The 53,736-nt window shown below is 72.6% G+C and carries 59 protein-coding genes (2 of these 59 only partly in view); 31 read left to right on the top strand and 28 right to left on the bottom strand.

Going from position 1 to position 53,736, the window contains the following annotated elements:
* From feoB to ubiT, 6 genes are all read right to left on the bottom strand, one after another.
* Nucleotides 1–1,669: the 5' portion of a Fe(2+) transporter permease subunit FeoB gene (gene feoB, locus ACSBPG_RS06510; protein ID WP_435536318.1), read on the bottom strand. It extends 653 nt beyond the left edge of the window; only the first 1,669 of its 2,322 coding nucleotides appear in the window; the start codon lies at nucleotides 1,667–1,669; its stop codon lies beyond the left edge, outside the window.
* The gene (locus ACSBPG_RS06505; RefSeq protein ID WP_435536317.1) at nucleotides 1,669–1,896 is read right to left on the bottom strand and encodes a FeoA family protein; all 228 of its coding nucleotides are present in this window, start codon (nucleotides 1,894–1,896) and stop codon (nucleotides 1,669–1,671) included. The genes feoB and ACSBPG_RS06505 overlap by 1 nt, the downstream gene beginning before the upstream one ends.
* Complete coding sequence (locus ACSBPG_RS06500; RefSeq protein WP_435536316.1) at nucleotides 1,893–2,135, bottom strand: FeoA family protein; 243 nt, start codon at nucleotides 2,133–2,135, stop codon at nucleotides 1,893–1,895. The genes ACSBPG_RS06505 and ACSBPG_RS06500 overlap by 4 nt, the downstream gene beginning before the upstream one ends.
* Nucleotides 2,136–2,380: 245 nt before the next feature.
* Nucleotides 2,381–3,298 carry a ubiquinone anaerobic biosynthesis protein UbiV gene (gene ubiV / locus ACSBPG_RS06495; protein ID WP_435536315.1) on the bottom strand — a complete coding sequence of 306 codons (918 nt, stop codon included), beginning with the start codon at nucleotides 3,296–3,298 and terminating at the stop codon, nucleotides 2,381–2,383.
* Between the two features lie 14 nt (nucleotides 3,299–3,312).
* Nucleotides 3,313–4,299 carry a ubiquinone anaerobic biosynthesis protein UbiU gene (gene ubiU, locus ACSBPG_RS06490; protein WP_435536314.1) on the bottom strand — a complete coding sequence of 329 codons (987 nt, stop codon included), beginning with the start codon at nucleotides 4,297–4,299 and terminating at the stop codon, nucleotides 3,313–3,315.
* A 2-nt stretch (nucleotides 4,300–4,301) separates the two neighbouring features.
* Nucleotides 4,302–4,931 (bottom strand): ubiquinone anaerobic biosynthesis accessory factor UbiT, encoded by a 630-nt coding sequence (gene ubiT, locus ACSBPG_RS06485; protein WP_435536313.1) that lies wholly within the window; start codon nucleotides 4,929–4,931, stop codon nucleotides 4,302–4,304.
* Nucleotides 4,932–5,213: 282 nt separating this feature from the next.
* On the opposite strand from ubiT, the gene ACSBPG_RS06480 reads away from it, so the two are divergent.
* Both ACSBPG_RS06480 and ACSBPG_RS06475 read left to right on the top strand, forming a co-directional pair.
* Nucleotides 5,214–5,423 carry a heavy-metal-associated domain-containing protein gene (locus ACSBPG_RS06480; RefSeq protein ID WP_435536312.1) on the top strand — a complete coding sequence of 70 codons (210 nt, stop codon included), beginning with the start codon at nucleotides 5,214–5,216 and terminating at the stop codon, nucleotides 5,421–5,423.
* Nucleotides 5,424–5,489: 66 nt separating this feature from the next.
* A complete protein-coding gene (locus ACSBPG_RS06475; protein ID WP_435536311.1) occupies nucleotides 5,490–6,674 on the top strand; it encodes a four-carbon acid sugar kinase family protein in 1,185 nt (394 codons plus the stop codon).
* Nucleotides 6,675–6,693: 19 nt separating this feature from the next.
* On the opposite strand, the gene ACSBPG_RS06470 is transcribed toward ACSBPG_RS06475, so the two are convergent.
* Nucleotides 6,694–7,398, bottom strand: coding sequence for a Crp/Fnr family transcriptional regulator (locus tag ACSBPG_RS06470; protein ID WP_435536310.1), 705 nt, complete (start codon nucleotides 7,396–7,398; stop codon nucleotides 6,694–6,696).
* Nucleotides 7,399–7,745: 347 nt separating this feature from the next.
* Here ACSBPG_RS06470 and ACSBPG_RS06465 point away from each other — a divergent pair, with 347 nt between their 5' ends.
* The 4 genes from ACSBPG_RS06465 (at nucleotide 7,746) to ACSBPG_RS06450 (ending at nucleotide 13,423) form a co-directional block, all read left to right on the top strand.
* The gene (locus tag ACSBPG_RS06465) at nucleotides 7,746–10,760 is read left to right on the top strand and encodes a hypothetical protein (protein WP_435536309.1); all 3,015 of its coding nucleotides are present in this window, start codon (nucleotides 7,746–7,748) and stop codon (nucleotides 10,758–10,760) included.
* A gap of 93 nt (nucleotides 10,761–10,853) precedes the next feature.
* Nucleotides 10,854–11,105 carry a hypothetical protein gene (locus tag ACSBPG_RS06460; protein ID WP_435536308.1) on the top strand — a complete coding sequence of 84 codons (252 nt, stop codon included), beginning with the start codon at nucleotides 10,854–10,856 and terminating at the stop codon, nucleotides 11,103–11,105.
* Nucleotides 11,106–11,139: 34 nt separating this feature from the next.
* A complete protein-coding gene (locus ACSBPG_RS06455; RefSeq protein WP_435536307.1) occupies nucleotides 11,140–11,604 on the top strand; it encodes a hypothetical protein in 465 nt (154 codons plus the stop codon).
* A gap of 91 nt (nucleotides 11,605–11,695) precedes the next feature.
* Nucleotides 11,696–13,423 (top strand): tetratricopeptide repeat protein, encoded by a 1,728-nt coding sequence (locus ACSBPG_RS06450; protein ID WP_435536306.1) that lies wholly within the window; start codon nucleotides 11,696–11,698, stop codon nucleotides 13,421–13,423.
* On the opposite strand, the gene ACSBPG_RS06445 is transcribed toward ACSBPG_RS06450, so the two are convergent.
* The 4 genes from ACSBPG_RS06445 to ACSBPG_RS06430 form a co-directional block, all read right to left on the bottom strand.
* Entirely contained in the window at nucleotides 13,410–14,033 is a 624-nt protein-coding gene (locus ACSBPG_RS06445; RefSeq protein ID WP_435536305.1) for a DNA-3-methyladenine glycosylase family protein, read from the bottom strand. The two genes, ACSBPG_RS06450 and ACSBPG_RS06445, sit on opposite strands and share 14 nt — an antisense overlap.
* A 19-nt stretch (nucleotides 14,034–14,052) precedes the next feature.
* Nucleotides 14,053–14,295: a phosphoribosylformylglycinamidine synthase subunit PurS gene (gene purS, locus ACSBPG_RS06440; protein ID WP_435536304.1), complete on the bottom strand. Its 243-nt coding sequence runs from the start codon at nucleotides 14,293–14,295 to the stop codon at nucleotides 14,053–14,055.
* A 23-nt stretch (nucleotides 14,296–14,318) separates the two neighbouring features.
* Nucleotides 14,319–15,083 carry a phosphoribosylaminoimidazolesuccinocarboxamide synthase gene (purC, locus tag ACSBPG_RS06435; RefSeq protein WP_435536303.1) on the bottom strand — a complete coding sequence of 255 codons (765 nt, stop codon included), beginning with the start codon at nucleotides 15,081–15,083 and terminating at the stop codon, nucleotides 14,319–14,321.
* Between the two features lie 225 nt (nucleotides 15,084–15,308).
* On the bottom strand, nucleotides 15,309–16,067 hold the full coding sequence (locus tag ACSBPG_RS06430; RefSeq protein ID WP_435536302.1) for an NRDE family protein: 759 nt from the start codon (nucleotides 16,065–16,067) through the stop codon (nucleotides 15,309–15,311).
* A gap of 151 nt (nucleotides 16,068–16,218) precedes the next feature.
* Here ACSBPG_RS06430 and ACSBPG_RS06425 point away from each other — a divergent pair, with 151 nt between their 5' ends.
* Nucleotides 16,219–16,539, top strand: coding sequence for a DUF1476 domain-containing protein (locus tag ACSBPG_RS06425; protein WP_435536301.1), 321 nt, complete (start codon nucleotides 16,219–16,221; stop codon nucleotides 16,537–16,539).
* Between the two features lie 69 nt (nucleotides 16,540–16,608).
* Here ACSBPG_RS06425 and ACSBPG_RS06420 read toward each other — a convergent pair whose 3' ends face one another.
* Nucleotides 16,609–17,559 carry a heparin lyase I family protein gene (locus ACSBPG_RS06420; RefSeq protein ID WP_435536300.1) on the bottom strand — a complete coding sequence of 317 codons (951 nt, stop codon included), beginning with the start codon at nucleotides 17,557–17,559 and terminating at the stop codon, nucleotides 16,609–16,611.
* A 115-nt stretch (nucleotides 17,560–17,674) separates the two neighbouring features.
* A complete protein-coding gene (purB, locus tag ACSBPG_RS06415) occupies nucleotides 17,675–18,970 on the bottom strand; it encodes an adenylosuccinate lyase (RefSeq protein WP_435536299.1) in 1,296 nt (431 codons plus the stop codon).
* 192 nt (nucleotides 18,971–19,162) lie between these two features.
* Here purB and ACSBPG_RS06410 point away from each other — a divergent pair, with 192 nt between their 5' ends.
* Both ACSBPG_RS06410 and ACSBPG_RS06405 read left to right on the top strand, forming a co-directional pair.
* Nucleotides 19,163–20,194 (top strand): anti-sigma factor antagonist, encoded by a 1,032-nt coding sequence (locus tag ACSBPG_RS06410; protein WP_435536298.1) that lies wholly within the window; start codon nucleotides 19,163–19,165, stop codon nucleotides 20,192–20,194.
* A 235-nt stretch (nucleotides 20,195–20,429) separates the two neighbouring features.
* A complete protein-coding gene (locus ACSBPG_RS06405) occupies nucleotides 20,430–22,739 on the top strand; it encodes an NADP-dependent malic enzyme (protein WP_435536297.1) in 2,310 nt (769 codons plus the stop codon).
* A 67-nt stretch (nucleotides 22,740–22,806) separates the two neighbouring features.
* Here the strand turns inward: ACSBPG_RS06405 and ACSBPG_RS06400 are convergent, their stop codons facing one another.
* From ACSBPG_RS06400 to ACSBPG_RS06385, 4 genes are all read right to left on the bottom strand, one after another.
* Complete coding sequence (locus ACSBPG_RS06400) at nucleotides 22,807–23,589, bottom strand: sterol desaturase family protein (RefSeq protein WP_435536296.1); 783 nt, start codon at nucleotides 23,587–23,589, stop codon at nucleotides 22,807–22,809.
* A gap of 1 nt (nucleotide 23,590) precedes the next feature.
* Nucleotides 23,591–23,860 (bottom strand): hypothetical protein, encoded by a 270-nt coding sequence (locus tag ACSBPG_RS06395; protein WP_435536295.1) that lies wholly within the window; start codon nucleotides 23,858–23,860, stop codon nucleotides 23,591–23,593.
* Nucleotides 23,861–23,878: 18 nt separating this feature from the next.
* On the bottom strand, nucleotides 23,879–24,631 hold the full coding sequence (locus ACSBPG_RS06390) for a hypothetical protein (protein ID WP_435536294.1): 753 nt from the start codon (nucleotides 24,629–24,631) through the stop codon (nucleotides 23,879–23,881).
* A 255-nt stretch (nucleotides 24,632–24,886) separates the two neighbouring features.
* On the bottom strand, nucleotides 24,887–25,231 hold the full coding sequence (locus ACSBPG_RS06385) for a hypothetical protein (protein ID WP_435536293.1): 345 nt from the start codon (nucleotides 25,229–25,231) through the stop codon (nucleotides 24,887–24,889).
* A 124-nt stretch (nucleotides 25,232–25,355) separates the two neighbouring features.
* Between ACSBPG_RS06385 and ACSBPG_RS06380 the strand changes: the two genes are divergently transcribed.
* The 6 genes from ACSBPG_RS06380 (at nucleotide 25,356) to ACSBPG_RS06355 (ending at nucleotide 29,201) form a co-directional block, all read left to right on the top strand.
* Complete coding sequence (locus ACSBPG_RS06380) at nucleotides 25,356–25,685, top strand: hypothetical protein (RefSeq protein WP_435536292.1); 330 nt, start codon at nucleotides 25,356–25,358, stop codon at nucleotides 25,683–25,685.
* A 41-nt stretch (nucleotides 25,686–25,726) separates the two neighbouring features.
* Complete coding sequence (locus ACSBPG_RS06375) at nucleotides 25,727–26,146, top strand: hypothetical protein (protein ID WP_435536291.1); 420 nt, start codon at nucleotides 25,727–25,729, stop codon at nucleotides 26,144–26,146.
* Between the two features lie 120 nt (nucleotides 26,147–26,266).
* Nucleotides 26,267–26,947 (top strand): ATP phosphoribosyltransferase, encoded by a 681-nt coding sequence (gene hisG / locus ACSBPG_RS06370; protein ID WP_435536290.1) that lies wholly within the window; start codon nucleotides 26,267–26,269, stop codon nucleotides 26,945–26,947.
* Nucleotides 26,931–28,241, top strand: coding sequence for a histidinol dehydrogenase (gene hisD / locus ACSBPG_RS06365; protein WP_435536289.1), 1,311 nt, complete (start codon nucleotides 26,931–26,933; stop codon nucleotides 28,239–28,241). Before hisG ends, hisD begins: the two co-directional genes overlap by 17 nt.
* Nucleotides 28,238–28,720, top strand: coding sequence for a UPF0262 family protein (locus tag ACSBPG_RS06360; RefSeq protein ID WP_435536288.1), 483 nt, complete (start codon nucleotides 28,238–28,240; stop codon nucleotides 28,718–28,720). Before hisD ends, ACSBPG_RS06360 begins: the two co-directional genes overlap by 4 nt.
* Before the next feature lie 22 nt (nucleotides 28,721–28,742).
* Nucleotides 28,743–29,201 carry a low molecular weight phosphatase family protein gene (locus tag ACSBPG_RS06355; RefSeq protein ID WP_435536287.1) on the top strand — a complete coding sequence of 153 codons (459 nt, stop codon included), beginning with the start codon at nucleotides 28,743–28,745 and terminating at the stop codon, nucleotides 29,199–29,201.
* A gap of 25 nt (nucleotides 29,202–29,226) precedes the next feature.
* Here ACSBPG_RS06355 and ACSBPG_RS06350 read toward each other — a convergent pair whose 3' ends face one another.
* The 8 genes from ACSBPG_RS06350 to ACSBPG_RS06315 form a co-directional block, all read right to left on the bottom strand.
* Entirely contained in the window at nucleotides 29,227–30,012 is a 786-nt protein-coding gene (locus ACSBPG_RS06350; protein ID WP_435536286.1) for a DODA-type extradiol aromatic ring-opening family dioxygenase, read from the bottom strand.
* Nucleotides 30,013–30,116: 104 nt separating this feature from the next.
* A complete protein-coding gene (locus ACSBPG_RS06345) occupies nucleotides 30,117–30,599 on the bottom strand; it encodes a F0F1 ATP synthase subunit B family protein (RefSeq protein ID WP_435536285.1) in 483 nt (160 codons plus the stop codon).
* Complete coding sequence (locus ACSBPG_RS06340; RefSeq protein WP_435536284.1) at nucleotides 30,599–31,243, bottom strand: F0F1 ATP synthase subunit B family protein; 645 nt, start codon at nucleotides 31,241–31,243, stop codon at nucleotides 30,599–30,601. The genes ACSBPG_RS06345 and ACSBPG_RS06340 overlap by 1 nt, the downstream gene beginning before the upstream one ends.
* A 92-nt stretch (nucleotides 31,244–31,335) precedes the next feature.
* Complete coding sequence (locus tag ACSBPG_RS06335; protein WP_029006950.1) at nucleotides 31,336–31,560, bottom strand: ATP synthase subunit C family protein; 225 nt, start codon at nucleotides 31,558–31,560, stop codon at nucleotides 31,336–31,338.
* A gap of 72 nt (nucleotides 31,561–31,632) precedes the next feature.
* Complete coding sequence (locus ACSBPG_RS06330) at nucleotides 31,633–32,376, bottom strand: F0F1 ATP synthase subunit A (protein ID WP_435536283.1); 744 nt, start codon at nucleotides 32,374–32,376, stop codon at nucleotides 31,633–31,635.
* A 12-nt stretch (nucleotides 32,377–32,388) separates the two neighbouring features.
* Nucleotides 32,389–32,754 carry an AtpZ/AtpI family protein gene (locus ACSBPG_RS06325; RefSeq protein ID WP_435536282.1) on the bottom strand — a complete coding sequence of 122 codons (366 nt, stop codon included), beginning with the start codon at nucleotides 32,752–32,754 and terminating at the stop codon, nucleotides 32,389–32,391.
* Nucleotides 32,755–32,890: 136 nt separating this feature from the next.
* Nucleotides 32,891–33,496 (bottom strand): SCO family protein, encoded by a 606-nt coding sequence (locus tag ACSBPG_RS06320; RefSeq protein ID WP_435536281.1) that lies wholly within the window; start codon nucleotides 33,494–33,496, stop codon nucleotides 32,891–32,893.
* A 135-nt stretch (nucleotides 33,497–33,631) separates the two neighbouring features.
* On the bottom strand, nucleotides 33,632–34,372 hold the full coding sequence (locus ACSBPG_RS06315) for a PhoH family protein (RefSeq protein ID WP_435536280.1): 741 nt from the start codon (nucleotides 34,370–34,372) through the stop codon (nucleotides 33,632–33,634).
* A gap of 744 nt (nucleotides 34,373–35,116) precedes the next feature.
* Between ACSBPG_RS06315 and minC the strand changes: the two genes are divergently transcribed.
* The 3 genes from minC to minE are packed head-to-tail and all read left to right on the top strand — an operon-like array spanning nucleotide 35,117 to nucleotide 37,146.
* Complete coding sequence (minC, locus tag ACSBPG_RS06310) at nucleotides 35,117–35,857, top strand: septum site-determining protein MinC (RefSeq protein ID WP_435536279.1); 741 nt, start codon at nucleotides 35,117–35,119, stop codon at nucleotides 35,855–35,857.
* 60 nt (nucleotides 35,858–35,917) lie between these two features.
* Nucleotides 35,918–36,733: a septum site-determining protein MinD gene (gene minD, locus ACSBPG_RS06305; protein ID WP_435536278.1), complete on the top strand. Its 816-nt coding sequence runs from the start codon at nucleotides 35,918–35,920 to the stop codon at nucleotides 36,731–36,733.
* The gene (gene minE, locus ACSBPG_RS06300) at nucleotides 36,730–37,146 is read left to right on the top strand and encodes a cell division topological specificity factor MinE (RefSeq protein WP_435536277.1); all 417 of its coding nucleotides are present in this window, start codon (nucleotides 36,730–36,732) and stop codon (nucleotides 37,144–37,146) included. Before minD ends, minE begins: the two co-directional genes overlap by 4 nt.
* A gap of 29 nt (nucleotides 37,147–37,175) precedes the next feature.
* On the opposite strand, the gene ACSBPG_RS06295 is transcribed toward minE, so the two are convergent.
* Nucleotides 37,176–38,816 carry a sensor histidine kinase gene (locus tag ACSBPG_RS06295; protein WP_435536276.1) on the bottom strand — a complete coding sequence of 547 codons (1,641 nt, stop codon included), beginning with the start codon at nucleotides 38,814–38,816 and terminating at the stop codon, nucleotides 37,176–37,178.
* 377 nt (nucleotides 38,817–39,193) lie between these two features.
* Here ACSBPG_RS06295 and ACSBPG_RS06290 point away from each other — a divergent pair, with 377 nt between their 5' ends.
* Both ACSBPG_RS06290 and ACSBPG_RS06285 read left to right on the top strand, forming a co-directional pair.
* Entirely contained in the window at nucleotides 39,194–40,351 is a 1,158-nt protein-coding gene (locus ACSBPG_RS06290; RefSeq protein ID WP_435536275.1) for an exo-alpha-sialidase, read from the top strand.
* Nucleotides 40,352–40,429: 78 nt separating this feature from the next.
* Nucleotides 40,430–41,455 (top strand): radical SAM/SPASM domain-containing protein, encoded by a 1,026-nt coding sequence (locus ACSBPG_RS06285; protein WP_435536274.1) that lies wholly within the window; start codon nucleotides 40,430–40,432, stop codon nucleotides 41,453–41,455.
* Here the strand turns inward: ACSBPG_RS06285 and ACSBPG_RS06280 are convergent.
* Nucleotides 41,439–41,756, bottom strand: coding sequence for a c-type cytochrome (locus ACSBPG_RS06280; protein ID WP_435536273.1), 318 nt, complete (start codon nucleotides 41,754–41,756; stop codon nucleotides 41,439–41,441). The two genes, ACSBPG_RS06285 and ACSBPG_RS06280, sit on opposite strands and share 17 nt — an antisense overlap.
* 219 nt (nucleotides 41,757–41,975) lie before the next feature.
* Here ACSBPG_RS06280 and ACSBPG_RS06275 point away from each other — a divergent pair, with 219 nt between their 5' ends.
* From ACSBPG_RS06275 to ACSBPG_RS06230, 10 genes are all read left to right on the top strand, one after another.
* The gene (locus tag ACSBPG_RS06275; protein WP_435536272.1) at nucleotides 41,976–42,347 is read left to right on the top strand and encodes a response regulator transcription factor; all 372 of its coding nucleotides are present in this window, start codon (nucleotides 41,976–41,978) and stop codon (nucleotides 42,345–42,347) included.
* Nucleotides 42,348–42,357: 10 nt separating this feature from the next.
* Nucleotides 42,358–43,005, top strand: coding sequence for a chemotaxis protein CheX (locus tag ACSBPG_RS06270; RefSeq protein ID WP_435536271.1), 648 nt, complete (start codon nucleotides 42,358–42,360; stop codon nucleotides 43,003–43,005).
* A gap of 101 nt (nucleotides 43,006–43,106) precedes the next feature.
* Nucleotides 43,107–45,047 (top strand): methyl-accepting chemotaxis protein, encoded by a 1,941-nt coding sequence (locus ACSBPG_RS06265; protein ID WP_435536270.1) that lies wholly within the window; start codon nucleotides 43,107–43,109, stop codon nucleotides 45,045–45,047.
* Complete coding sequence (locus ACSBPG_RS06260) at nucleotides 45,044–46,597, top strand: chemotaxis protein CheW (RefSeq protein ID WP_435536269.1); 1,554 nt, start codon at nucleotides 45,044–45,046, stop codon at nucleotides 46,595–46,597. Before ACSBPG_RS06265 ends, ACSBPG_RS06260 begins: the two co-directional genes overlap by 4 nt.
* A gap of 28 nt (nucleotides 46,598–46,625) precedes the next feature.
* Entirely contained in the window at nucleotides 46,626–47,726 is a 1,101-nt protein-coding gene (gene cheB / locus ACSBPG_RS06255; RefSeq protein ID WP_435536268.1) for a chemotaxis-specific protein-glutamate methyltransferase CheB, read from the top strand.
* Nucleotides 47,727–47,736: 10 nt separating this feature from the next.
* Complete coding sequence (locus tag ACSBPG_RS06250) at nucleotides 47,737–48,345, top strand: HEAT repeat domain-containing protein (protein WP_435536267.1); 609 nt, start codon at nucleotides 47,737–47,739, stop codon at nucleotides 48,343–48,345.
* A 55-nt stretch (nucleotides 48,346–48,400) separates the two neighbouring features.
* Complete coding sequence (locus ACSBPG_RS06245) at nucleotides 48,401–49,282, top strand: CheR family methyltransferase (protein WP_435536266.1); 882 nt, start codon at nucleotides 48,401–48,403, stop codon at nucleotides 49,280–49,282.
* On the top strand, nucleotides 49,279–49,707 hold the full coding sequence (locus ACSBPG_RS06240; RefSeq protein ID WP_435536265.1) for a response regulator: 429 nt from the start codon (nucleotides 49,279–49,281) through the stop codon (nucleotides 49,705–49,707). Before ACSBPG_RS06245 ends, ACSBPG_RS06240 begins: the two co-directional genes overlap by 4 nt.
* Nucleotides 49,704–51,920 (top strand): chemotaxis protein CheA, encoded by a 2,217-nt coding sequence (locus ACSBPG_RS06235; RefSeq protein ID WP_435536264.1) that lies wholly within the window; start codon nucleotides 49,704–49,706, stop codon nucleotides 51,918–51,920. Before ACSBPG_RS06240 ends, ACSBPG_RS06235 begins: the two co-directional genes overlap by 4 nt.
* The gene (locus ACSBPG_RS06230; RefSeq protein WP_435536263.1) at nucleotides 51,920–52,156 is read left to right on the top strand and encodes a hypothetical protein; all 237 of its coding nucleotides are present in this window, start codon (nucleotides 51,920–51,922) and stop codon (nucleotides 52,154–52,156) included. The genes ACSBPG_RS06235 and ACSBPG_RS06230 overlap by 1 nt, the downstream gene beginning before the upstream one ends.
* 40 nt (nucleotides 52,157–52,196) lie before the next feature.
* On the opposite strand, the gene ACSBPG_RS06225 is transcribed toward ACSBPG_RS06230, so the two are convergent.
* A complete protein-coding gene (locus ACSBPG_RS06225) occupies nucleotides 52,197–52,742 on the bottom strand; it encodes an N-acetyltransferase family protein (RefSeq protein ID WP_435536262.1) in 546 nt (181 codons plus the stop codon).
* 168 nt (nucleotides 52,743–52,910) lie between these two features.
* On the opposite strand from ACSBPG_RS06225, the gene ACSBPG_RS06220 reads away from it, so the two are divergent.
* Nucleotides 52,911–53,736, top strand: partial view of a hypothetical protein gene (locus ACSBPG_RS06220; protein WP_435536261.1) — the 5' portion only. It continues 278 nt past the right edge of the window; only the first 826 of its 1,104 coding nucleotides appear in the window; it begins with the start codon at nucleotides 52,911–52,913; its stop codon lies beyond the right edge, outside the window.

Raw genomic sequence — 53,736 nt, 5'->3', positions numbered from 1 at the left:
CCGTCGCCAGCACGGAGTTGCGGCTGTCCTGGTTACCGAAGCTGCCGTCGGGGCCGAGGGCGTTGAGGAAGCTCAGCACCATCACCATGGGCACGATGACGCGGCCGGCGCGCAGGACGAAGGCGCGCAGGCGGCTCCAGGCGCGCCGCACCACCGTGCCGACGGTCGGCATGTGGTAGGGCGGCAGCTCCATCACGAAGGGCGACGCCTCGCCCTTGAGCAGGGAGTTCTTGAGGAGGAAGCCGGTCGCCACGGCGAAGGCGAGGCCGACGAGGTAGAGGGCGAAGACGACGTTCTGCCCGCCCACCGGGAAGAAGGCGGCGGCGAACAGGGCGTAGACCGGCAGGCGGGCACCGCACGACATGAAGGGGGCCATCATCACCGCCAGCACGCGGTCGCGCCGGTGCTCGAGCGTGCGGGTGGCCATGATCGCCGGGACGTTGCAGCCGAAGCCGACGATCAGCGGCACGAAGGCCTTGCCGGGCAGGCCGATGGCCCGCATGGCGCGGTCCATCACGAAGGCGGCGCGCGCCATGTAGCCGGAATCCTCCAGGAACGAGAGGAACAGGAACAGGGCGCCGATGACGGGAACGAAGGTGGCGACGGTCTGGATGCCGCCGCCGATGCCGTCGCCCACCAGCACGACCAGCCATTCCGGCAGGCCGGCGCCGGCCAGCGCGCCGCCCAGCCCGTCCACCAGCAGGGCGCCGAACGCCTGGTCGAAGAAGTCGATGAAGGCGCCGCCGATGTTGATGGTGAAGAGGAACATCAGATACATGACGGCGAGGAACACCGGGATGCCCAGCACCCGGTTGAGGACGAGGTGGTCGATCCGGTCCGACAGGGTGCGCGAGGCGACGCGGGGGCGGCGCACGCAGGCCGCCACCAGATCGGTGATGAAGCCGAACCGCGCGTCGGCGACGACGATGTCCGCCTCGTCGCCGCACGCCTCCTCGACGGCGGCGATCCCGGCCGCGACGAGGTCGTCGAGGCCGCCGCCGCGGATCTGCGCCCGGGCGCCGAGGTCGCCTTCCAGCAGCTTGGTGGCGATCCACCGGGGATCGCCGGCCGCCGGCGGCAGGCGGTCCGCCACGGCGGCGGCGAGCCCGGCGAGATGGGGCTCCATCGCCTCGGGCACGGGGACGGCGGCGGAGGGAGCGCACGGCGCCGCGGCCATCGCGGCGACGGCTGCCTTGAGATCGTCGAGGCCGCGGCGGCGGGTGGCCACCAGCGGCACCACCGGGCAGCCCAGCCGCTCCGCCAGCGCCGCGGTGTCGATGACGATGCCGCGGTCCTTGGCAATGTCCATCATGTTGATGGCGACGATCATCGGCACCCGCATCTCGAGGAGCTGGGTGGTGAGGTAGAGGTTGCGCTCCAGGTTCGAGGCGTCGACGATGTTGACGACCACGTCCGCCTCGCCCGACAGCGCGTACTCCCGCGCGATGCGCTCGTCCTCGGAGGTGTGGGAGGTGAGGCCCAGCGAATAGACGCCGGGCAGGTCGACCACCGTGCAGACCGTCCCGCCGATCCGCAGGGTGCCGGTCTTCTTCTCGACGGTGACGCCCGGCCAGTTGCCGACGTGCTGGGTGGAGCCGGTGAGCGCGTTGAAGAGGGTGGTCTTGCCGCAGTTCGGGTTGCCGACCACCCCGACGACGATGGCCTTCATCACAGCACCTCGACCTTCAGCGCGTCGGCCTCCGCGCGGCGCAGGCTCATGGCGAAGCCGCGGACCCTGATCTCGACGGGATCGCCCAAAGGCGCCACGCGGGTGACGGAGAACTCGGTCCCGGGCACCATGCCCATGGCCAGCAGCTTCTGCCGGTAGTCGCGCCGGCCCTTCTCGAAGCCGGTGACCCGGCCGCGGTCGCCCGGTTGCATGGTGCCGATGCTCATGGTCCTTCTCCTTCGATCGAGACCACCCGGACCCGGGCTGCGGTGTCGCCGTCCAGCGCCAGGCGGGTGTCGCCGCAGGCGACCACCGCCCCGCCGTCGCCCCGGCTCTGCACCACGCTGACGACGGCGCCGGGCCGCAGGCCGAGATCGGTCAGGCGGGCGATCTGATGCGACGGCAGGAGCAGACCGGCGACGCGGAAGGCGCCGGGGCCGGCCTTGCTGACAGGAATGGACCGCATGGATTCCCCCTCGCTCCGGGGCGCGACGATCCGGTCCGCGCCCCGGCCGGGCGGCCGGTGCCGCGGGGCGGCGTCGGGTGCGTCAAGGTGTGTCGGAAACTCTGGACGGGCCGCCAGGGGGCGGTCTGCAAATGAAACTCACACCCAATCGCGCTGCGGCGCAATGCGACGAATGGACCCAGCGGCGACGGTCACAGCCGCCGCCAGCCGGGCCCGCCGGCCTCCTGCCGAGGTGGGGCCGGCGGTCACGCCGGCACGCCGGCCAGCCGTTCGGCCCCCGGGCGGTCGTGGAAGAAGCCGTTGGACAGGGGCGCCGGGGCGACCAGGGCGGCGATCTCCTCGGCCACCGCGGCGCCGGATCGACGGCCGTCGAGCAGGTCCCGGAACGCCTCGGCCACCCGCACCATGTCGGTGGCGTGGGGCGACAGGCGCAGGCGCCCGACGCCGGCCGCCAGCAGCGCCGGCACCTCCTCGGCCAGGCCGAGATAGGCGTGCGACAGGGTCTGGGTGCCGTTGACGGCGAGGAAGGGCTGGCCGTCCAGGGTCTCCACCGCCAGGCCGTCGGCGTCCTGGCCGCACACGAACTGGCAGCCGTCCTTGTGCAGGCGGTGGGCGCGGGCGTGGTAGCAGCGCGCCGAGATGGCGAGCGGCGCCCGCCCGAACACCTGCACCTCGACGGCGACGCCGAGGCGGCCGGCCTCCGCCGCCAGGGCCGCCACCGAACCCCGGGGCAGCTCCGCCGACAGGGAGACGGCGGTGGCGCCGCGCCCGGCCAGCCAGCGCAGCGTCGCCTCGTTGTAGACGTTGACGAAGGGGCCGACGGCATGCGGCCGGCCGGCGAGCTGGGCGACGGCGCCGAGGTCGTTGGCCTCGATCTCCAGGCCGTCGCTCTCCACCAGGGCGCGCACGGCGGCGCGCTCGCGCTCGGTGGTGACGAGGATGGGGGTGGAGAAGACCACGCGCTTGCCGGCGGCGGCCAGCCGCTCGGCCGCCTCGGGCAGCACCTCGTCGAGGAAGGGGGCGCGCTTGGAGCAGACGATCTCGCCGAGATGGACGAGGTCGACCGGCGCCTCGTCGGCGATGCGGGCGTAGAAGTCGCGCACCGTGGCGGCGGGCCAGTTGAACAGCACCGGTCCGAGCGTCAGCAGGGGGCGGGGGGACATGGGCAGAATTCCTCTCACCGCCAGGACCGCTGGTAGGCGCCGGCGGTGTCGCGGGCTCCCTCGATCATCGCGTCGAGGTCGAGATCCGGCACGCGGCCGTCGCGGGCGAAGGCGTCGATGGCCTGGCGGTAGGCCGACACCACGGCGGCGATGTAGGCCTTGCCGCGCTGCCGTCCCTCGATCTTCAGGGCGCTCACCCCGGCCGCCTTCAGATCCGGCAGGAGGTGGAGCGCGTTGAGGCTGGTCGGCTCCTCGAACAGGTAGGAGGCCCGGCCATGGGCGGCGAAGCGGCCCTTGCACAGGGTGGGGTAGCCGGCCGGCTCGTCGGCGGCGAAGACGTTCACGGTGAAGCCGCCGAGGCGCGAGACCAGCGCGTCGCCGCGCGGCTCGTAGCGCACGTGGCTGGCGGGCGAGCACACACCCTGCTTGTTGGGCGACAGGCCGGTGGCGTAGGAGGACAGCGAACAGCGCCCTTCCGCCATCGGGCACAGGCCGCCGAAGACGAAGACCTCCACCTCCACGCCGGTCGCGGCGGTCAGGCCACGGATGTCGGCGACCGTGAGGACGCGCGGCAGCACGACCCGCTGCACCCCGAACTCCTCGACGAACAGGCGCACCGATTCCGGGTTGGCCGCCGAGGCCTGCACCGAGAGGTGCAGGCGCAGCGCCGGATGGGTGGCGGCGGCGTAGTGCAGCAGGCCGAGGTCGGCGAGGATCGCCGCGTCGGCGCCCAGGCGCGCGGCGTCGTCGACGGCGCGGTGCCAGGGGCCGGGGTTGCCGGCGGCGGGGTAGGTGTTGATGGCGACGAACACCCGGCAGCCGCGGCCGTGGGCGTAGGCGATGCCGGCCGCCAGCTCGTCGCGCGAGAAGTTGAGGCCGGGGAAGTTGCGGGCGTTTGTGTCGTCGCGGAAGCCGCAGTAGACGGCGTCGGCGCCGGCATCGACGGCCGCGCGCAGGGCGGCGGGCGTGCCGGCCGGGCAGATCAGCTCGAATCCGCTCACCGTCACGCCTCCCGTCCCGGACGCGTGTTGACGCGGCGCTCCAGCGCGTCGAGGCGGGCCAGCACGGGGGCCAGCAGCAGGCCGCGCGCGCCGTCGAGGGCGCCGAGCAGCCGCGCCGCCTCGCGGCGCAGCCGCGGCACGGCGTGGCGCAGCGGCCCGGCGGCGGCGGCGACGTCGCCCACCAGGTCGATCTCCTCGCCGTCCAGGGCGTTGCGCAGGGCCACCACCAGGGCGGTGTCGCCTTCGATGCGCAACGTGCGGCGGAAGAACAGGGCGTCGCCGTCGATCCGCCCTTCCAGCAGGTCGAGCAGCGCCGGCAGGGGCCCGCGGATCGCCGCCTCGGCCTGCGTCTCGCGCCTCGCCAGCCGCAGGCGCGGCCGGGGCCCGACGGTGAGGAGCACGGCGACCGGCTGGTCGACCGGGTCGATCAGCACGCCGCCGGCCGGCAGCTCCCGCAGCGCCGCCACGGCGCGCGGGTGGGTGCGGGCCAGCGCGTCGAGCACATGGTCCAGCACCGGAGCGGTGCACGCCGTGCCGAGGCGGCCGGCGGCACGCAGCGCCAGCCCGGCGAGGTGCGTTTCGAGACGGCGGACGCGGTCGTCCGCGGCGGGACTGCGGTGGCCTTCGGGCATGCTCGGCGTGGTCCTCCAGCTAGAGCAAGAGCGCTTTTGGCAGATCCGGCCAAAAGCGTGAATCTTGCTCTAAACATTTCAATTTAGAGCGGTGCGGCGGCTTCGGCCGGCCGGCGCGCGGCGGCGAGCATGCTCCCAGCGGCGGCCACGGTCGAGCCTTGACGGCGGTCAAGAGACGATCTGTCGCGCCCCCGCCGCCGGCCCGCCGGGACCGTCGCCGTGGACCTCCGGGGCGCGCGGGCTGTTGCTCCCGGAGCGAACCGTCACGGAAAGGGTGAGACCATGCTGCGATTCAGGGTGTCCGGGATGACGTGCGGCGACTGCGCGCACCGCGTCAGCCGGGCGGTGGAGGAACTGCCGGCGGTGGAGCGCACGCTGGTCGACGTCGGCCGCGGCGAGGTGCTGGTCGAGGGCCATGCCGACGAGGCGGCGGTGCGCGACGCCATCGTCCATGCCGGCTACCGCGTCGAGGAGCGCCTGCCGCCGGTGTGACGGCGCGACGAACGCCGCCGACCGGTGTTGGAGAGTTGCTGTCCGAGACGCGCGCAAAGGGGGGAGATGGCGCAGATCCTTGTCCTGACGGACACCCTCGCCGGTGCGGTCGATGCCGCGCTGGCGTTCACCGGGACCGGCGTGCCGACCGGTCTGCTGCTCTCTCCCCGGGCCGACCGGCCGGAGACTTCCGCGGTGGTGGTCGACCTCGACACCGGCCGGCTGGCGCCGGCGGCGGCCGGTCTCCTCGCGTCCGAGGCGGTGCAGCGCCTGCGTAGCACCGGCACCACCCTGGTCCGCTTCGTCGGCCCGGAGCCGGGCGCCGCGACGGCCGCCGAAGCGGCGGCGATCCGCGACACCGCCGCGCGCAACGGTGCCGGCCGCCCGCTGCTCCTGGCGGCGCCGGCCTGGCCGGAACGCGGCACGCCGGTGCCGACGGCGGTCTGGCGGCGGGCGCTGCAGGAGGCGGGGCTGCGCGTCGCGACGCTCGAGGCGGAGACCGCCGGAGCGGGGGCCGACGCGGTGCGCCGGCGGCTGGCCGTCGCCGCGGCGGACGCCGACGCGGTGGTGTGCGGGGCGGCCGATGACGCGGCGCTGGCCACGCTGGCGCACGGCGCCGCGCTGTGCGGCGCCTCCGCGGTGTGGCTGGGCGGGACGGGGCTGGTCCGCCACCTTCCCGCCGCGCTGGGGCTGGCCGTTCCGGGCGCCGTGTTGCCCGCTCTGCCGACGCCGGCCGACCCGGTTCTCGCCGTGATGGGGGTCGCCGCCGGGGCCGCGCCGGGGCATCGCCTGGAGGTGCCCGGACCGGTGCTGCGCCTCGGCCCCGGCAGCGCCGAGTGGGGTCACGCCGAGCAGGCATTGCGCGAGGCGCTGAGCGGTGGCGTCGACGTGGTCCTCGCCGCCGCGCCTCGCGGCGCCGGCGAGGAAGCGGGCGACGAGCACGCTCGCGCGGTGGCGCTCGGCCGATTCGTCCGCGACCAGCTGCCGCGGGCCGGGGCGCTGGTGCTGAGCGGCGGCGACACGGCGCGGGCGGTCCTCCTCGCCGGCGCCATGGGCAGCTTGCGCGTGCTCGGCGCGGCGCCGCCGGGCGGTTTGGTGTGCCTGACCGAGGGGCGTCGGGTCCTGCCGGTGGTGCTGGTCCCGGGCGCCGCCGCCGGGCCGGACGCGCTGGCGCGCTGGCGCGTCCGCCTGCGCACCGCCGCCGCGCCGCCCGTCGCCGAGGCGGGGCGCGGCTTGGCGGACGCGGGATAGGCGGACGCGGCGTAGGCGGTCACCCCTCGTCGGCGATGTCGCGCAGGGCGTCGAGGTCGCAGCGGAAGCGGTTGGGGCGGAGCTCGGTCACCAAGCCCTGGCGCTTCAGCTCCGCCACCATGCGGCTGGCCGTCTCGGTGGTGATGCCCAGCATGGCGCCGACGTCCTCGCGGCCGAACAGGTCGCACTCGTCGTCCCCTTCCGCCACCAGGGTGAGGAACAGGCGGGCCACGCGGGCCCGCGCCGTGCCGGTCCCCAGCTCCACCAGGAAGGCGTCGGCCCGCTCCACCGCCTTCTGCCAGCGGTTCATGAGCTGCCGGTGCAGGCGGGGCGTCTCGTCGGACAGGCGCTGGATGACGGCGCGCGGAATCCGGCAGGTCAGCACGGGGCGCACGGCGATGGCGCTGTGCTGGTAGGGCTGGCCCAGCACCGCCTCGAGGCCGGCGGTGTCGCCGCGCCGCAGCAGACGGACGATGCGCTGGCCGCCGCTCGGCAGGTACTGGACGAGCTTGACCAGGCCGGAGCGCACGGTGAACACGGCGGTCGGCTCGTCGCCGATGTGATAGAGGGCGCTGCCGCTCGCCACCATCAGCTCGTCGATGGGCAGATGGATCAGGCCGAAGTCGGTTTCGGTCAGATCGGCGAACAGCGCCAGGTCGCGCACGCCGCAGCCCTTGCAGTTGGCCAGTCCCTGCCACGCCGCCGCGATGTCGGTCTTCTTCAAGTCTGAGGTCCGGTCCATGAATCGCGCTGCCGTTTCGGAAGCGGCCTCCTGCGGCACGTTATCGCACAGCACGCTCTTCGCACCAGGTATGGTGGAGGGCGGCTGACGGAATTCAATGCACCGGGCTGGCGATGCCCCGCCGCCAGGTACCTCGGAAGGGGCGCCGGCAGGGCCGGTGCTCCCCGTTTTGGCGCCGCAGATCGATGATGCTGCAGCGCGGGAGGTGCAAAGGGGCCAACGCGCGCGCGGAACGGGAGGGTCATGGCGCTTACTTCGCTTGCCGGAATGTACGGGGGCCCGTGACCGGTATTGTTTTGCATAAATTCACGGCAGCGGGAACGAGCGCCATGGCGACCTTATCGGGCACGTCCGGAAACGACCTCCTGTCCGGGACCAGCGGCAACGATTCCTTCGAGGGCGGGGCGGGCGACGACACCATGATCGGCGGTGGCGGTGCCGACCGCTTCGTCGCCGGCGAGGGCAACGACAGCATCGACGGCGGCGACTATATCGACCGGGTGATCTTCGCCGACCGGCGGTCGGCCTACGACATCACGGTCGACGGCGACCGCATCGTCGTCGAGGACCTGCTCAGTTGGTCCAGCGTCGAGGGCGCGGACACCCTGGTCGGCGTCGAACGCCTCGTCTTCAGCGATCACGCCTTCCTGATCGTCTCCGGCAGCGATGAGGACGACGCGCTTGCCGGGACCGCGGACGCCGATTTCCTGATGGCGGGCGGCGGCAGCGATTCGATCGACGCCGGGGCCGGCAGCGACATCGTGGCCGGCGGCGACGGCGTCGACCGCTTCGTCGCCGGCGCGGGCAGCGACCTCTTCTTCGGCGGCGAGGGCGTCGACCGAGTGGTGTTCGCCGGAGCGCGCGACGGGTACGAAATCTCCTTCGAGGACGGACGGACCGTCGTCCGGGACGTCGATTTCAACGGCACCGACGACGACGGCCAGGACACGCTGGTGGGGGTCGAGAGGCTGGTCTTCGCCGACGTCGGCTTTCTCGTCTTCGCCGGTGGGGACGCCGCCGACGCCCTCGGCGGGAGCGAAGCCGGCGACCTCCTGTACGGCGACGGCGGCGACGACACCATCTCGAGCGGCGACGGCGACGACACCTTGTGGGGCGCCCTGGGGGACGACAGCCTGGCCGGCGGGGAGGGAACCGACGAGGCGGTGTTCGACTACCGCTCCAGTCTGTACCAGTTCGACGTCGAGGACGGTCGGGTCGTCGTGCGCTGCGTCAATCCGGACCGCCCGGGCTGGGCCGGCTCGGGCGAGGACACGCTGGTCGGCTTCGAGCGCTTCGTCTTCACGGATCGGAGCTTCGAGGTCGCCCTTGGCGGCGCGGGGGACGACGGTGTCGACGGGACCGCGGCCGCGGACTACCTGCACGGCGGTGACGGGCGCGACTCGCTCGACGGCGGCGCCGGCGACGATCTGATGGACGGCGGCACCGGCCACGACCGCTTCGTCGCCGGCGCCGGCGACGACACCATCGACGGCGGGGACGGCACCGACCGGGTGGTGTTCGCCGGCGATCGGACCGGCTACGACATCCGGTCGAACCCGGACGGCGGCGTCACCGTCCGCGACATCGACCCCGGCAGCGACGGCGACGACGGCACCGACGTGGTGCGGAACATGGAACGGCTGGTGTTCACGGACGGCGGCCTTCTCGTCGGGCAGGCGCCGCCGGCTCCGCCGGTCGTCGAGCAGGTCAGCGAAGTCGGGCCGTACCTCGCCGACATCGCGCTGTCGCACGACGCGCGCTACGTCGCCTACATGACCGACGCCTACGGCGACTGCCGCGTCTTCTGGAAGGACCGCGACACCGGCGAGCACGTGCGGATCGACGTGCCCGTGGGTGGCGGCGACACCGAGGGGTTCGGGGGCGGCGTGGCGATCTCCGCCGACGGCCGGCACGTCGTGTTCGACAGCACGGCGCCGGGCCTGGTCGCCGGCGACGACGACGATGTGCGCAACCTGTTCCACAAGGACATGCAGACCGGCGACCTCGTGCGCCTCGACACGGCGCCCGACGGCACCCCGGCGGACGGCAACGCCGCCATGCCCTTCCTGTCGGCCGACGGCCACACCCTCGCGTTCGCAAGCGTGGCAAGCAATCTCGTCGGCGGTGACACCAACGGCGTGTCCGACATCTTCGTCAAGGACATGGACACCGGTGCCACCACCCGGGTCAGCACGACCGCCGACGGAGGCGAGGCCGACGGCAGCAGCGGCACGCCCCTGCTCTCGGCGGACGGGCGTTTCGTGGTCTTCGCCAGCTCGGCGACCAACCTGGTGGCGGACGACACCAACGGGCAGACCGATGCCTTCATCAAGGACCTGCAGACCGGCGAGGTGCGGCGCGTCAGCACGGCGGCCGACGGCTCGGAAGGGGACGGGCAGAGCTACGCCACCGACATCTCGGCCGACGGCCGCTACGTCCTGCTGACCAGCCACGCCACCAACCTGGTGGCCGGCGACACCAACGGCTGGCGCGACGTGTTCGTCAAGGACCTGGAGACCGGTGCGGTGACCCGGGTCTCCACCCGGGAGGACGGCAGCGAGGTGGCGGGCGGCGAGGACGGCGTGTTCTCCCCCGACGGCCGGTCGGTCGCCTTCGCGTCGACCGCCGACGACCTGGTGCCGAGCGACGCCAGCGGCTTCACGGACGTGTTCCTCAAGGACCTCGACTCCGGCGCCGTGACACGGCTGAGCGTCGGGCCCGACGGCGGGCCCTGGTACGGCCCGGCCGGCACGCCCGTCTTCTCCGGCGACGGCGGGCACGTCGCGTTCTTCGCCGGCCCGAACTTGTTCATCGACGGCGAGGAGACGCAATATTATCTGCGCGACCTCGACCCGCCGCCCGGCACGGCGCTCGCCGGAACGGCGGAGGGCGACGCCCTGTTCGGCGACGTGGCCGCGGACACGCTGTCCGGCGGCGGCGGCGACGACCACCTCGACGGGGCCGGCGGCAACGACCTGCTCGACGGCGGGGCGGGCAGCGACGCGCTGGCCGGCGGCTTCGGCGACGACACGCTGATCGGCGGCGCCGGGGCGGACCGCTTCGTCATCGCCTTCCACGGCGGACACGACCGGCTGCACCTCGTGAGCGGCGAGGACGTCATCGACCTGCGCGCCTTCGCGACCGACTTCCCGACCATCCAGGGCACCCTCTCGGCGGTCGACGCCGATGGCGACGGGGCGGCCGACGACTGCCGCATCGACCTCGACGTCTTCGACGAAACATCCCAGGACCGTGTGTACGGCCCCTACAGCGAAGGCGGCCTGATCGACCTGATCGACGTCCAGCCCGCGTCGCTGAGCGCGAACGACTTCCTGTTCGCCTGATCCGCTCCGGCGGCGCCGCCCTGCGCCGCCGGAACCGCTTCCACACGCCTCCTGTTGAACCCGGATCAACCGGACGGACAGGAGCGTGCCACCATGGCCGACAGCCACCGCGCGGGCGGGGCGCCCGGAAACGTGCGCGACGCCACCTTGAAGGATCACGGGCAGCCGCATCCCTACGGCGTCTACCAGCGAGCCGGCGGGCCGGACGACGGCCGCTCCGCCGAGGACACCACGCCGGTGCTGGCCCCGACCATTCCGCCGAAGGGGTGGGGGTTCAGCGGCGGCAGCGTCGCGGCTCTGCTCATCGTGGCGCTGCTGATCGCGCTGGCCGCCTGGGCGCTCTGACGTGGTCCGTCCACAAAAGGGGAGTTCGTGTCGGATGGCGAGCATCATCGTTGCACTCTTCGACTGCCCGGACGAGGCGAACCGGGTGGCTGACGGCTTGGCGGGCGCCGGAGTCCCGCGCGACGACCTCTACTTCGCCGGCGGCGAGCCGGCGCCGTCCCCGTCTGAGCTCGACGAACTCGCCGACACCCTGGCCAAGCTGGGCGTCGCCGAGGCCGACGCGCGCAACTACCGCGACGGCGTCGCCGGCGGCGGCGCCCTGCTGCTGGTGCGCGCCGACGAGGCGGCGGCCCCCAGGATCCGGATGCTGATCGACCGCACCGCCCATGGCGGGACGGCCCCGCCGCCCGGCGCGGCACCGGCGGACGCACCGGAATGCGACAGCATCCACATGGGCCAGGCGGCCGGCGGCTACGGAACGCGCGGCGCGGCGACCGCCTTCGGCGGGATCGAGCGCGTGCAGCCCCGGACGAGGGTGCCGGCCGCCGCCAAGCGCTGAGCCGGCGCGGCGGGCCCGCACCGGGTCTGGCCGCCGGCCGTCGTCCGTGCTAGGTCGGTGCGAGCGGCGGGATCGACGGGGGCGGGCCACCATGGCGACGGTGGAGGAGGCGTTGGCGCTGGCGGTGGGCCATCACGCGTCCGGCCGCCTGGAGGAAGCCGAGATCCTGTACGGCCGCATACTCGACGCCGTGCCCGGCCAGCCCCATGCCCTGCATTACCTCGGCGTGCTGAACGCGCAGCGTGGCCGGACCGGGCGCGCCATCGCCCTGATCGCCCGCGCCATCGCCGTGGACGGCGCGGTCGCCGACGCGCACGCCAACCTCGCCAACGCCCTGCGGGCCGCCGGCCGTCCGCTCGAGGCGGCGGCGGCGCTGCGCCGGGCGGCCCGGCTGGCGGCCGTCGACGCCGGGCGCTGGGGCGAACTGGGGCTGGCTCTGCGGGCGGTCGGCGACGTCGCCGGCGCCCGCGCCGCGCTGGAGACCGCCTGCCGCCTCGACCCGGCGGATGCCAGGACGTGGCACGCCCTCGGCCTGACCGCCGCGGCGCCGGGCGACCGGCCGGCGGCGCTGGCCGCCCACGCCCGGGCGGCGGCGCTGCAGCCGGGGCTGCTCTCCTCGCGTCTCGCCGCGGCCGCCCTGTGGGGCGAGCTCGGGCATCCCGATGCGGCGGAGCGGGCCTACGCCGCCCTCATCGCCGACGCTCCGGACTGCGCCGCCGCCCACTACAACCGCGCCGCCCTGTTCCAGGAGCGCGGACTGGCCGCGCCGGCGACGGCGGGCTACCGCACCGCCCTGGCGCTGGAGCCGGGCGACGCCGAGGCGTGGTACGCGCTGGCGACCCTCGACAAGGAGGCGGAGCGGGTGGGCCGCGCCGTCGTCGGCTGCCGCCGGGCCCTCGTCCTGCGGCCGGACTTCGAGGCGGCCCGCCTCGACCTGCGCCTGCTGGCGAGCCAGCAGGTCCCGGCCTGGCACTTCACCATGCTGGCCGATGGCGCCCGCAACGAGGCCTACCGGCGGGCCATCGAGAAGGCGGTGACACCGGGGTGCCGCGTGCTGGAGATCGGCACCGGCGCCGGCCTGCTGGCGCTGATCGCGGCGCGCGCCGGCGCCGGCGAGGTGCACACCTGCGAGCTGTCCGGCGTGCTGGCGGCGGTGGCGCGCGGCGTCGTCGCCGACAACGGCTATGCCGACCGCGTCACCGTCCACCACAAGCGGTCCAGCGAACTGCGCCTCGGCGTCGACCTGCCCGGGCGCGCCGACGTGCTGGTGTCGGAAATCCTCGACGCCGGGCTGCTGGGGGAGGGGCACGCGCCGAGCGTCCGCCACGCCATGGCCGAGCTGGTGAAGCCCGGCGCCCGGGTCATCCCGGCGGCCGCCACCATCCGCGCCGTGCCCATCGAGGCGGCGGCCCTGGCGGCGACCCATCCGATCCGCGAGGTCTGCGGCTTCGACCTGTCGCGCCTGGAGGAGCACCGCAACCTCGCCTACAGCGCGCTGTCCCTGAACGACCTGCCGCATCGCCGTCTCGCCGAGCCGGTGGCGGCGGCGCGCCTCGACCTCGCCGACCCGCCGCGCCCGGGGCCGGTGGCGCGCTTCGCCTTCGCCGCGACGGCGACGGGCACCGTCCACGCCGTCGCCTTCTGGTACGACCTGCACGTGGACGAGGAGATCACGGTGTCGACCGGGCCGGAGGGGGAGTGCCGGCACTGGCTGCAGGCGGTGCAGTTCCTGGAGCGGCCCGTCGCGGCGGCGGCGGGGCAGGTGCTGCCGGCGGAGCTGCGCTACGTCGCCGGCCGGCTGGCGGTCAGCCTCGGCTGACGGCGTCGGTGCGGCGTCGGTCCTGCAGGGCGACGTAGTGGTGCCAGACCAGGCGGGCGGCGAGGCTGCGGTGGGGGCGCCAGGGTTCCGCCACGGCGACCAGCGCCGCCCGGCTCGGGCGTTCCGCCCAGCCCTTCAGGCGCTGCACGCCGAGCGCGATGGCGAGATCGTCCACCGGCCAGACGTCGGGCCGGTCGAGCGCCGTCATCAGGTAGATCTCGGCGCTCCAGCGGCCGATCCCCTTGAGGCGCGAGAGGGCGGCGATCGCCGCCTCGTCGTCCAGGGCGTGCACGGCGTCGACGTCGAGCGCGCCGGAGACCACCGCCGCGGCGATGCCGCGGGCGTAGCCGGTCTTCTGGCGGGAGAAGCCGCAGGAGCGCAGGGTGTCGTCGTCGAGCGCCAGGAACGCCTCGGGCGTCACCGGGTCGAGGCGGGCCAGCAGCTTGTCCCACAGGGCGAGCGCCACCCGGGTGGAGAGCTGCTGCTCCATGACGATGCGCAGCAGGCCGGGGAAGCCGGCCGGCCGCGTGAAGTCGCGCAGGATCGGCCCGCCGACGCGCAGGCACTCGGCGAAGATCGGGTCGAGGGCGGCGAGGCGGTCGACCGACACGCGGGGCGGCGCCGGTTCCTCAGGCCACCAGTTCGATGGCGTAGTCCTCGATCACCGTGTTGGCCAGCAGCTTGTTGCACATGGCCTCCACCTCGGTGCGGGCGGAGTCGGTGTCGGTCGCCTCGAGGTCGAGCTCGATGACCTTGCCGGCGCGGACGTTGTCGACGCCGGTGAAGCCCAGCGTGTGCAGGGCGTGCTCGATGGCCTTGCCCTGGGGATCGAGGACGCCGCGCTTCAGGGTGACGTGGACCTTGGCCTTCATGGATCGCGTTCTTTCTTCGGAAATCACTGGATGGTCTTGGGGCCCTTGGCGTCGACGGGGCCGCCCTCGGGCAGGATGCCGAGGCGGCGGGCGACCTCCTGGTAGGCCTCCTCCACCTTGCCGAGATCCTCGCGGAAGCGGTCCTTGTCCAGCTTCTCGTTGGTCTTGATGTCCCACAGACGGCAATTGTCGGGGCTGATCTCGTCGGCCAGGACGATGCGCATCTCGTCGTTCTCCCACAGCCGGCCGAACTCCAGCTTGAAGTCGACGAGCCGCAGGCCGATGCCGAGGAACAGGCCCGAGAGGTAGTCGTTCACCCGCAGGCTGAGCGCCACCATGTCGTCGAGGTCCTGGGGGGCGGCCCAGCCGAAGGCGGTGATGTGCTCCTCCGACACCATCGGGTTGCCGAGCTCCTCGGACTTGTAGTGGTACTCGATGATGGAGCGGGGCAGGGGGGTGCCTTCGGCGATGCCGAAGCGCTTCGACAGCGAGCCGGCGGCGACGTTGCGCACCACCACCTCGATGGGAATGATCTCGACCTCGCGGATCAGCTGCTCACGCATGTTCAGACGGCGCATGAAGTGGGTCGGCACGCCGATCTCGCCCAGCCGGGTCATCAGGTACTCGGAGATGCGGTTGTTCAGCACCCCTTTGCCGGTGATGACGCCCTTCTTCTGGTTGTTGAACGCGGTGGCATCGTCCTTGAAGTACTGCACCAACGTGCCGGGCTCCGGTCCCTCGAAAAGGACCTTGGCTTTGCCTTCATAGATGCGCCGGCGTCTGCTCATGTGTGGTCGTCCGAAACTACAGCGGACCGGCCAGGGCGGGCCGGTCCGGTCAATGTGCGGAAGAGTGATATAGCAAGCCGTACCGGCGAACACAATGCGGGTGGGCGCGGCGGGGGGTGATCGCGCCCGGTCGCTTTCGCCCCGTCCGATCCGGGAGCGGGGAACGCCGGTGCCGGCCGTGGACCGTCCGGACGGGACGGCCGCGGGCGCGGGCGGCGGCGATCCTCACGCCGGGAGGACGGGGCGCCAGGGTGTCTCGTGCGGCCGGCCGGGGGCGAAGTGCCAGACCGCGTCGAGGTCGGGCCGGTTCGCCGAGGGCAGCGCGACGAGCGCGCTGGACGATGTGCCGAAGCCGGTGGGCAGGCGGAAGTCCATGGCGCCGCGCGGGCTGTCCCCTTCCCAGATGCGGCTGCCCAGCAGCTCCGGCCAGCCGCCCCAGTGCGGCTCCGCGGGGTCCGGCGGCGGCGCGCTCCGGAACAGCGGCAGGTACAGGTGCACCCGCGGGTCGGCCGTGTCGTCGGGATCGAAGGCGGTCAGCATGTGCAGGCCGGTCCCCAGGGTGGCGACCTCGGGCCGGTGGCGGGGGGTGTCGCCGCGGTGGATCACCACGAAGGCGTCCCGGTTGTCGGCCACCAGCAGGTTGAAGGGCCGGTAGGCGCGGGTGTCGAGCTGGGCCAGCGCCAGGGCCGCCTCCCCGGCGTCGGCGTGGTCCAGGGCCTCCAGCACGAGCTCCCCGCGCGAGCGCTTGCCGGCCTCGGGGCCGAGCGTCCCGGGGCGGTTCAGCACGGCCGCCGCCACCCCCTCGTCGTTGAGCCCCAGCCAGGAGCCGCCGGCCGTCTCGTCGAGGCCGGCCACCACGTTGGGCCGGTCGGGCCAGTGGCGGCCCGGCGGCCGCCAGGGGCGGTCGGCCATCTCGTCCCGGTTCGCCCCGAGGATCAGGGGATAGGCCGCGTCCGGACGGCGGAGAATGATGACGCTGCACATGAATTCTTGCCTTTCCGCTCCTCTCCCGGTATTCCGCCGCTCGCCGGCTTCGCCATACGGGGCGGGACGGCTGGGCGGTGACGTCGCTCGACGTTCCGGCTATATAAGCTGTATCTGGGAGCGCAAACCAAGCCAAGGAGTCCGGTCCGCCATGACGACCTTCGACGAGCGCGAGAAGGCCTTCGAGAACAAGTACCAGCACGACCAGGAGCTGTTGTTCCGGATCAGGGCCCGTCGCGACAAGCTGGCCGGGTTGTGGGCGGCGAGTCTCCTCGGCCTGAGCGGCGCCGACGCCGATGCTTACGCGCGGCAGATCGTCGAGGCCGATTTCGGCACCGCCGGTCCGCACGACATCCGCGACCGCCTGCTCGACGACCTGCGGACGCGCGGCGTCGACATTTCCGAGCACCGCGTGGAGAAGGAGATGGACGCCCTGCTCGCCACCGCCCGCCAGCAGGTGCAGACCGAGTAGGGCGGCCGTTGCCGGGCGCCCCGCGCCCGGCCCCGCGCCGGCGGTGCGGCGCAGGGCGGAGCGTTCCGCTCACTTCGAACTGCCGATGATGACGCGCCGGTCGCCGCCGCCCATCGCCACGGTCCGGTAGTCGCCGCCGCGGGCGAAGGCGTCGAGATAGGTGGTGGTCGAAAAGGATTCCTGATCGCGGTAGGGGCCGAACTTGAAGTACTGGGTCGTCGGCTCGGTCCGGTAGCCGATGCGGCCCGTGGCCCGTCCGTACAGCTTGCCGCCGGCCCACACCTCGACGACGCCGTTGCCCTCCGGCGAGGCCTTGATGCGGTAGACCATGTCGGTCCACGTCCCGAACGGATTCGGCAGATGGCCGAACCGTTCGATCGAGATGTCCTGCATGCAGGGCTGGCCGGTGGCGCTGTTGACGCTTTCCGCCTGGGGCGGCGGCTCGTTCTGGTAGACCAGCAGGATGCGGCACTCGTTGCCGTCGGCGGCGTCCTGCTGGAGGGTCACCGAGAAGTTCCGGTCGGTGAAGCGCTGGGCCACGAAGGGGCTCTTGCCGCCGCCCTGCTTCCACTGGCCGATGACGAGCCGGCCGCTGTTCTCCGCCGGCACCGTCTCGCCGACGAACATGCTGAAGCCGTACCACACCTCGGTCCCGAAGGGCAGGCGCACCTCCTTGCGCTCCCACAGTTCGGCGCGCTCGGTGCCGTCGTCCTCGAAGGGCGCGCTGGGGTCGGCGGGATCGATGCAGGTGTCGGACGGCCGCGCCGCCTCGGGACCGGTCAGCGGCGGCGGGAAGACCGTCATCTCCGCCGCCCACCGGCCGAGCCGGACGACCGACTGCTGGTCCACCTCGACGTTCTCCGGGCGGTAGCAGGGCTGCAGCGGCCCCTTGTCCAACGTGCCGCTCTCGAATCCGTCGCGCAGGTCGAGCGGCGGCAGGCCCTCGGCCCGTGCCGCGGCGGCCATGCCGATCAGCGCCAGCCCGCCCGCCAGCGCACACAAATGACGTGCGTTTCCCATGCCCCTTCCCCCCGACGCGTTTGCCTGCTGCGAGTGTTATGCACCCTGGTGCATTCGTGCAAGAACTGCGCGCCGGAGGCGGTGGGGCGGCGGCCGATTCAGGGCGGAGTGCGAATCACGCCCCGAAGACGCGCCGGAAGACCGTGTCGACGTGCTTGGTGTGGTAGGCCAGGTTGAACATCGGCGCGAGATCGTCGCGGGAGATGTGCCGGGTGACCTCGTCGTCGGCGCCGAGGTGGTCGAGCAGGTTGCCCCCTTCGGCCCACACCTTCATGGCGTTGCGCTGCACCGCGAGGTAGGCGTCCTCGCGGCTCATGCCCGCCTGCGTCAGGGCGAGCAGGACGCGCTGGGAGAAGACGAGGCCGCCGAGATCCTCCAGGTTCCGCTTCATGCGCTCGGGATAGACCACCAGCTTGTCCATCATGCCGGTCAGGCGCACCAGCGCGAAGTCCAGGGTCACCGTGGCGTCCGGCCCGATGCCGCGCTCCACCGAGGAGTGGGAGATGTCGCGCTCGTGCCAGAGCGCCACGTTCTCCAGGGCGGGAACGACGGCGGCGCGCACCAGCCGGGCCAGTCCGGTCAGGTTCTCCGACAGGACCGGGTTGCGCTTGTGTGGCATCGCCGAGGAGCCCTTCTGGCCGGGATGGAAGTACTCCTCGGCCTCGCGCACCTCGGTGCGCTGGAGATGGCGGACCTCGACGGCAAGGTTCTCGATGGACGAGGCGATGACGCCCAGCACCGAGAAGTAGAAGGCGTGGCGGTCGCGCGGGATGACCTGGGTGGAGACCGGCTCCGGCGTCAGGCCGAGCTTCTCCGCGACGTGGACCTCGACGCGGGGATCGATGTTGGCGAAGGTGCCGACCGCGCCGGAGATGGCGCAGGTGGCGATCTCCTCGCGCGCCTGGACGAGGCGGGCGCGGGCGCGGGCGAAGGCGGCGTAGTGGCCGGCGAGCTTCAGGCCGAAGGTGGTCGGCTCGGCGTGGATGCCGTGGCTGCGGCCGATGGTGACGGTGTCCTTGTGCTCGCGGGCGCGCCGCTCGAGCACCGCGAGCAGGGCGTCGAGATCGTCGAGCAGCAGGTCGGCGGCCTGCTTCAGCTGCACCGCCAGGCAGGTGTCGAGCACGTCCGACGAGGTCATGCCCTGGTGGACGAAGCGTGCCTCCGGGCCCACGTGCTCGGCCAGGTTGGTGAGGAAGGCGATGACGTCGTGGCGGGTCTCCCGTTCGATGGCGTCGATCCGCTCGATCTCCCACTTGCCGCGCTTCCACACCGCCGCGGCGGCCTCCTTCGGGATGATGCCGAGGTCGGCCTGGGCGTCGCAGGCGTGCGCCTCGATCTCGAACCAGATGCGGAACTTGTTCTCCGGTTCCCAGATGCGGGCCATTTCGGGGCGGGTGTAACGGGGGATCATCCTGGCTCTCTCCGACACGGGGGGCAGCGGTCACGCGCGCGCGGACCTTAGCGGCGCGCCTGCGCGCTGGCTAGACCCTTGGCGCGGGCCCGTCGGAGGACGCGGTACACCCTTCGATTGACGCCGGCCGGTGATCGTGACCAGTCTGGCGGCGGGCGGGCACGGCCCGGCGCCCGGCGACGGAGGAGAGACATGGAGATCACCCAGAGAACGCAAGCGGGGGTCGCCATCATGGCGGTCGCCGGACGGATCGACGGCCTCACCGGGCCCGAGCTGGAGGCGAAGCTGAGCGCGGCGATGCCGAGCGGCGGGGCGATGGTGCTGGACCTGTCCGGCTGCGCCTACATCAGCAGCGCCGGCCTGCGCGTGGTGCTGAAGGCCGGGCGCCAGGCCAAGCAGTCGGCGACCGCCTTCGCGCTGTGCGGTCTGCAACCGCAGGTCCGCGAAGTCTTCGACGTCAGCGGCTTCGCTTCCCTGTTCCCGCTCCACCCCGACGCCGACGCCGCGGTCGCCGCCCTGGCGTCCGCCGGACCGGCCGCCAAGCCGGCCGCCGCGGTGGCGGCGACCGGGCCGATCGGCCTGCAGCCGACCCTCATCGAGGAGATCCTGCTGCTGTGCATCGACGACGCCGGGGTGCTGCGGCCGATGGCGCGCAGCGTCTACGACCAGATCGCCGCCGGCGCCGTGCTGATGGAGCTGGCGCTGGCCGGCCGGATCGACTGCGACCTGGAACGCATGTCCGTGGTCGACCCGCGGCCGACCGGCGAGCCGCTGCTCGACGGCGTGCTGGCCCGGCTGGCGGGGCAGGGCGCCCATGCCCCGGCGGACTGGATCAACGACGTGGCCGAGCAGGGCAACGCGCTGCGCGCCGCCGCGCTCGCCCGCCTCGTCGAGCGCGGCATCGTCAAGAAGCAGGAAGGCCGCTTCCTCTGGATCTTCCGCGACCGCCGCTATCCCGTGGTCGACGGGCGCGAGCAGCGCGAGGTGCGCGCGCGCCTGCGCGCGCTGCTGCTGGGGGACGACATCCCCGACCCGCGCGATGTCGTGCTGGTGGGGCTGGTCGACCTCAGCGGCCTGTTCGCCACCGTGCTCGACGCGCAGGAGCAGCGCCAGGCCCAGCCGCGCATCGCCCAGCTGAAGAAGATGGACCTGATCGGGCAGCAGGTCGATCGTGCCGTCGCCAGCATCGAGATGGCGATCAGCAGCGTCATGGGGCCGATGTGAGCTCTCTCCTCCCCCGGGCCCGGCCCCGGGGGAGGGTGCCCGAGCTTTCCCTTCCACGCGGCCGTGCCGCCCAGGTATTGTGTCGACCACACGGCCGAACGCCGCGGCGGCCGCATCGGACGTGCCATGCAAGGGGGCGGTTTGCCGCACCAGCGCCTTTGCTGTATAAGCCGACCGTCAGTTCACGCTCGTTCGGAAAATAACCGGAATCGAGTTAATCAAGGGGAGAACGTCCATGTCCGGGGATCTCGACACGCTCGCGCTGGAGTACCATCGGCGCCCGAAGGCGGGGAAGCTCGCCATCGTCGCGACCAAGCCGATGGCCAACCAGCGCGACCTGGCGCTGGCCTATTCGCCGGGCGTGGCGGCGGCCTGCATGGCGATCCACGGCGATCCCTCCCAGGCGGCGGAGCTGACGACCCGGTCCAACCTGGTGGCGGTGGTGACCAACGGCACGGCGGTGCTGGGGCTCGGCAACATCGGGCCGCTGGCGGCCAAGCCGGTGATGGAGGGCAAGGCGGTCCTCTTCAAGAAGTTCGCCGGCATCGACGTGTTCGACCTCGAGCTCAACGAGACGGACGTGGACGCGCTGGTCGACACCATCGCCCGGCTGGAGCCGACGTTCGGCGCCATCAACCTGGAGGACATCGCCGCGCCGGCCTGCTTCGAGGTGGAGCGGCGCCTGCGCGACCGCATGAAGATCCCGGTCTTCCACGACGACCAGCACGGCACCGCCATCGTCGTCGGCGCCGCCATGCTCAACGGGCTGAAGCTGGTGGGCAAGGAGGCGGGCGACGTCAAGGTGGTGTCCACCGGCGGCGGTGCCGCCGGCATCGCCTGTCTCGACCTGATGGTGGCGCTGGGCGTGAAGCGGGAGAACGTCTGGCTCGTCGACAAGTTCGGCCTGGTCTACCGCGGCCGGACCGAGGACATGAACCCCTACAAGGACGCCTACGCCAAGGACACGGACGCGCGGACCCTGGGCGACGTGATCGGCGACGCCGACCTCTTCCTCGGCCTGTCCGGGCCGAAGGTGCTGACGCCCGACATGGTCAAGCGGATGGCGCCGCGGCCGATCATCATGGCGTTGGCAAACCCCGAGCCGGAGATCATGCCCGACCTCGCCCGCGAGGTCCGTCCCGACGCCATCATCGCCACCGGCCGGTCCGACTTCGCCAACCAGGTCAACAACGTCCTGGTCTTCCCCTTCATCTTCCGTGGCGCCCTGGACGTCGGCGCCACCACCGTGAACGAGGAGATGAAGGTCGCCGCCACCCACGCCGTCGCCAACCTCGCGCGCGCCGAGCCGTCCGACGTGGTGGCCGCCGCCTACCGCGGCGAGGAGCTGCGCTTCGGCCCCGACTACATCCTGCCCAAGCCCTTCGACCCGCGCCTGATCATCGAGGTGCCGTCGGCGGTCGCCCGCGCCGCCATGGACAGCGGCGTGGCGATGCGGCCGATCCACGACTTCCGCGCCTACCGCGACGAGCTCGGCCTCTACGTCTTCCGCTCCGGCCTCGTCATGAAGCCGGTGATGCAGGCCGCCATGAAGGACCCCAAGCGGGTGGTCTACGCCGAGGGCGAGGACGAGCGCGTGCTGCGCGCCGCCCAGCTCGCCATCGACGACGGCATCGCCCAACCCATCCTGCTGGGGCGGCGCGACATCATCGAGCGCAAGGTGGTGGAACTGGGGCTGCGCCTCAAGCACGGCGTCAACGTGGAGATGATCGAGATCATCCGCGACCCGCGCTACCACAACTACACCGAGATCTATCGCACGCTGATGGGCCGGCGCGGCGTGTCGCCGACCCACGCGGCCAACGTGGTGCGCACCCAGCCCACGGTGTTCGGCGCCCTGATGGTGCGGCGCGGCGAGGCCGACGCCCTGATCTGCGGCACCTCGGGCCGCTACGGCGAGTACTACACCCACGTCATGGACGTGATCGGCAAGCGCAAGGGCGTCAACACCGCCGCCGCCATGAACCTGCTGATCCTGCAGACCGGCACCTACTTCATCTGCGACACCTACGTGAACCCCGAGCCGACCGCGGGCCAGGTGGCGGAGATCGCGCGGCTGGCGGCGGAGGAGGTGCGGCGCTTCGGCATCGAGCCGAAGGTGGCGCTGCTCTCGCACTCCAACTTCGGCAGCGCCGACACGCCGTCGGCGCGCAAGATGCGCCAGGCCTACCAGCTCATCTCCGCCGAGATGAACGACCTGGAGGTGGACGGCGAGATGCACGCCGACGCCGCCCTGTCGGAGGCGATCCGCGGCCGGGTGCTGCCGGACTCGCGCCTGAAGGGCGCCGCCAACCTGCTGGTGATGCCGACGCTGGACGCCGCCAACATCGCCTTCAACATGCTGAAGGTGCTGGGCGAGGCGCAGAACGTCGGGCCGATCCTGCTGGGTGCGGCGCGTCCGGTGCACATCGTCACGCCCTCGATCACCGTGCGCGGCCTGCTCAACATGACCGGCGTGGCGGTGGTCGACGCCCAGCTCGCCGCCCCCGTGGCGGCACCGCCGCCGCCGCCGCTGGCGGCGGAGTAGGGCGCTCTCCGTCCTCGCGGCCGCGTCGCTCCCCCAAAACCCTCCGGGGGGCGACGCGACCGCTCTCCTACCCGCCCCGCAGCGGCAGGACCAGCAGCCGCGGCAGGGTGACGTCGCGCGCGCCGCACCCGGCGACCCCGACGACGATGTCCTCCTGCGGCACGTCGAGGCGCAGGGTGCCGTGCAGCCAGTCCCAGACGGTCAGGCCGCTCGACCAGTTGCTGTCCATCTCCGCGGGGCGGCGGGAATGGTGGATGCCGTGCATGCGCGGCGTCACCAGCAGCCGGCCGACGCGGCCCTCCCAGGCCGGCGGCAGGCGCAGGTTGGAATGGTGGAACAGGATCTCCGCCAGGGTCAGGCGCTGCCACAGGGCGAGATCGGCCGGCCGCACGCCGATCAGCAGCACCTGCGCCGCCCGGTAGGGCACCGAGAGCGCCATCTCGGCGAAATGGAAGCGCAGCGCCGTCGAGGCGTCGAGATCGCGGTCGGCGTGGTGCACGCGGTGGAAGGCCCACAGGAACGGCAGCCGGTGGGTGCCGACGTGCCACCAGTAGAGCGTGTAGTCCAGGAGAACGAGCGCCAGCAGCCGCTCCGCGGCGCGCGGCAGGGCGAGCGCCGGCAGGAGGCCCCAACGCCGGCGCTCCACCGCACGGGCCAGCGGCTCGACCACCGGCTTCTCCAGGGCGCGGATGGCAAGGGCGCTGAGGCCGGCCACCGCCAGGTTGCGGGCGGTGTGGCGCGCCGCCGGTTCGACCCGGCGGCGCAGGGGGCGGCGATGCTCGAGCCACACCAAGCCGGCGAAGGCGCCGGCGGCCAGCGCCGGGCCGAGCCAGCGGGGCGGCGACGGCACCCTACAGTTCGTTGCCCGGGCTGCCGGTGCGGCCGACCCCGTCCTCGTGGACGTCGGGGTCGAAGTCGTGGCCGTACGGCTTGCCCGAGGCGTCGGTGGCCGGGATGTGGCGGCCGTCGCGCTGGGCCTGCAGGCGGCGTTCGACGCCGGTGCGGGCCTGATCGTACTGCGACACGTCCGCGTTGTTGCGGGCGCGGGTCTCGTCGATGCCGCTGTCGCCCGACAGCGGACCGTCGGGGGAGACGGGCTTCTTGATGCTTTCGTGCGCCATGGAAGGGGTCCTCGTGATTCAAGCCCAATTCCCGGTAACAAGCGGTTCGGCCGGAGAGTCGCGGCGGCCGAGCTTCAAGGCGCGCACGACGTCGGCGTGGCCGGGCTGCTGCTCCTCGGCGTCGAAGTCGATGTCATAGGCGGAGCCGGGGTTGCCCCGGGCGCCGATCAGGACGAACTCGGCTCCCTCGTAGTCGAGCAGGTGCGGGTCCTCGGCGAAGCGGCGGCCGTCGAAGTCGCGCAGCACGGTCTTGGGATAGGGCGCCGCCTCGCCGTGCAGGGTGCCGGCCTCGGGGTTCTTGACGGAGAGGGCGAAGGCGCCGTCGTGACGCAGGTTGAAGGCCTTCTGCACGGGGCCGGGCTTCTCCGGCTGCTCCAGCGCGTAGACGAGGTGGGTGTCGCCGTCGGTCCGGGCGATGGCGTACATGCCTTCGCCGGCCGGCCGCGCCGCCGGGCGGTGGCGCGCGCCGCGGGTCTTGGTCCGGTAGGTCTCGGCGCGGAAGGTGGCGGCGACGTCGCGGCTCGACCGGGCGATGCGGTCGACGAAGCCCCAGGTGCGCTCGTGTCCGTCGATCTCGGGCAGGTGCTTGCGTCCCACCACCATCAGACGGAACACCGAGCGGCCGTGGGGCTTCAGCACGATGTAGAAGCGCTCCACGTCGTCGGGACCGTCGGGGGCGTCCTGTTCGACCTTGGGACGGAAGACGAAGTAGATGTCGCCCCGCTCGACGATCTCGGTGCGGGCGTGGGCGCCGTGCGATCGGCTGGCCATGGCGGTCCTCCCAAATCGGAGATGTCCGGTGCCTAAGCAGGTTTGCCCGGATCGGGCCACCGATGGCCCGGCCTGGGCAAACCTGCGGACTCTATGGTTTTGCAGGTTTTCCGAGCCCGCCCAACGGTGGGCGGGGTTCGGAAAACCTGCTTAGGGGAACTCCAGGGGAGGGACGGAGTTCCCCCGTGCTGCACCGCACTCGGGAGGGGCGTCGTCGTTAGCCCCCTCGGAGCCTGCCGGGCGGGAAGGGATACCTCAGTGCGACGGGGCCTCCCGGTTGCGGCCGCGGCCCTGCCGCTCCCGGTCCCCGTCGGTGATGGCGTGGCGCATGCCCTCGGCGACCACGCCGGCGATGGCACCGGCGGCGTCCCGCACCGTCTCGGCGGCGCCGCTCCCGGCGTGGCTCACCGCCTGGCGCGTCCCGCGGTTGGCCGCCAGCGCGCCGGCGGCGGCAACGAGCGCGTCGGCAAGGATCTGCCGGGCCATCGGCGATTCCAGGAGGGAGCCCAGCGAGCCCCCGGACTTGCGCAGGTGCTTGGGCACCTTGACCCCGGCGATCCTCTTCGGAAGCTTGAAACCCTTGCTCTTGTGCTTGGCCATCGGTCGGCCCTCGCTCCTCGTGGAACACACCCGGCAAACCGGCGCCGGGCGTCCCGGTTCCCGTCCGGAACCCGTCCGTCCCCGTCATGTTGACGGGGGACGACGCCACACCGGGAGAACGGCCATGAGCGACCGCAAGGACGACCCCAGAGCCATCGAGGAGGCGCGCGAGCGGCTGCGGCGCGCCGACACCTCCCATTCCCCGGCCGGCCAGTCCCAGAGCACGGGAACCGGCGGCGGCGGCGGCGCCGTCGACCCGCTCGAACGCGGTCCCGCCGAGACCGCCCGGGGCGCCATGGAGGGTGACCAGGGAGCGCCGCCGTCGGCCGGCTCGGCCGGCGTGGCGACCGGCCTGAACCCCGGCGGCACCCGGCCCAAGACGGGGGCGGGTGGCCATGGCGAGCGGGCCGGCAGCGTCGGCACCCCGGGCGCCGCCGGCAGGCCGCGGGACTGAACGCCGCCCGCGGGGCCGGGCACCGCACCGTGACAACGGACATGGCTGGGGGAACCATGGACGTCCGGGAATGCGCGCTGGGATTCATGAACGCGCAGGCGCTCCTCACCGCCGAGGAGATGGGGGGCGTCGACGCGCTCGACGGCGGTCCGTGCGCCGCCGCCGACCTGGGCGAGGAGGTGGGGCTGCCGGAGGACTCTGCGACCCGGCCGCTGACCATGCTGTGCGCCCTGGGCGCCGTCGCGCGGCGCCCTGCTGGTGCTCGGCGAATGTCTGCGGACGAGCGGCGCACCGGGCCGCCGGTGGTGGCGCGCCAGGACCTCAACATGCTGGTCGCCGCCCGGGGCCGCGAGCGCACCGCCGACGAGTACGCCGACTGGATCGGCCGGTTCGGCTTCGCGCTGGAGCGCGTCCGGCCGACGCCCTCGCAGACGGCCTTCCTGATCGCCCGCCGGATCTAGCGATTTGCCGGCGCCGCGGCGGTCGAAAGCCGTGACGCGGGCGCGGAATGTGGTATCTATCGGCTCGACGCGGCCGGCCCCGCCGGCCAGCGCCAGGCACCAGCCTCGGAGAGTCGTTCTTTGCCCGCCGATATCCAGACCGACGACGCGCTCGTCCTGGCCCTGCCGAAGGGCCGGATCCTCAAGGAGCTGCGGCCGCTGCTCGAGCACGCCGGCATCGCCCCGGAGCCGGAGTTCGACAACGAGAACAGCCGGCTCCTGCGCTTCGCCACCAACGTGCCCAACCTCAGCGTCATCCGCGTGCGCTCGTTCGACGTCGCCACCTTCGTCGCCTTCGGCGCCGCGCACCTCGGGGTCGCCGGCAACGACGTGCTGATGGAGTTCGACTATCCCGAGATCTACGCGCCCCTCGACCTCGGCATCGGCAAGTGCCGGCTGTCGGTGGCCGAGCCGAAGGCGATGGTGGAGGGGGACGACCCCTCCCGCTGGAGCCACGTGCGCGTCGCCACCAAGTACCCCGAGGTGACCCGCCGCCACTTCGCGGCGCGCGGCGTCCAGGCCGAGTGCGTCAAGCTCAACGGCGCCATGGAGCTGGCGCCGACGCTCGGCCTGTGCCGGCGCATCGTCGACCTGGTGTCCACCGGCTCGACGCTCAAGGCCAACGGGCTGGTGGAGGTCGAGCACATCGCCGACGTCACCTCGCGCCTGATCGTCAACCGGGCCGCCTTCAAGACGCGGCCCGACGAGATTTCCGACTGGATCGAACGTTTCCGGGGGGCCGTCCATGCCGCTCAAGCTTGACCGCCGCGACGCCGGCTTCGAGGCGGCGTTCACCGGCCTGCTGCACGCCAAGCGCGAGGCGAGCGAGGACGTCCAGGCGGCGGTGCACGCCATCGTCGAGGACGTGCGCGCCCGCGGCGACGCCGCCGTGCTGGAGTACACCGGCCGCTTCGACCGTCTCACCCTGACGGCCGAGACCCTGCGCATCCCGGTGGACGAGGTCGACCTCGCCGTCGCCGCCTGCGACGCGGAGCTGCTGCGCGCACTCGACACCGCGGCGGAACGCATCGAGGCGTTCCACCGCCTGCAGGTGCCGGCCGTCACCGACTACCACGATCCCCAGGGGGTGCGGCTGGGCGCGCGCTGGACGCCGGTGGGCTCGGTCGGCCTCTACGTGCCGGGCGGCACGGCGGCCTATCCGTCGTCGGTGCTGATGAACGCGCTGCCGGCCAGGGTGGCCGGCGTCGAGCGCATCGTCATGGTGGTGCCGACCCCCGACGGCCGGATCAACCCGCTGGTGCTGGCGGCGGCGCGCCGCTGCGGCATCCAGGAGATCTATCGGGTCGGCGGCGCCCAGGCGGTGGCGGCGCTCGCCTACGGCACGGCGACCATCGCCCCGGTCGACAAGATCGTCGGTCCCGGCAACGCCTTCGTCGCCGCCGCCAAGCGGCAGGTCTACGGCGTCGTCGGCATCGACAGCATCGCCGGGCCGTCGGAGATCCTGGTGGTGGCCGACCGCGACAACGACCCCTCCTGGATCGCCATGGACCTGCTGAGCCAGGCCGAGCACGACCGGGTGGCGCAGTCGATCCTGATCGCCGACGACGCGGCCTTCGCCGCCGCCGTGGAGCGGGCGGTGGACGACCATCTGAGCCGGCTGCCGCGCGCCGACATCGCCGGCGAGAGCTGGCGCGAGCACGGCGCCGTCATCCTGGTCGAGGACCTGCTGCGCGACGCGCCGGCCCTGGTGGACCGGCTGGCGCCGGAGCACCTGGAGCTGGCGGTCGCCGATCCCGACGCCCTGATGGCGCGGGTGCGCAACGCCGGCGCCATCTTCCTCGGCCGCTACACGCCGGAGGCGGTCGGCGACTACGTCGCCGGACCCAACCATGTGCTGCCGACGGCGCGCAGCGCCCGCTTCTCCTCCGGCCTCAACGTGCTGGACTTCATGAAGCGCACCACCTTCGTGGCCTGCGACGCGCGCTCGCTGGCGGCCATCGGACCGGCCGCCGTCACCCTGGCGCAGGCGGAGGGGCTCGACGCCCACGCCCGCTCGGTGGCGCTGCGCCTCGGCGCCGGCAGGGAGGCGCGATGACGGATCGGACGAAGCGCCGCATCGTCCACGTCACGCTGGACGAAAAGACCGTCGTCCGGCGCAAGCCGGAGGTCGAGCACGAGCGCGCCGTGGCGATCTTCGACCTCCTGGAGGAGAACGAGTTCTGCCCGTGCGAGCATCCGGACGAGGGCCCCTACCACCTGCACCTGGCGATCGAGGACAACCGCCTCATCCTCGACGTCCGCTGCGAGGACGACCGGGCGCTGTGCAAGGTGATGGTGCCGCTGTCGGCGTTCCGCTCCATCGTGCGCGACTATTTCCTGATCTGCGAGAGCTACTACGCCGCCATCAAGAAGGCGACGCCGTCGCAGATCGAGGCGATCGACATGGGCCGACGCGGCCTGCACAACGAGGGGTCGGAGCTGCTGCGCGAGCGGGTCAGCGGCAGGATCGACATGGATCTGCAGACGGCGCGTCGGCTGTTCACGCTGATCTGCGTCCTGCACATCCGCGGCTGAACCGGCCGGGGTAGCGGCGCCCATGGCCCCCGTACCGATCCTTCCCGTCACCAGCGTCCTCTTCGCCTGCACCTACAACATGATCCGCTCGCCGATGGCGGCCGGCATCATGCGCCATTACCACGGGCACCGGATCTTCGTCGATTCGGTGGGGGTGCGCGAATCCGACGACATCGATCCCTTCGCCGTCGCGGTGATGGAGGAGATCGGCATCGACATCTCCGGCCACGTCTGCAAGACCTTCGACGAGCTCGAGGATTCCTCCTTCGACCTGATCGTCTCCCTGTCGCCGGAAGCCCACCACCGCGCCGTCGAGATGACCCGCACCATGGCCTGCGAGGTGGAGTTCTGGATGACCTTCGACCCCACCCTGGTCGACGGCAGCCGCGACGCCATGCTGGCGAGCTACCGCCAGGTGCGCGACGGCATCCACAAGCGCGTGCTCGACCGCTTCCCGCCGGACCGCGGGCCGCGGGTGTAGGGACGGGCCGGCGCGGCGGGGCCCGTCAGGCCGGGTGGAAGGCGTAGGCGTGCATCGCCAGGCTGCCGTGCTCGAAGCCGGCGTGCAGGCGCTCGGCGCGCGCGCCCGGGCCGGCGGCGCCGAGCGCCACCGGCAGCGGCAGGAAGTGCTCGTCGCTGGGATGGGCGGCACGGGCGGTCGGCTGCTCCGCCCACGCCGCCAGCGCCTCGCCGCCGGCGGCGACGGCGCGGTCGAGCCAGTCGGCGAAGTCGGCGGCCCACGCCGGCGGGTCGCCGCTGACGCCGCGGCGGAGGGCGCGCAGATTGTGCACGGCGCCGCCGCTGCCCAGCACCAGCACGCCCTCGCGGGCGAGCGGCGCCAGCGCCCGGCCGAGCGCCACATGGGCGGCGGCGTCCAGCTCCGGCAGCACCGACAGCTGGGCGACCGGGATGCCGGCGTCCGGGTACATCAGGGACAGCGGCACCCATGCGCCGTGGTCGAGCCCCTGGCCGGGATCGGCACCGGCCGGCAGGCCGGCGGCGTCCAGCAGGCCGACCACCCGCGCGGCCAGTTCCGGAGCGCCGGGGGCGGGATAGGTGAGGCGGTAGAGGGCGTCGGGGAAGCCGTAGAAGTCGTGGACCGTCTCCGGCCGCTCGGCGCCGCTGACCATGGGGCGCCGGGTCAGCCAGTGGGCGGAGACGGCGAGGATGGCTCGGGGACGGCCGAGCCGGGCGCCGAGCCCGGCCAGGAAGTCCCGGCCGGGCGACGCCGTCTCCAGCATCAGCATCGGCGAGCCGTGCGAGACGAAGACGGTGGGAAAGGCGGTGGACATGGCGGGCGGTCCTGTCGGTCGGGGGCGGACCGCTATTCTGCATAACGAAAAACCCCGGCGCCAGGGCCGGGGCTTCGGACGGACCGTTGCGACCGCGGGAACGATCAGTGCAGGTGCCGGGGCAGATCCGCGATGGCCTGATCGACCAGCCTGTCCGACTGGGCCGGGGTGATCCCCTCGGCGAGGACGCGCCGGGCCGCCGCCATGGCGATGTCGACCGTCAGGTTGCGCACCTCGGCCAGGGCCTGGGCCTCGGCCTGGGCGATGCGCTCCATCGCCTGGGCTTCGCGCCGCTTCAGCGCCGCCTCGAGATCGGCCTGGGCGGCGGTGCGGAAGCGCTCGGCCTCCTCGCGGGCATGGACGACGATGGCCTCCGCCTCCTTGACCGCGTCGCGCTGGCGGCGCTGGTAGTTGGCGAGGGTGGCCTGGGCGTCCTCGCGCAGGCGCTGCGCCTCGTCGAGCTCGGCACGGATCTTCTCCGCACGGGTGTCGAGCATCGAGCTGATCGCCGCGCCGGCCCGCTTCCAGACCAGGACGACGAAGATGACGAAGGCGACGGCAACCCAGAATTCGGGGGTCATGAACATTACCGGCGCTCCTCCAGGACGGCGGCGACGGCCGCCTCGGCCTTCGCGGGATCGATCTCGACCCCGGCCAGCTTGCCGGCCACGTCACGGGCGATGTCCGACGCCACGCCGCGGATGTTGGCCAGGGCCTCGTCCTTGGCGGACGCGATGCGCGCCTCGGCGGCCTTCAGTCGCTCAGCGATGTCGGCGGCGAGCTGGCCTTGGCGGGCCTGGTTGCCGGCTTCGATCTCGGCGACCGTGGCGGCGATCACCGACTGCGCCTCGGACCGCGCGTCGGCCAGGGCCTTCTCGACGGCGGCGAGGACGGTCTCCGCCTCTTCCTTCACGGAAGCGGCCTTGTTCAGGTCGCGGGTGATCCGCTCCTGACGTTCCTCCAGCACCTCGGCGACGCGCGGCAACGCCTTCTTCGCCAGGAGATAGTAGAGGACGATGAAGGTCACCGCGAGCCAGAAGATCTGGGTCGGGAAGGTGGCGGGATTGAGCTGCGGCAGACCGCCGACATGCTCCTCCGCGTGTTCGGCAGCCGGCGCGTGCTCCGCCGTCGCCGCGAGGACGTTGCCGGCGAGCAGGGTGAGCGACGCGAGCGCGCTGCCCGCAACGCCCGCCCAGCGGGCCGGCCGTGCCTCGGCCAACAGGTTCGGCATGATCGGTCCCCCAAGGCAAAGGAGCGGCGCCAGAGCTCAGCGGGTGAGCCCGGCGCCGCGTCTCTCGAGCGAGTGTCGCGTCCGCTCGGACCTTAGGCGAACAGGATCAGGAAGGCGATCAGCAGCGCGAACAGCGCCACGGCTTCCGTCAGCGCGAAGCCCAGGATGCCGATCGGGAAGACCTTGGGCTGGACGGCCGGGTTGCGGGCGATCGAACCGATCAGGGTCGAGAAGATGTTGCCGATACCCATGCCGACGCCGGCGAGGGCGATGACGGCCAGACCGGCGCCGACGTACTTAGCGGCTTCAGCTTCCATGGTACTCATTCCTCTTTTGGGGTGAACTGGTGAAAGGCGGATGGAACGGGTGCCCGGCGGGCCCGGCTGCGGTCAGTGCAGCTCCAGGGCGTCGCGGATGTACAGGCAGGTCAGGATCGTGAAGACGTAGGCTTGCAGGAAGGCGACCAGGAACTCGAAGCCGGTCAGCGCGATGTTGATCAGCACCGGGATGAGGCCGACGAACAGGCCGAGCGCACCCAGGCCGCTGATCATGAGAACCGTGAAGCCCGCGAACACCTTCAGCATGGTGTGGCCGGCCATCATGTTGGCGAACAGTCGGATCGACAGGCTCACCGGCCGCATCAGGTAGGAGATCACCTCGATCGGGATGAGGATCGGGGCGAGCGCCACCGGCGCGCCGTGCGGCATGAAGAAGGTGAAGAAGTGCAGGCCGTGCTTGATCAGCGCCAGCACCGTCACGAACACGAACACCGTCAGCGCCAGCGCGAAGGTCACGATGATGTGGCTGGTGAAGGTGAAGGTGTAGGGGATCATCCCGATCATGTTGCCGAACAGCACGAACATGAAGATCGTGAACACGAACGGGAAGTACGGCCGGGCGTCGTGCCCGGCGTTGTCGCGCACCATGTTGGCGACGAATTCATAGAACATCTCGGCCAGCGACTGCAGCCGGCCGGGCACCAGCGCGCGCCCCTTCATGCCGTAGACCAGCAGGGCGTAGACCAGCGCGACCGCGATCACCATGAACAGCGCCGAGTTCGAGAACGACACGTCGTACCCGGCGATCACGATCTGGACGATGGGATTGATTTGGAATTGGTGCAGCGGATCCAAGGTCGTCCTCGCTCAATGTTCGTCGCCGCCGGAGGGGCGCTCGTGGTCTTCCCTGTTGGCCCGGCGGTAGCCGGGGGCGAAGCCGAGCCCGGAAACGGCCCGGTAGACGTTCAGCACTCCCGCTGCGGAACCCAGGAAGAACATGCTCACCAGGCCCCACGGCGCACTATCCAGCCAGTGGTCGAGCAGAAGCCCGCCGCCGACGCCGACGATCATGGCAGCCACCAGCTCCACCCCGATGCGCCAGGCGACCCCGAGCGGGCCCTGCGGGATGCCGGCAAACCGGCCGGGGGCGGACTTCTGTTCCTGCCCCTCCCGCGCCTTGCGCAACCGGGCGTCGAGCTCGTCCAGCGAGGTGGGAGGTCTGTCGTCGCTCATAATGGCTTCGTCGTTCCCCACCGGCTCACCGCCACGCGAAAGCGGCGAGACCATACGAACGGGGCACTACCCTGTCAAGAAGCAAAACCTTGGCCGCAAGTCCTTGATTACGCTGCCGTTACGGGGTCTTGCCGCGTTAACCCTTCACCCGCTGAGCAATCGCCTCCGCCATCTTGTCGGGCGACGTGCCGCCGGGGAACACCTGCACGAACGCCCCGTCGGGCCCCATGAGGTAGACGAAGCTCGAATGGTCCATGAGGTAGTCGTCGCCGGCGTCCTCGCCGCCCGGCGCCTTGGCGTAGTAGACGCGGTAGCCGCGGGCGACCTCGCGGATCTGCTCCGGAGTCCCGGTGAGGCCGATCAGGCGGGGATGGAACAGCCCGACATAGTCGGCGAGATGCGCCACGGTGTCGCGCGCCGGATCGACCGAGATGAACAGGGGCTGCACCCGGTCGGCCAGCGGCCCGAGCTTGTCGAGGGCGGTGGCCATGGTGGCGAGCTCGGTCGGGCAGACGTCCGGGCAGTAGGTGTAGCCGAAATAGATCAGCAGGTGCTTGCCGCGGAAGTCGGCGTCGGTGACCGCCTTGCCGGTGTGGTCGGTGAGCTGGAACGGGCCGCCGATGTCGGCCGTGCCGGTGGTGACGATCCGCTCGGCCTGCCGGACCTGCCACCAGGCGATGCCGGCCGCGACGGCGAGCCCCACCAGCGAGGCGATGGCGATGCGGAGGATGCGCGCGTTCATGGTCGTCCGATGCGTGGAAAGGTCGAGGCGCGGCGACCTTAGCCCAGCGCGGCGGCGAGGAAAAGGCGGACGGAGCGCGGCATCCGGGAAAAGGGCCCGCCCCGGCCCGCCGCGGCGGGCCGGGGCGGGGCGGGGTCAGAGGACGGTCAGCATGCTGGCGACCAGCGGATGGCGCACGATGTCGGTGTCGCCGAGACGGACGACGGCGATGCCGTCGACCGCCTCGAGGCGGCGGGCGATGTCGGCCAGGCCGGACAGGTTGTCGAGCAGGTCGGTCTGGTCGGGGTCGCCGGTCAGCACCATGGTGGAATGCCAGCCGAGCCGGGTGAGCAGCATCTTGATCTGGGCGTAGGTGCAGTTCTGCGCCTCGTCGATGACGACGAAGGCGTTGTTCAGGGTGCGCCCGCGCATGTAGCCCACGGGGGCGATCTCGATGGTGCCGTCGCTCATGTACTGGCGCAGCCGCTTGCCGCCGAGGCGGTCGCTGAGGGCGTCGTAGAGCGGCCGCAGGAAGGGGGCCATCTTCTCGTTGAGGTCGCCCGGCAGGAAGCCGAGGGTCTCGCCGGCCTCGACCGCCGGGCGCGACAGGACGATGCGGTCGACCTTGCCCTCCTCCAGCGCCTCCACCGCCGAGGCGATGGCGAGGTAGGTCTTGCCGGTTCCCGCCGGCCCCAGCGCCACCACCAGGTGGTGCGCGCGGATCGCGTCGAGCAGGAGCTTCTGGTTGGGGCTCTGCGGTTTCACCGTGCGCAGGTAGCTCTGGTCGCGGTGCCGGTCGGCGGCCAGCGGATCCCAGGCGGAGCCGGGGAACAGGGGCTGGACCTTGGATTCCGAAACCGTGCTCACGGTGCTGCCCTTGGTCTGGCGCTTGGCCATGTCGCTCTCCTCACGTCACGGGGATGGCGGGGACGCAGGCACAAAAAAACCTCCCGCAGAGGGGAGGTTCTCTCTCATCGTCGACGATGGGACGCTGTGCCCATGCCCGGTGCCGGCTTGCGGGTGCGAGGCCGGCCGCTCCGCGGTCTGCTTCGGGGACGGTGTGCGAAGGATCGTGCAAGCCCGACTCCTCGTTTTCCGGCGCGAGGGCCCGGAATGCGCCTCGCCCCTGCATCGTAAGGTAGACAACACCGGGCGTCAGCGGAAATTGCGGCAGACGCAAAAGTTTCATACAAGATGTTGTGGATATGCCGCGCCGGAGGTGGGGCCGGCCGAGCGGGCTAGCCCGCCGGAATGGGGCGCTCCGGCGCCGGCCGGGCCGGCGGATGCCGGCGCGGCGGCGGCGCCGGGCGGCCGGTCGTATGCCGGGCCATTAAAACGGCGTATACGGTGCGGTCGATGCGCCGGATCGACTGGATATTGTACAGGCAAAACCCTTTGCCGCCGATATGGAGTTCCGTTACTGTCCGCGTCGGTGGGAAGGGGCCCCTTTGTTTCCGGCCGGATTTCGTTCGAGGCGTTGTGGCGACGGCGCCGGCCGATGATTGTCACCCCGAAAGGGGTAAGGGGACGCTTGAACCGACCGCTCGAGGGGCGCTAGAACGCCGGATGGACGGATCGCCCGGCGTCGGCAGAGGGTCCTTTCTCCAGATGAACGCGGCAGGACAAGTGAGGAAGGTGGCGGTGAGCAGCGCCGGTCAGGTTGCGGAACGGGACGCGCCGTTCCAGTTGCGGGGCAACTCCTTCACCATGATGGTGCTCAAGGTGTCCGACCCCGCGTCGCCGAACTTCTTCTCGCTGCTCGGCAGCAAGGTGCGGCAGGCCCCCAACTTCTTCCGCCACGCGCCGGTGGTGCTGGAGTTCGACGACCTCGGCGAGGGCACGTCCTTCGACCTGGCGGCCTTCGTGGCGAAGGTGCGCGAGCAGCACCTGCTGCCGATCGGCTTCGTCGGCGGCCCGCGCCCGCTGCAGGACGCCGCCCTGGCGCTCGGCCTCGTGCCGATGCCCGCCGGCCGCGCCGCCCGGCTTGAGCAGGCGCGCCCGCAGGCCGCCGCGGCCGGCGGCGCCCCCGCGCAGCCGGTCTTCGTCGAGGTGCACCGGCCGGCCCTGGTGGTGTCGGACCCCGTGCGCTCGGGCCAGCAGATCTATGCCGAGAAGGCCGACCTGATCATCACCGCCTCCGTGTCGCATGGCGCGGAGGTGCTGGCCGATGGCAACATCCATGTCTACGGCGCGCTGCGCGGCCGCGCGCTGGCCGGGATCTCCGGCGAGAACGGCGCGCGCATCTTCTGCCAAAGCCTGGAGGCGGAGGTGGTGTCGATCGCCGGCCTGTATCGCGTCGCCGAGGACATCGATTCCGCCTTCCTGAAGAAGCCCGTGCAGATCCGTCTCAGCGACGGCTTCCTGCACATGGACCCTCTGTAACGGCAACCACCAGACCGCCAGCTTGAGAACGGCCAACTTGAGAACGGTAGGAGAGGCTCGTTGGGCAAGATCATCGTCATGACATCCGGCAAGGGCGGCGTGGGCAAGACCACGTCGAGCGCCGCCTTCGCCACCGGACTGGCCTTGCGCGGGTTCAAGACGGTCGTCATCGACTTCGACGTCGGCCTGCGCAACCTCGACCTCGTGATGGGATGCGAACGCCGGGTGGTGTTCGACTTCATCAACGTCATCAACGGCGAGGCCAAGCTCCACCAGGCCCTCATCAAGGACAAGCGGGTGGACAACCTGTCCATCCTGCCGACCTCGCAGACCCGCGACAAGGATGCCCTGACCCGCGACGGGGTGGAGCGCATCCTCGGCGAGCTCGAGAAGGAATTCGACTACATCGTCTGCGACAGCCCGGCGGGCATCGAGCGGGGCGCCCTGATGGCGCTGTACTTCGCCGACCACGCGGTGATCGTCACCAACCCCGAGGTGTCGTCGGTGCGCGACAGTGACCGCATCCTCGGCGTGCTCAATTCCAAGTCGCGGCGCGCCGAGCTCGGCATCGAGCCGGTGACCCAGCAGCTCCTGCTCACCCGCTACGACCCGGAGCGGGTGGAGAAGGGGGAGATGCTGAAGGTCGACGACGTGCTGGAGATCCTGGCCATCCCGCTGCTGGGGGTGGTGCCGGAGAGCCAGGCGGTGCTGCGCGCCTCCAACATCGGCATGCCGGTCATCCTCGACGACAAGTCGAACGCCGGCCAGGCCTATCTCGACGCCGTGGCGCGCTTCCTCGGCGAGGACGTCGAGCACCGCTTCGTGAAGCCGGAGAAGAAGAGCCTGTTCGGCCGCCTCCTGCGGAGGAGCGCATGAGCATCTTCAGCTTCTTCCGCTCCACGCCGAAGACGTCGGCGACGCAGGCCAAGGAGCGCCTGCAGATCGTCATGGCCCACGAGCGCGTCGGCCGGACCGGCCCCGACTATCTGCCGATGCTGCAGCAGGAACTGCTGTCGGTGATCGCCAAGTACGTCGACATCGACGAGAACAAGGTCGAGGTGAAGCTTGACCGCGGCGGCGACTGCTCGACCCTGGAGGTCAACATCGAGCTGCCGAGCCGCGACGCCGTGCGCAAGCCGTCGGAGACGCGGGCCGCCGGCCCCGGGGCGGCCCGTGGCGGCGACGGCAAGCCCGGCGAGAAGGCGGGCGACGCCAAGGCGGAGGCCAAGTCCACCCCGCCGTCCGCCGGGGCGGTGCTGACCAACGGCGGGGTCAGCAAGCGGCACTGAACCGCACGGCTTTTCCGCGCCCGCGCCCGTCACGCCCGTTCCAGGCGGCGCGGGAAGCGGATCGTGAAGGCGGTGCCGGCGCCCGGCGTGCTGTCCACGGCGATCCGCCCCTTCAGGCGCTGCGTCACGAGATCGAAGACGATGTGCAGCCCGAGTCCGCTGCCGCCCTGGTCGCGCGCCGTGGTGAAGAAGGGCTCGAAGACGTGGAGTCGCACCTCCGGCGGAATGCCGCGGCCGTCGTCGGCGAAGCGCAGGACCACCTCCTCCGCCCCGTCGGCCCGCGCCGACACCGTCAGCCGCCCGCGCTCGCCGGGCGCGTAGGCGTGCATCATCGCGTTCATGGCGAAGTTGGTGAGGATCTGGCCGAGCGCGCCGGGGTCGCCCTCCACCGCGAGGTCGTCGGCGCAGTCGATGGTGACGCTCAGGCCGGCGCGGCGCAGGCTGACGGACAGGGTGCGCATCACGTCGTCCAGGCAGTCCTTCAGGAGGAAGCGCCGGCAGACGTCGCCGGCGCGGTCGACGGCGACGTGCTTCAGGCTGTCCGCCAGCCGGGCGGCGCGGCCGACGTTGGCTTCGACGCCGTGGGTCGCCTCCGCGATGACGCCGAGATACTCCTCCAGGTCGGCCCGGCGCAGCCGGCCGGCGCGCAGCGCGTCCGCCACCTCCCGGGCGCGATCGCCGAGCAGCGAGGCGGCGGTCGCCGCCACGCCGAGCGGCGAGGCGATCTCGTGGGCCAGCCCCGCCACCTGGCTGCCCAGCGCGGCCATCCCCTCGTGCTGCGCCAGCCGGACCAGCGCCGCCTGCCGCACCCCGGCGATGCGGTCGAGGTTCTCCACCGCGCGCAGGACGGTGTCGACGTCGCGGTTGCCGGTGGCGGGAAGCCGCAGGCTGCCGTCTCCGGGGTGGCCGCCGTCGGTGACGTCGGCGAGCATGGCGGCCGCCGCCGCGACCGGCGCGGCGACGTGGCGCCACGCCAGCCAGGCCGCCCCGGCCAGCACCAGCAGCGCCACCAGCCCGCCGCCGACGGCCAGCCGCAGCACCCGCTGCGCGCCGTCCTGAACGGCCGATACGTGGGCCGCGGTCAGGCCGCCGGCGTCGTCGGCGAGCCGGTCGGCCAGCGTGTCGAGGGCGTCGGCCGCCCCGCGCCAGCGCTCCGCCGCCTGGCGCATCAGCGCGGCCGCCTGCCGGCGCCGTTCGGCATCGGCATCGGCGGTGGAGGGCGCCGCGGAATCGCGCTGCGCTTCGGCGCGGTCCATCAGCGCCGCCGCCTCGTTCAAGGCCGCCAGGGCGGCGTCGAGATGCCGGAGCACCGCCGCGTCGAACCGGAAGGACGGGTGGACGGCGAGTGTCCGCGCCAATCGCAGCGCCTCGTGCCGCGTCTCCGCATCGCCGGCGGCCACCGCGACGGTGGCGTGGCGCTTGAACCGTTCCAGGTTCAAGGCGGCGCGCTGGCGGTCCTGGACCGCCGGGATCACCCGCTCGCCGCCGTCGCGGATCTGGCGTTCGACGATCGTCTGGCCGGCCAGCAGCAGGGCGAGCAGGGCGACGACGACCAGCAGGAGCGTCGCGCTGCCGCCGGCCAGCAACGGCCGCAGCCCGGGACCCCGCGCCGCCGCGGCGGCGGACGCCGGTGCGGCCGGCGGGAGCGTGGACGTGTCGCTGCCGGGCACGGCGTTCGGTGTCCCTCAGGAGACGTCGGTGGGGAGGCGGCGAAGACGCTCCTGGCGTGCCGGCCGGCCGGCACGGGGGGCCGCCGGCGTGGCCGGCGGATCGGCCACGGAACGGTTGGGGAGGCTGGCCGATCGCATCATGACGTCCGTCCGGCAAAAGGGATACAGGCGCGTCCCACGGCCCATACCGTCAGCAAACCGAAGCAACCATTCGCCGTCAATGCGTTCGCACGCTTTTTCCTTGGGCTGGCGTTACCGACCCCGTATCACAGGTTGCGGATCGCCGTGGTCGTTTTCCCCTCGACGGGAGCGGCGCTACGGTCACAATGGGGCGGTCGGCCGCCGCGGCGGGCGCCGGAGGGGTGAGGGAGCAGGCAGTGGGCAGGTCGTTTTCGCTTTCGCACCGGATCGTCTACCGGGATCCGGTCTTCTTCGCCTCGTTCCCCTCGGTGGCGACGCGGACGGACGGGGTGACGCTGGTCGCCTTCCGGCGCGCCCGCGACCACCGCTGGCTGCGCGGCGAGGCCTACCGGTCCAGCGACACCGGGTTCGACAACGTCGACCATCTCGACGCCCGCTCGCAGATCGTCATCGTTCCCGTCACCGCCCACGGCGACCCGGCGGGCGAGCCGGTCGGGGTGCCGCCCGACCCGCAGGCGGCCGACCAGGACGCCAACCTGCTGGTGCTGCGCGACGGCCGGTTGCTGCTCACCGGATTTTCCTGGTACCCGCTGCCCGCCAAGGACGGCGAGGCGCTGCGGGCGCTGGGCGTCGGGGTGGTCGGCAGCCCGCAGCGCACCGGCGACCTCTATCTGTTCTGGGGCGCCTACGCCCGCTGGAGCGACGACGGTGGCCGCACCTGGTCGCCCCACCGCTTCCTGCCGCCGCTCCCCGGACAGCCCGAGGCGGTTCCCGGCGTGCGCCCGCTGTACGGCGGCGCCGTGCGCGGGCGCGTGGTGGAGGCGCAGGACGGCACGCTGCTGCTGACCAGCTACGCCCATCATCCCGACACCGGCCAGTACGCCAGCCACCTCTTCGCCTCGACCGACCGTGGCGAGAACTGGAGCTACCGGTCCGTCATCGCCGTCGACCGGGAGGCGTGCCGCGTCGGCTTCTGCGAGACCGCGCTGCACCTGGCCGGCGACGGCCGCCTGCTGGCCCTGCATCGCACCACCGGGCTGGACGACCGTCTGGCCGTCTCCACCTCGCGCGATCAGGGCCGGAGCTGGGAGCCGTGGCGGCGCCACGAGGTGGTGGGGCATCCCTATGACGCCTGTGCGCTGACCGACGGCCGGGTGCTGCTGGTCTACGGTTACCGCCATCCCCCCTTCGGCGTGCGCGCCCGCGTCTGGGACCCGGCCGCCGGGGAGCCGGAAGACGCGGCGGAGATCGTGCTGCGCGACGATTCGCCGTCGGCCGACGTCGGCTACCCCTGGGCGACCGCGCTGCCCGACGGCCGCGCGCTGGTCGTCTACTACATCTGTGACGGCACGGGCGTCCGGCACATCGCCGCCACCCTGATCGAGCCGGGGTGAACCGGTGCCGCCCCATTCATCGGGCGCGCGTCTTCGTGATACGCTGCCCCCGCCCGCAACCCTTCCCGACCGACGGCCATGACGGACCAGAGCACGGCGAACATCCCCTACGGCCGCCACCGCGACCGCAACGACCTGGCGCAGGTCCTGCCGCTGGCCACCCCGTTCTCGCTGCTGATCGACCCGTCGAACGGCTGCAACTTCCGCTGCGTCTTCTGCGCCACGGGGTCGCCGGAGCTTCTGAAGGAGGTCGGGCGGCCGCGCGGTTCCATGAAGTTCGAGCTGTTCGCCAAGATCGCCGACGACCTCGCGGCGTTCGACGCGCCCCTGAAGTCCGTCCATCTCTACAAGGACGGCGAGCCCCTGGTGAATCCGCACGTCCACCACATGATCCGCCTGCTGAAGGCGCGCGGGCTCGCGCGGCACGTGGAGATGACCACCAACGGCTCCCTGCTGACGCCGGAGCGTGCCGACGCCCTGCTCGCCGCCGGGCTCGACGGCATGCGGGTGTCGGTCTACGGCGCCAACGACGCCATGTACAAGCGGGTCACGCGCAAGTTCGCCTCCTTCCGCACCATCGTCGACAACGTCGCCTACCTGCACCGCCGCAAGACGGAGCTCGACCGCCCGTTCCACCTCCACTGCAAGATCATCAACGTGGCGCTGACCGCCGAGGAGCGGCAGTGCTTCATCGACACCTTCGGGCCGATCAGCGACAGCCTCTTCGTCCATCCCCTGCACGGGCAGGAGCTGGCCGAGGACACCGCCTTCGCCGCCGCGCCCGACGTCGGCCGCCGCGTCTGTTCCGAGCCGTTCCTCAAGCTCGCCATCAACTTCAACGGCGCGGTGTCGGTGTGCTGCGCCGACTGGAGCATGGCGACCGTCGTCGGCAACGTCGCCGAGGAATCCCTGCTCGACATCTGGAACGGCGAGCGTCTGCGCGCCTTCCGCCTGGCCCACCTGGAGGGGCGGCGCGACGACATCCAGGCGTGCCGCGACTGCAGCTACGTGCAGACCCTGCCGGCCGACAACAACCTCGACGCGGTCGCCGGCGATCTCATCCCGAAATACCGGGCGCGCCGGCCCGTCAGTGCAGCAGGCTGAGGAGGTAGGCGACGAGGTCGTCGATCTCGGCGCGGGACAGATGCAGGTCGGGCATGCGCGGGTGTGTGGCGCTGAGCCAGCCGCGGGCCCAATCGAGGTCGTCCCCGTGGCGGCGGGCGATCGAGGGAAACGCCGGCGCGGCGTCGGTGCCCACGGTGTCGGTGCCGACGACGTGGCACCCCGCGCACCAGCGCTCCGCCAGCGCCCGTCCCGCCTCGACGTCGGCGGCCGCGGCGCGGCCGGACAGGACCGCGACCAGCGCGAGGATGGGGAGCGTCGCGGCGGTCGGTTGACGGTCCATGGCGATGGCCTCCTGTCCGTCCAGGGTAGGGCCGGGCCGGGCCGTGCGTCCACTGGCCGGGAAGGGTATATGCCTGCCCCTTTCGGGTAGCGTAGGGCCGGGCGCTACCCCTGCCGAAGGGCAGAGACCTCATCGGACGTAGGGCTGTCTTGCGGCGCGGCAGGCACGTATAGTTATGTGGTCCCCATCTTTTCCGCGCCGGCCTTTCGGAGCCCCCCTGTGAGCAAATCGGTCATCGTCGTCGACGACAGCAAGCTTTCGCGCATGCATCTGCGCGGCATCGTTCTGCGCAACAAGCCCGACTGGACGGTGACGGAAGCCGGCGACAGCACCGAGATGTTCTCCGCCCTCGACCGGGACGACGTCCACGTCGCGATCATCGACTACAACATGCCCGGCCTCAACGGACTGGAGACGGCGGCGCGTCTGCGCGAGAGCCGTCCCGACGTGCACATCGCCATCGTCACCGCGAACGCCCAGGACTCGATCGTCGCCGGCATCCGCGCGATCGGCGCCGCCTTCCTTCCCAAGCCCGTCGACGAGGAGCAGGTGGCACGCTTCCTCGCCTCCACCCTGTTGCCCCGCCGCTAGGCCGCCGGCGATGGAAACCCTCCGCGAACTCGAGCGCGACGCGTTGACCGAGCTCGCCAACATCGGGGTATCCCGCGCGTCGGTGGCGCTTGGGCGCTTGATCGGCGGCGAGGTGGCGATGTCGGTGCCGGCGGTCGACATCGTGCCGCGCACCGAGGCGGCCGAGCGGCTGATGACCGAGTTCGCCGAACGGCTGGTCGCGGTGCTGGAGAGCTTCGAGGGTGCGCTGAGCGGCTCGGCGATCCTCGTGTTTCCCGAACGCAACAGCCTGGAGCTGGTGCGCGCCGCCCTGCCGGGCGACCTCGATCTCGACCACATCTTCGAGCTGGAGCAGGAGGCGTTGAGCGAGATCGGCAACATCGTGCTCAACAACTGCCTGTCGGCGGTCGCCAACCTGCTGGGCGCCCGCCTGGAGACGGCGTTGCCGCGGGTCGTCTACGGCAGCGGCCGGGAGATCTTCGACCAGTGCGGCGTCGCCGGCGGCGGCGAGGCGATGGCGGTCGTCTTCTACATCCGCTTCCACGTCCGCACGACGGACGTGATGGGCAAGATCGTCATCGCTCTCGACGTCGCCTCGGCGGCGGAGCTGCGTGCGCGGACCGCGGACTACGTCGCCCGCATGAGCGGCGGAGCCGGCACGTCGGAGCCGGCGGTGTAAGCCGCGGTTCCGGTCCGCAGGCGGTGGGCGACGTCGGGACGCGCCGCCGCCGGGCTCATCCCCGCCTCTCCCGGCCGTTTGCGACGATGGATGTTCGGCTCATGGCGCTCGTCAAGAAGACCCAGATCGCACGCTCCGCAGGACCGCGGGCCGCCGAGGAGGAGGCGCGCGTGGCGCCGGCCATGGGCGGCGATGCCGCCGAGACGGCGCTGCGCCGGCGCAGCCGCGCCGGCGCCCGGCGGCGCAAGGCGGCGGAGGGCATCGCCGCGGCGTCCGGGCAGCTCGCCGGCGGCGTCGCCCAGGCCGCGGCCGCGGCCGAACAGCTGCGCAAGGCGATGGAACAGATCGCTGCCGGCGCCGACGAGGCGGCGGCCGGAACCCAGCAGTCCAAGCGCATGATCGACCGCGCCTCGGAGCTGATCCGGCGGGCCCGCGCCAATTCCGAGACCGCCACCAGCAAGATCGAGGCTCTCGATGCGCTGGTGAAGGCCACCAGCACCCAGATCCTCGCCGCCGTGGCCGCGATCGTCCGCGCCGCCGAGCGCCAGGAAGGCGCGGTGGCGCTGGTGCGGGAGCTGGAGACCCAGGCCGGGGAGATCGGCACGATCGTGCGCGGCGTGGCGCAGATCGCCGACCAGACCAACCTGCTGGCGCTCAACGCGGCGATCGAGGCGGCGCGCGCCGGCGACGTCGGCAAGGGCTTCGCCGTCGTCGCCGACGAGGTGCAGAGCCTGGCCGAACGCTCCGAAGGCTGCACCCGCGACATCCAGGATCTGGTCGCTCAGGTCCAGGCGGCGGTCGGCGCCGTCGCCTCCGGGATCGTCGACGCCGCCCGCGGCGCCCGGTCCGAGGTCGAGCGCGGCCGCGACGTGGCGGCGCAGCTCGAAGCCGTGCGGGAGGAGATGGCCGCGGTGTCTCGCGGCAGCCAGGAGACCATCAAGGCGGCGATCGAGGCCGACGTCGCCGGCCGCGAGGCGCAGAAGGGGGCGGAGAACATCGCCACGGCCGCCGAGGAGCAGTCGGCCGCCGCCGAGGAGGCGCTGAAGACGGTCGGCGAACAGGCCGAGGCGCTGGCCCAGAGCGAGCGCGCCGCCGCCCAGCTCTCGGAGATCGCCGACGACCTGAACGGCAGCGCCGACGTCCGCCGCAGTGCCGAGGACGTCGCCTCCGCCGCCGAGGAGCTGTCGGCGGCGATCGAGGAGATCAACCGCGCGGCCGCCCAGATCACCATCGCCATCAATCAGATCGCCCGTGCCGCCGAGGCCCAGAGTGCGGCCACCCAGCAGGCCTCGTCGGCGGTGACGGAGATCGAGGCGGCCTCGCGCCTCGGCCTCGCCCGCGCCGGCGACGCGCTGGAGCGCAGCCATGCCATGGGCGCCCGTCTGGTCGAGATGCGCGACAGCGTCGGCAAGCTGGCCGCCGGCCTCGGTCAGGCGGTCGATGGCGGCCGGCGCAGCGCCGAGCGCCTGGGCGATCTGGCGCAGGTCGGCCGGCGCATCGAGAAGACCATCGACGCCATCGCCGTGATCGGCATCCAGACGAACATGCTGGCGGTGACCGGTTCGGTCGAGGCGGCGCGCGCCGGCGCCTTCGGGCGCGGCTTCAACGTCGTCGCCAACGACATCCGGGCGCTTGCCCGCGACTCCGGCGATGCCGCGGAGCGCGCCAAGGACCTGATCCGGATCATCCAGGAGCAGACCGCCCAGGTGCGCCGCGACATCGATGAGATCGCCACCATGTCGGCGCAGGAGGCCGCGCGCACCGGCGAGTTCATCACCGGGCTGGGAGCGATCGCCGCCGACCTGCAGACGATCATCGACGGCAACCAGGAGGTCCTGGACGGTGCCGAGGAGGTGAAGCGGGCGGTGCAGGAGGCCATGAAAGGGGTCGACCAGACCGCCGCCGCCGCCGCCCAGGCGAACCAGGCCGCGGCCGAAGCCGCCGGGGCGGCGCGCGAGCAGGCCAAGGGTGCGGAGGAACTGGCCGGCGCCATCGAGGAGATCGCCGTCATGGCCGACGACTTGCAGAGCGTGGTCGCGTGACGGCCGGGCCGTCGGCCGCCGGGGCTGCGGCGACGTCCGGGGCGGACGGCGGCGGGCGCCGCTTTCTGACGTTCCACGTCGCCGGAACCACCCTGGCCGTGCCCCTCGCGGCGGCCCGGGAGATCGTCCGGCCACCCGACCTCGTCCCCATTCCCCTCGCCACGCCCGGCCTGGAGGGGCTGGCGCGCCGTCACGGCCGGGTGTTGCCGGTGCTGGCGCTGCGCCGCATCCTCGGCCAGCCCGACGGCGAACGGGCGGCCGGGGCCCGCGTCCTGGTGGTCGATCATCGCGGGCAGTCGGTCGGCCTCGCGGTCGACGGGGTCGCCGGCGTCCTGGCCGCCGACGCCGACCGCATCGACGCCGGCGTTCCCGACGACGGGCCAGGGGCGGGCATCGACGCGGCCTTCCTGGCCGGCGCCCTGCGCGGTGCCGACGGTGCGGTCGCGGCCCTGATCCTCGCCGCCGACGCCCTGATCGAGCGGCAGTTCGTCGACCTGCCCCGGGGCGACGGCGGACGCGCGGCCGGGTTCGGTGCCGGCGCCGCCGTCGCCGCCGAGGCGGTGGAGGAGGGGCATGCCGCGACCGTCCTGGTCGCCTTCGAGGTGGCCGGGCAGGAATTCGCGCTGCCGGTCGCCCAGGTGGAGCGCATCGTTCCCCTCGCCGGCACCGTCGCCCGCATGCCCAACGCACGCGCCCACGTGCTCGGGGTGGTCGCCGACGACGACGGGCTCCTGCCGCTGCTCGGCCTGCGCGTGCTGTTCGGCCTGGAGGGCGAGCCGGCCGCCGGCGCGGCCACGGCGCCCCGTGTCGTCGTCGCCAGCCCCCGTCCCGGAGACCGCGTCGGGCTGGTGGTCGACGGGGTGCGGGAGATCGTGCGGGCGGACGCGTCCGCCGTGGCCGCGGTGCCGGCCATCCTGGCGCGCGAGGCCCAGTTCGCGGACCTCGACGGCATCCTCCGCCTCGACGGCGGCCGGCGCCTGGTGTCGATCCTGTCGGCCGAGCGCATGCTTGGCCACGCTGCGGCGGCGGCCGTCGGCGCCGGCGGTGCGGGAAGCGGAAAGGGGACCGGCATGGACGGCGAGACGACGGGAGGCTCCGTCGAGCCCTATGTGGTGGTGCGCATCGGCGGTGGCGAGTACGGGCTGCCCGTCGCCGCCGTGCGCCAGGCGCTGCGCCGACCCGAGGCGCTGACGCCGCTGCCCAAGGCGCCGGAGTTCGTCGCCGGCCTCGCCAACCTGCAGGGCAGCGCGCTGCCGGTGCTCGACGTCGCGCGCATCCTCCGGCTGCCGGGAAGCGACCGGGCCGAGCGGCCGCGCATCGTCGTCGTCGGCCTGCACGACATGCAGGTCGGGCTGGCGGTCGACGGCGTGGCCGGCGTGCTCGGCATCCCGGCCGCGGCGCTCGAACCGGCGCCCACCGTGTCGGCCGCCCAGCGCCATCTCATACGGCGCGTCGCCCATCTGGACGAGGGCGGGCGGATGATTCTCATCCTGGAGATTGACGGCTTGCTCGACATCGACCAGCTTTCGTCGGTAGTCGAAACCTTATAAAGTCCCCGAGGCCGAGGGCAGCCGTTTCATGAAGGTTCTCGTCGTCGACGATTCGGCACTGATGCGCCGCCAGCTGTCGGAGATCCTGAGGGCCGAGGGCGACATCGAGGTTGTCACCGCCCGCAGCGGAGCCGAGGCGCTGGCCGAACTGCCGCGCAGCGATCCCGACGTCGTGACGCTGGACGTCACCATGCCGGAGATGGACGGGCTGGACTGCCTGCGCCGGATCATGGTGGAACATCCCAAGCCGGTGGTCATGGTCTCCGCCCTCACGGCGGAAGGGGCGGACGCGACCCTGGAGGCGCTCCGTCTGGGGGCGGTCGACGTCGTCCACAAGCCGCACGGCAGCGGACTCGGCCTGTCCCGGATCGCCGCCGAGATCGTCGCCAAGGTCCGCGCCGCGGCGGGCGCCCGCCTGCGCCGCACCCGCAATCTGCGCGAACGCCTGCAGATCGCGCGCGCCCGCATCATCGGCGAGGCGCCGGCACCGGTGGCCCCGGCGCGCGGCGGCACCAGGACGGCGCCGCACAGCGAGTTGGGGCCGCTCGCCGGCGGCGCCCCGGGCCTGGTGATGATCGGCGTCTCGACCGGCGGTCCGGGCACCCTCGAAGAGATCCTGCCCGAGCTTCCCGCGGCCTTTCCCTGGCCGGTGGTGGTGGCGCAGCACATGCCGGCCAACTTCACCGGGGCCTTCGCGCGGCGCCTGAACGAGGTCTGCGCGCTCACCGTGGTCGAGGCGGCGGAACCGACGGCGCTGCAGCCCGGGCTGGTGGTGATCGCCCGCGGCGGCGCCGACGCCGTGCTCGCCGTGCGCGGCGGCCGGCTGTGCGTCGTGCCGGTGCCGCCGGCGGCCGACCGGCTATGGCACCCCAGCGTCGACCGGCTGGTGGAAAGCGCCCTGAAGCAGATCGAGCCGGCGCGCCTGGTCGGCGTCCTGCTCACCGGCATGGGCAACGACGGGGCGGCGGCGATGGCGGACCTGCACGGCCGCGGCGGCCGCACCATCGCCGAGTCCGAGGCCAGCGCGGTGGTCTTCGGCATGCCGCAGGAGCTGATCCGCCGCGGCGGTGCCGACGTGGTGCTCGACGCCGAACAGATGGCCGCACAGTTGCGGCGCTGGCTGCCTTGAGGGAGGCCCCATGCCACTGGTCAAAGCGGGATCGCAGGGGAAGGCGCCGCGCGCCGTGGAGGCGGAGCCGACGGTTCTGCTCGCGTCCGCCGACGCCGCCGAGCGTCGCCAGGGAGCCCATGCCCTGGCGGGACGTCCGGAGGCGGCGTCGATCCTGGCCACCCGCCTTGCCGCCGAGGGCGACGCCGGGGTGCGTGAGGCGATCCTCACCGCGCTGGTGCGCATCGGCACCGCGGCGGCGGCCGACGGGCTGCTGCCGCTGCTGGCCAGCGAGGACGCGGCGTTGCGCAGCGGCGTCATCGAGTCGCTGCAGCAGATGCCGCCCGACGCGGTCGTCCCGCGGGTGGCGCCCCTGCTCGACCATCCCGATTCCGACCTGCGCATCTTCGCGGTCCAACTGATCGCCCATCTCGTCCATCCCGACCGTCTGGCGCGCCTCGCCCGGGTGGCGGACACCGATCCCCACGTCAACGTCTGCCTCGCCGCCGTCGAGGGGCTGGTGGAGACGGCGCACCCCGGCATCCTGCCGATCCTGGAACGGCTGCGTTCCCGCTTCCCGGACGATCCCATGGTCGCCTTTTCCGTCGACGCGGCGCGCCGCCGCTTCCAGGAGGGATGAGGATGGCCTGTCCGGTGCGGGCGTGTCGGATCGGCGGACCGGTCCGGGGCCCCTCATGAGCGGAACCGACGAAGCGCCGATCCGACCTCCCTCGCCCGAGGAGTACGAGACGCTGTGCGCGCTCCTGCGCCAGCGCACCGGCCTGTCCTTCGGCGAGAACAAGCGCTACTTCGTCGAACGGCGCCTGACCGAACGGATGGTGGCGGTCGGCATGCCACAGATTCGCGAATACATGAATCTGCTTCGCTTCCAGCCGTCGGGCGAGGAGTTGCAGAACCTCGTCAACCTCATGACGGTCAACGAGACCTATTTCCTGCGCGAGAGCTACCAGCTCGACTGCCTCGTCCACTCCGTTCTCGACGAGGTCACGCGGGGGCGGCGGCCGGGAGAGACCATCCGCATCTGGTCGGCCGGCTGCTCCACCGGCGAGGAGCCGTACTCCATCGCCCTGTCCCTCCTGGAGCGCTGGGACCGGGTCGACGCCTACGACATCGAATTGTACGCGTCGGACATCGATTCGACGGTGCTGGGGCGGGCGCGCGAGGGGATCTACGAGGCGCGCTCGCTGCAGAACGTGCCGCCGGCCCTCGTCGAGCGCTATTTCAGCGCCCTGGGCGGCGGGCGCTGGCAGCTCGTCGAGGAGCTGCGCCAGTCCATCGACTTCTCGCACGTCAACATCACCGATCCGGACCAGGTGCGACGGTTCCGGTCGCTCGACGTCATCTTCTGCCGTAATCTGCTGATCTATTTCGACGATCTTGGACGGCGGGAGGCCGCTGCGATGTTCTACGACGCCCTGGTGCCGGGCGGCTTCGTCTTTCTCGGCCATTCCGAGAGCATGAGCCGCATGTCGTCCCTGTTCGTGCCGCGCAAGTTTCCCGACGCCATCGTCTACCAGAAGCCGGGCGGGCAAAAGCCGGATGGGGCGGCGCCATGAGCCGGACGGAGCAGGCCGCGACGGAGCGGGGCCCGCGGGTGCTGGTGGTCGACGACGCCGTCACCGTGCGCGCCTACACCCGCCAGGTGCTGGAGGCCGACGGCTTCGTCGTCGACGAGGCCGTCAACGGCATCGCCGGCCTGGAGCAGGCGCTGGCGGATCCGCCCGATCTGCTGATCGTCGACGTCAACATGCCGAAGATGGACGGCTACTCGATGCTGCGCACGGTGCGCCGGGAAGCGGCGCTGGCCACCATTCCCGCCCTGATGATCACCACCGAGTCCAAGGAGGAGGACCGGCTGCGGGCGCTCGCGGCCGGAGCCAGCGGCTATCTGACGAAGCCCGTGCGGCCGGAGGCGCTGGTGCTGGCGGCGCGCCTGCTGTCCGGCCGCCCGGTGGCGCAGGGCGGAGGAGGCGGATCATGAATCCCCTGTTCGACCAGTTCCTCCTCGAATCGCGGGAGATCCTGGAGGCGGCCGACGCGGCGCTGCTGCGTCTGGAACGCGACCACGGCGACGCCGAGGCGGTGAACGAGGCGTTTCGCGCCTTCCACACCCTCAAGGGAGGCACCGGCCTGTTCGACTGGCCGGTCTTCACCCGCCTGCTCCACGCCGGCGAGGACGTGCTGGCGGCGGTGCGGGACGGGCGGGCCACGGCGGGTGGGGACCTGGTCGACGGGCTGCTCGCGGTGCTCGACCAGGCGGCCCGCTGGGTCGACCACATCGAGGCGCACGGCGCGCTGCCCGGCGACGCCGCCGCGGCCGCCCGCGGCCTGGAGGCGGCCCTGACCGGCCGCGGCGGGCAAGCCGGAGCGGACCCGCAGGGGCTGCCGCCCGAGTTCGACTGGGTCGTCGAGCTCACCGAGGCCGAGCGGCGGGCGGCGGCGGCGCACCGCGGCGCGCTCACCGCCGTCGTCTACGACCCCGATCCGGAGTGCTTCTTCAACGGCGATGATCCGCTGGCCTTCGTGCGCCGCGTGCCGGGGCTGATCCTCGTCCGCATCGATCCGGCGGCCCCCTGGCCCGATCTCGGCAGCCTCGACCCCTACCGCTGCCAGGTGCGCTTCCGCCTGCTCAGCACCGCCGCCGAGTCCGACATCGCCCCGGCGTTCCGCGCCGCCCCCGACCAGGTGCGCTTCGCCGCCGTGCCGGCCGACCGCGTCGCCGGGCCGGCGCCGCCCGCGGCGCTGCCCGCGGACGATGCGCAGACCATGGCGGCGCGGCTGCTGCGCGACCAGGGGCATGCCCTCGCGCTCGCGGCCGACGAGGTGGCGCCGGCGGCGCGCATCGCCGCCGCCGAGCGGGCCGCCGCGAACGTTCTCGTCGCGCTGGGCCGGATGGACGCGGTGCCGGCGTTGGAGGCGGCCGCCGACGCGGCGCGGGAGGGAGGGCGTCCGGAGCCGCTGGCCGAGCATCTGGCCGCCTTGGCCGCGGATCTGGCGGCGCCGCGGCCGGCCGCCGCGGCTCCCGGCCCGGCCCGCCCGGCGCGCCGGGCGGTGCGGGTCGAGGCGGAGCGGATCGACCGGCTGATGGGCCTCGTGGGCGAACTCCTGGTGACCAAGAACCGCCTGCCGTTCCTGTCGCGGCGCGCCGGCGACCTCGCGCTGGGCCGTGACCTGCGCGCGGTGGAGGCGGAGATGGAGGGGCTGGTGGCGCAGCTGCAGGACGCGGTCCTGCGCCTGCGCATGCTGCCGCTGGCGGAGCTCTTCCGGCCGCTGCCGCGTCTGGTGCGCGACCTCGCGGCGCGGCTCGGCAAGCGCGTCGAGCTGCGGATCGACGGCGAGACGACGGAGGCCGACAAGGACGTGCTCGACGCCCTCGGCGAACCTCTGCTGCACCTCGTGCGCAACGCCGTCGACCACGGCATCGAGACGGCGGAGCGCCGGCGCGCCGCCGGCAAGCCGGACACCGGCACCGTGCGCGTCGCCGCCCGCCAGGACCGCGACCGGGTGGTGATCGAGGTCACCGACGACGGCGCCGGCATCGACGCCGACGCGGTGCTGCGCAAGGCGGTGGAGAGCGGCCGCATCGAGCCCGGCCGCGCCGCCGCCATGACGCGGGACGAGACGCTGATGCTCGTGCTGCTGCCGGGCCTGAGCACCGCCGGGGCGGTTACCGAGGTTTCCGGGCGCGGCGTCGGCATGGACGCCGTGCGGTCGGCGGTCGCCGGCGCCGGTGGCCGGATCGAGGTCGATTCGGCCCTCGGCACGGGCACCCGCGTCCGCCTCGTCCTGCCGCTGACCATGGTGATCACGCCGCTCATGGTGGTCGCGGCCGGCGGCTCCTTCTTCGCCGTGCCGACGGCGATGGTGGGGGAGGTCGCGAAGCTCCCGGCGACGGCGATCCGCCGCGTCAAGCAGGCGGAAAGCACCGTCCTGCGCGGCGCCCTGGTGCCGCTGTTCCGGCTGGCGCGCCTGCTCGGCCTGCCCGAGGCGGCGAGCACGGCGGAGTTGACCGTGCTGGTCCTGCGCATCGACGTCGAGCCGGTCGGCCTGGTGGTCGACGCCATCCACGACCGTCTCGACGCCGTGCTCAAGCCGCTGTCCGGCGTGCTGGCCGGCCTGCGCGGCTACAGCGGCACCACCGAGCTGGGCGACGGCCGCCTCGTTCCCGTCATCGACCCGAGGGAGCTGCTGTGATGGCGATCCACTATGACGGCACCGTCGCCCGCCTCGAGGGCGACTGCTCGGTGGAGGAGGCGTTGCCCCTGGCGGAATGGCTGGCGGCGAACCCCGGCGGCGGCCTCGATCTGGCCCGCTGCACCGGGCTTCACACCGCGGTGCTGCAGGTGCTGATGGCGGCGCGGGCGCCTTTGGCGGCGCCGCCGGAGGAGCCGTTCCTGGCGCGCTGGGTGCGCCCGCTGCTGGGCGGCTGACGCTTGGGCGGCTGACGCGGCGGAAACCGTCTCGGCGACGCTACTGGGCGGCGTGGCGGGCGTGGCCGGCATCGAGGCGCTTGCACAGCAGCACCTGGTCGATCGGCACCTCGACGGTGTCGCCGTCGGGGGTGCGGTAGGCATAGCTGCCCCGTTCGGTGCCGCACGGCCGGTAGCCCAGCCGTTCGTAGAAATGGAGGACGCCGATGTTGTCGCGGTCGATGCCGAGCTCGACCTCGTCCATGCCGTGCTCCAGCACCGCCCGTTCGGCCGTGCGCATGAGGCGCGATCCCAGGCCGCACCGCCGGAACAGGTGGAAGACGCGGACCGCCCAGATGGTCGCGCGGCGGTTCCGGCGCTTGCGCACGAAGTCGATCCACGCCTGGCCCGCCGGGAAGCCGTTGACGTCGGCGACGATCATGCAGCCCTCGTCCTTGCCCTGCATGGCGAAGGCGCGGCGGATGATGTCGCGGTGGGGCGTGTACTCGCCGTACCACTCCAGGGCCGGCAGGTCCTCGGCGCGGCAGCGGCGGAGCGTCGCCGGCAGCGCCAGGGTGGTGTGTTCCAGGATTGCGTCCTCGCCCATGGACTGGAGCCCCCCGTTGTCCGGCACCTCCGGTCAACGCCGCACCGGGCCGGTCGTTCCGGGAAGGGAAGGGGACGGTTCCTTCGGGACTGCCCCAACGGGGAAGCGAACCCGGGACCTCGCGCCGGTGTTGACCGGTTCCAGGGGACCGTTCGGAGACAGGGAACCGTGTACGCTTGCTGGGACGCCGCCGCCGAAGCCCGGGCGCTGATCGAACGGGCCGGCACCTTGTTCCGCCTCCGGCGGATTCGCGAGTGCCTGGCGCTGCACGAGCGGGCGCTGGCGCTCGGCGTCGTCGATCCGCTCGACACCGCCGGGGAACGCTGGGCGGCCCACATGCTGCTGGGCGATTTCGAACGGGCCTGGACGGTGAGCGACCTGGTGCTGCGGCGGACGCCGCGCAGCCAGCTGAACCGCCCCGACCGGCCCTTCCATCTGCGCGCCGTGTGGGACGGCAGCCCGTTCCACGGCCGCCACGTGCTGGTGCGCTGCTATCACGGGCTCGGCGACATCGTCCAGTTCGCCCGCTACCTGCCGCCGCTGGCGCGCCGGGCGCGCGCCGTGACCGTGCAGGCGCCGGAGGCGGTCCACCACGTCCTTGCGGCGCTGCCCGGCATCGGCGCCGTCGTGCCGCTGCCGGGCGATGCACCCGACCCGCGGCACGACGTGCAGGTCGAACTGATGGAACTGCCCTATGCCTTCCGCACCAGCCTCGGCGCCCTGCCCGGGCCGATGCCCTACCTGTCGGTGCCGGCGGCTCGCGTGCGGGACCAGGAGGCCCGCCTCGCCGGGCGCGGCCGCCTGCGGGTCGGCATCGCCTGGGCGGCCGGCGCGTGGGACGGCGGCGTGCGGACGCTGCCCCTCAACATGGTGTCGCGCCTGATCGGGCTGCCGGGGATCGACTGGGTCTGCCTGCAGCGCGGCCCGGCCCTGGCCGAGGGCGTGCGGCGTCTCGCCTTTTGCGACCGCGGGCCGCGCACCGACGACCTCCGCG

The sequence above is a fragment of the Azospirillum sp. ST 5-10 genome (assembly GCF_051225715.1).
In the GTDB taxonomy this organism is placed as follows: domain Bacteria; phylum Pseudomonadota; class Alphaproteobacteria; order Azospirillales; family Azospirillaceae; genus Azospirillum.
Note: the sequence above shows the minus strand (reverse complement) of the source record. Positions and strands in the feature narration are given on the sequence as shown.

Bases quoted from the DNA above. Each gene is read 5' to 3' on its own strand.
- ACSBPG_RS06505 (WP_435536317.1), bottom strand. From the start codon at position 1,896: ATGAGCATCGGCACCATGCAACCGGGCGACCGCGGCCGGGTCACCGGC.
- ACSBPG_RS06500 (WP_435536316.1), bottom strand. From the start codon at position 2,135: ATGCGGTCCATTCCTGTCAGCAAGGCCGGCCCCGGCGCCTTCCGCGTC.
- ubiV (WP_435536315.1), bottom strand. From the start codon at position 3,298: ATGTCCCCCCGCCCCCTGCTGACGCTCGGACCGGTGCTGTTCAACTGG.
- ubiT (WP_435536313.1), bottom strand. From the start codon at position 4,931: ATGCCCGAAGGCCACCGCAGTCCCGCCGCGGACGACCGCGTCCGCCGT.
- ACSBPG_RS06480 (WP_435536312.1), top strand. From the start codon at position 5,214: ATGCTGCGATTCAGGGTGTCCGGGATGACGTGCGGCGACTGCGCGCAC.
- ACSBPG_RS06475 (WP_435536311.1), top strand. From the start codon at position 5,490: ATGGCGCAGATCCTTGTCCTGACGGACACCCTCGCCGGTGCGGTCGAT.
- ACSBPG_RS06465 (WP_435536309.1), top strand. From the start codon at position 7,746: ATGGCGACCTTATCGGGCACGTCCGGAAACGACCTCCTGTCCGGGACC.
- ACSBPG_RS06460 (WP_435536308.1), top strand. From the start codon at position 10,854: ATGGCCGACAGCCACCGCGCGGGCGGGGCGCCCGGAAACGTGCGCGAC.
- ACSBPG_RS06455 (WP_435536307.1), top strand. From the start codon at position 11,140: ATGGCGAGCATCATCGTTGCACTCTTCGACTGCCCGGACGAGGCGAAC.
- ACSBPG_RS06450 (WP_435536306.1), top strand. From the start codon at position 11,696: ATGGCGACGGTGGAGGAGGCGTTGGCGCTGGCGGTGGGCCATCACGCG.
- purS (WP_435536304.1), bottom strand. From the start codon at position 14,295: ATGAAGGCCAAGGTCCACGTCACCCTGAAGCGCGGCGTCCTCGATCCC.
- purC (WP_435536303.1), bottom strand. From the start codon at position 15,083: ATGAGCAGACGCCGGCGCATCTATGAAGGCAAAGCCAAGGTCCTTTTC.
- ACSBPG_RS06430 (WP_435536302.1), bottom strand. From the start codon at position 16,067: ATGTGCAGCGTCATCATTCTCCGCCGTCCGGACGCGGCCTATCCCCTG.
- ACSBPG_RS06425 (WP_435536301.1), top strand. From the start codon at position 16,219: ATGACGACCTTCGACGAGCGCGAGAAGGCCTTCGAGAACAAGTACCAG.
- ACSBPG_RS06420 (WP_435536300.1), bottom strand. From the start codon at position 17,559: ATGGGAAACGCACGTCATTTGTGTGCGCTGGCGGGCGGGCTGGCGCTG.
- purB (WP_435536299.1), bottom strand. From the start codon at position 18,970: ATGATCCCCCGTTACACCCGCCCCGAAATGGCCCGCATCTGGGAACCG.
- ACSBPG_RS06410 (WP_435536298.1), top strand. From the start codon at position 19,163: ATGGAGATCACCCAGAGAACGCAAGCGGGGGTCGCCATCATGGCGGTC.
- ACSBPG_RS06405 (WP_435536297.1), top strand. From the start codon at position 20,430: ATGTCCGGGGATCTCGACACGCTCGCGCTGGAGTACCATCGGCGCCCG.
- ACSBPG_RS06395 (WP_435536295.1), bottom strand. From the start codon at position 23,860: ATGGCGCACGAAAGCATCAAGAAGCCCGTCTCCCCCGACGGTCCGCTG.
- ACSBPG_RS06390 (WP_435536294.1), bottom strand. From the start codon at position 24,631: ATGGCCAGCCGATCGCACGGCGCCCACGCCCGCACCGAGATCGTCGAG.
- ACSBPG_RS06385 (WP_435536293.1), bottom strand. From the start codon at position 25,231: ATGGCCAAGCACAAGAGCAAGGGTTTCAAGCTTCCGAAGAGGATCGCC.
- ACSBPG_RS06380 (WP_435536292.1), top strand. From the start codon at position 25,356: ATGAGCGACCGCAAGGACGACCCCAGAGCCATCGAGGAGGCGCGCGAG.
- ACSBPG_RS06375 (WP_435536291.1), top strand. From the start codon at position 25,727: ATGGCTGGGGGAACCATGGACGTCCGGGAATGCGCGCTGGGATTCATG.
- hisD (WP_435536289.1), top strand. From the start codon at position 26,931: ATGCCGCTCAAGCTTGACCGCCGCGACGCCGGCTTCGAGGCGGCGTTC.
- ACSBPG_RS06360 (WP_435536288.1), top strand. From the start codon at position 28,238: ATGACGGATCGGACGAAGCGCCGCATCGTCCACGTCACGCTGGACGAA.
- ACSBPG_RS06355 (WP_435536287.1), top strand. From the start codon at position 28,743: ATGGCCCCCGTACCGATCCTTCCCGTCACCAGCGTCCTCTTCGCCTGC.
- ACSBPG_RS06350 (WP_435536286.1), bottom strand. From the start codon at position 30,012: ATGTCCACCGCCTTTCCCACCGTCTTCGTCTCGCACGGCTCGCCGATG.
- ACSBPG_RS06345 (WP_435536285.1), bottom strand. From the start codon at position 30,599: ATGTTCATGACCCCCGAATTCTGGGTTGCCGTCGCCTTCGTCATCTTC.
- ACSBPG_RS06340 (WP_435536284.1), bottom strand. From the start codon at position 31,243: ATGCCGAACCTGTTGGCCGAGGCACGGCCGGCCCGCTGGGCGGGCGTT.
- ACSBPG_RS06335 (WP_029006950.1), bottom strand. From the start codon at position 31,560: ATGGAAGCTGAAGCCGCTAAGTACGTCGGCGCCGGTCTGGCCGTCATC.
- ACSBPG_RS06325 (WP_435536282.1), bottom strand. From the start codon at position 32,754: ATGAGCGACGACAGACCTCCCACCTCGCTGGACGAGCTCGACGCCCGG.
- ACSBPG_RS06320 (WP_435536281.1), bottom strand. From the start codon at position 33,496: ATGAACGCGCGCATCCTCCGCATCGCCATCGCCTCGCTGGTGGGGCTC.
- ACSBPG_RS06315 (WP_435536280.1), bottom strand. From the start codon at position 34,372: ATGGCCAAGCGCCAGACCAAGGGCAGCACCGTGAGCACGGTTTCGGAA.
- minE (WP_435536277.1), top strand. From the start codon at position 36,730: ATGAGCATCTTCAGCTTCTTCCGCTCCACGCCGAAGACGTCGGCGACG.
- ACSBPG_RS06285 (WP_435536274.1), top strand. From the start codon at position 40,430: ATGACGGACCAGAGCACGGCGAACATCCCCTACGGCCGCCACCGCGAC.
- ACSBPG_RS06280 (WP_435536273.1), bottom strand. From the start codon at position 41,756: ATGGACCGTCAACCGACCGCCGCGACGCTCCCCATCCTCGCGCTGGTC.
- ACSBPG_RS06270 (WP_435536271.1), top strand. From the start codon at position 42,358: ATGGAAACCCTCCGCGAACTCGAGCGCGACGCGTTGACCGAGCTCGCC.
- ACSBPG_RS06265 (WP_435536270.1), top strand. From the start codon at position 43,107: ATGGCGCTCGTCAAGAAGACCCAGATCGCACGCTCCGCAGGACCGCGG.
- cheB (WP_435536268.1), top strand. From the start codon at position 46,626: ATGAAGGTTCTCGTCGTCGACGATTCGGCACTGATGCGCCGCCAGCTG.
- ACSBPG_RS06250 (WP_435536267.1), top strand. From the start codon at position 47,737: ATGCCACTGGTCAAAGCGGGATCGCAGGGGAAGGCGCCGCGCGCCGTG.
- ACSBPG_RS06245 (WP_435536266.1), top strand. From the start codon at position 48,401: ATGAGCGGAACCGACGAAGCGCCGATCCGACCTCCCTCGCCCGAGGAG.
- ACSBPG_RS06240 (WP_435536265.1), top strand. From the start codon at position 49,279: ATGAGCCGGACGGAGCAGGCCGCGACGGAGCGGGGCCCGCGGGTGCTG.
- ACSBPG_RS06235 (WP_435536264.1), top strand. From the start codon at position 49,704: ATGAATCCCCTGTTCGACCAGTTCCTCCTCGAATCGCGGGAGATCCTG.
- ACSBPG_RS06230 (WP_435536263.1), top strand. From the start codon at position 51,920: ATGGCGATCCACTATGACGGCACCGTCGCCCGCCTCGAGGGCGACTGC.
- ACSBPG_RS06225 (WP_435536262.1), bottom strand. From the start codon at position 52,742: ATGGGCGAGGACGCAATCCTGGAACACACCACCCTGGCGCTGCCGGCG.